The following is a 56,364-nucleotide window of genomic DNA, read 5'->3' as shown; positions in this document are numbered from 1 at the left end:
CATCGTCTCGGGCCTTTCCGCCAGCCAGGCGCGGAACCGCTCGACCCGCTCCTCGAACACATGGGCCGGCTCATAGACAAAGCCCCGCTCGTTCACCTCGCCCTCGTTGTGCCACCAGACCTCGTCCAGGTGGCCGAAATGCAGGTGCGGGAAGTCCTGAGACAGATGGGAGACGGCGCGGCCTACGTCGCAGCTGCTCTCCAGATGCTCCCGGTGGAGGCATTCCACCAGGATCGAGGGGGACGCAGGGTGATCGCCGAACAGCCCCATAGTGGTCTGGATCGCCCGGGTCAGAGGCGAGGTCACGACAAGTTCATAGCGATGCTCGCGCAGCTCCGGCGCCCGCTCGGCCACCTGCTGCCGGCCAAGCTCCGTCAGGGGCGCATCGAAATGCCCTGGATCGACGCCGTACTCGACCCAATGGGCGTTGAAGGTGGATTGGCCGTGGCGGATGCAATGGACGATCTTGGGCATGGTACCTGTCTTAACAAGAAACTCTGTTCGGTCACAGAAAACTCTGCGGATCCACATCGATGGAGACCCGCGTATTCCCACGGATCTTGGGGCAGCGGGCCATCCAGCCGCGCAGATAACTCTGGAGATCCACCTCCCGTTCGGTCTTGACCAGAAGCCGGAAGCGGTAGCGGCCACGAATGAGGGCAAGCGGCGCCTCGGCGGGGCCCAGCACGGTAACGCCGGGCGGGGGCTCCGCTACCAGCGCCATGGCGCGGGCATGGGCCTCCGCCACCTCGCGCTCGGCCGCCGAGACGATGAGGGAGGCCAAGCGCCCGAAGGGCGGCAGGCCCGCCATTTCCCGCACCCGGGTCTCCTCCTCGTAGAAGCGCTCGGCATCGCCCGAGATCAGAGCGGCGATCACCGGATGGTCAGGCTGCCAAGTCTGGACCAGGGCACGGCCCGGCTTCTCGCCGCGCCCGGCGCGGCCCGTCACCTGCTGCAGCATCTGGAAGGTGCGCTCGGCGGCGCGGGGATCGCCCGAGGTGAGGCCGATATCGGCATCGAGCACGCCCACCAAGGTCATGAGCGGGAAATTGTGCCCCTTGGCCACGAGCTGGGTGCCGATGACGATGTCGAACTCGCCCGCCGCGATGGCGGCCAGCTCCGTCCGCAGCCGCTCCGTCCCGCCGGGAAAGTCGCTGGAGAGCACGATGCAGCGCTTGTCGGGAAACAGCGCCGCCACCTCCTCGGCGATCCGCTCGACGCCAGGACCGCAGGGCACCAGCGAATCGACGCTGCCGCATTCGACGCAGGCCTGAGGCGTGCGCTCCACATGGCCGCAATGGTGGCACACAAGGGAGCGCCGGAACCGGTGCTCCACCAACCAGGAGGAGCAGTTCGGGCACTCATAACGGTGGGCGCAGGACCGGCAGAGGGTGAGCGGGGCATAGCCGCGCCGGTTGAGGAACAGAAGCGCCTGCTCGCCGCGGGCCACAGTGTCTTCCACGGACATCACCAGGGTCGGCGAGAGCCAGCGGCCCTTCGGAATCGCTTCCTTGCGCAGGTCCACGGCGCGGATCTGCGGCATGGAGCGACCACCGAAGCGCTCAGGGAGGCGCACATGACGGTAGCGCCCGCGCTCCACATTGACCCGGCTCTCGATGGAGGGTGTGGCTGAGGCCAGGATGACGGTGGCATTCTCGATCTTGCCGCGGACCACGGCCATGTCGCGGGCATGGTAATGCACCCCGTCGTCCTGCTTGTAGGCGGTCTCGTGCTCCTCATCGACCACGATCAGGCCGAGATCGGCGTAAGGCAGGAACAGGGCCGAGCGGGCGCCGGCCACCACCTTCACCTCGCCAGACGCGATGGCCGCATAAAGCCGCTCGCGCCGTCGGCCCGTGACCCCGGAATGCCAAGTGGCGGGCTTCACGCCGAAACGGGCGGCGAACCGATCGAGAAACTGGGCGGTGAGCGCGATTTCCGGCATAAGGATCAGGGCCTGCCGGCCTGTGCGCACGGCCTCGGCCACCGCCTCGAAATAGACCTCCGTCTTGCCGGATCCTGTGACGCCCTCCAGCAGGATCACAGGCGGATGCTCCTCGCGCATGGCGGCCACGAGATTCGCTGCCGCCTCGCCTTGTCCGTCCGAGAGAGCAGTGTCGCCGAAGGCGGGGTCGGGCATTTCAGCCACGGGCTCGGCCAGCAGGGTCACGGTCTCGAGAGCCCCTTCGTCGATCAGGCCGTTAATGACCCCGGCGCTGACGCCGGCCGCCTGGGCGAGCTCGCTTTTGAGCCGCACGGCGCCGTCCTGGGCGATCTCGACCACCTTCTGCCGTGCGGGCGTCATGCGCTTCGGAAGGGCGCCCACCAGCCTCACCCCGACGCGGGCGACCTCCTGCCGGTCGGCATCGGGAACTTTAAGTCCCATGGCGAGCGCCGAGCCCTTGGGAGCGAGCGTGTACCAGGCAATCCAGTCCAGGAACTTGCGCATCTTCGCCGACAGATTTGGCGCGTCGATGATTCCGGTCACCTTCTTGAGGTTGCCGCCTTGGCCTTCCCGCAAACCCCAGACGACGCCCACCACCTCGCGGTTGGCGAGCGGCACCTGCACCACGTCGCCCTCCTCGACCCCGAGGCCGTCTGGCACGGCATAGGAATAGGCCGTGTCCAGCGCCAGCGGGATGAGGACATCGGCAATCTTGGCAACCATCAGGGGGCGGGGAAGAAAATCGACATCATGGCTGACAGCTTAGACCCGATTTTCCTTCTCGAAAGCAAGCATGCTCCAGCTCACATCCCTGCGGCCAAGCATATCGGCAAATTCGTGTTGACGAAGGAGCGTAAGGCCGAGGGACTGCGCCTGCGATACAAGCGGATCGATGGGCACCTCGAACATTCTTCGCCCAGTGGGCACCGGCCCTTTACGGACGGTCATGAAGACACGGCCCGAAGAAGCGAGAAGTCCCGCCACCTGCGGCAGGGCACGGGCGCGATCGCTCTCATCGAGATGCATCCAGACGGCCGTCATCAGGATGAGATCGAAGCGTTCGCCGCTGGCATGGACCTGCGCCAGATCCGGCAGAGAATCGTCGACCCAGACGATATTTGCATCGGGATGAAGACGCTGCGCATGCGAGCGCAGCTCGGCGGTCGGCTCAACCGCATGAACCTGAAAGTCCCGTTGGGCCAGGGCAGCCGCATCTCGGCCCGTGCCGGCGCCGACGTCAAGGGCCTTCCCTCCAGTCGGCAGAAGCTCAAGAAGCGGACGGTAAAGCTCATCGAAGACAACGCTCTCATACGAATCAACAAGGCTGCCAGCCTGTGCGCTGTATCCCTCTGTTCCCGGAACGACGTTCCTGTTCTGGCTCACACGACTCATCCCTAGTGTTCTGTGAGCCCCAATAACCCTTCAACTTCACCTTTTGGCAAGGTCGTGAACAGATAGTCGGATAGTGGCTGACGCAAAGACTCCATCCTCAATCCTCAACCTCGTGCTCCCCGGTGCAGACGACACCCGCCGGGAGGCGATGGTGTGGCTTGCGTCGCTGGCCAAAGAGCGGCGACTCTCGGCCAAGACCGTCGAGGCTTATACCCGAGACCTGCGCCAGTTCCTGGCCTTTCTGACGAACCATCTCGGCGAGCCGCCGAACGTGAAGGGCATCCTGGGCCTGAAGCCTCTCGACATCCGCGCATTCCTGGCCGCCCGGCGCATGGATTCGGTGGGCAGCCGCTCGCTCATGCGCCAGCTTGCGGCGCTTCGCTCCTTCGCCCGGCATCTGGAGCGGGAGGGCCACGGCACCGCCTCGGCCTTTGCGGCGATCCGCACGCCCAAGGTGGAGAAGAACCTGCCGCGCCCCCTCTCCGCTTCATCTGCGGTGGCCGTGACGGAGGCGCAGACGCGGGCGTCCGAGAACCGCAAGCCCTGGATCCTGGCGCGGGATGCTGCCGTGCTGTCGCTGCTCTATGGGGCGGGCCTGCGTATTTCCGAAGCGCTCGGCCTGCAACGCCGGGACGCGCCCGTGAACGGGCTCGACGCCATCACGGTCACCGGCAAAGGGGCTAAGATGCGCAGCGTGCCGGTGATTCCGCCGATTCAGCGGGCCGTGGAGGAATATCTGGCGCTCTGCCCCTATGCGATCCCGCCTGAGGGGCCGCTCTTCGTCGGCGCACGCGGCGGACCGCTCTCGCCCCGGATCATTCAGCTTGCTGTGGAAGAGCTGCGCGGCGCCTTAGGCCTCCCCGACAGCGCCACGCCGCATGCGCTCCGCCATTCCTTCGCCACGCACTTGCTCGCCAAGGGCGGTGACCTGCGCGGCATCCAGGAGCTTTTAGGCCACGCCTCGCTCTCGACCACGCAACTCTACACGAAAGTGGATGCAGCCCGCCTGATGGACGCGTTCAATGCGGCGCATCCGAGGGCGAGGGTGAAATAGCTCTTGAGTGTCATTCCGGACGCGCTGCAAGCGATCCGGGATCGTATGCAGAACCGGACACTGGAACCTCAACACTGTCATCCCCGCGCAGGCGGGGATCCATAAACACGACGTTTTAAGAAGGGCGAACAGCGTCACGCCACACTCTACACCGTCAGCGGTTATGAATCCCGGGCTCCCCTACGCGGCCCCGGGATGACAGTGCTAGCTGGTTTACGCGATCCCGGATCTTCGCTCCGCTCCGTCCGGGATGACGATGGTGGCTATTCTGCCGCCACGACTGTTTCGGCCAGCAGCTGCCGCGCGGCGGGGCCGATATCGCCCGCCGTCCAATGCGGGCGGCAGACGGAGACGTAACGGCCTTCGCCGCCGATCTCGACCACCTCGCCGGAGCGCACGGCTTCGCCGTTGCGGTCGTATTTCAGGATCATCGTGGCCTTGCGGCCGCAATGGCAGAGCTGCTTGATTTCCTGGAAATCCTGCGCCAGCGCCATCATGGCGATGATCGCGTCGCTGAACAGCGTGCCGTAGACGTTGTTCTTCAGGCCGTAGGCCATGACGGGCACGTTCAGCTCGTCGACGATCCAGGCGAGCTGGCGGACCTGATCGGCGGTCATGAACTGGACCTCGTCGATCAGCACCACCGTGACGGGCTTCTTGGCATGCTCGGCCGCCACGGTGGCCGCGATATCGTCGCTCTTGCGCAAGGGAATCGCATCGGCCTCAAGGCCGATGCGCGACTTCACCTTGCCGACGCCGAACCGGTCGTCGATCAGGCTGGTGAACAGCAGCACGTTGCCGCCATTCTCGATGTAATTGTAACGAACCTGCAGGAGATGGGTCGTCTTGCCTGCATTCATCACCGAGTAGATGAAGTGGAGCTTTGCCATGAATCCATATTACATGTGAATGGCGCGCTTCTCCACCGCCAACGCGGCTTCCTTCACAGCCTCCGCAAGGGTCGGATGCGCATGGCAGGTGCGGGCCATGTCCTCGCTTGATGCCCCGAACTCCATGGCGATCGCCGCCTCGTGGATGAGGTTGCCGGCTTCAGCGCCGACGATGTGCACGCCGAGCACTTTGTCGGTCGCGGCATCGGCCAGGATCTTCACGAAGCCGTCCGTCGTGCGGTTCACCTTGGCGCGGCCATTGGCCGTGAAGGGGAACTTGCCCGTGTTGTAGGCGACACCTGCGGCCTTCAGTTCCTCTTCGGTCTTGCCCACGGAGGCGACCTCGGGGAACGTGTAGACCACGCTCGGGATCACGTCGTAGTTCACGTGGCCCGCCTTGCCGGCGATGATCTCGGCCACGGCCACACCCTCATCCTCGGCCTTGTGAGCGAGCATGGGGCCGGCGATCACGTCGCCGATGGCATAGATGCCGGTGACGTTGGTGGAGAAATGCGCGTCGGTCTGGATGCGGCCGCGGTTGTCGAGCTGGACGCCCACCTTGTCGAGACCGAGCCCCTGCGTATAGGGCACGCGACCGACGGCCACGAGCACCACATCGGCTTGAAGCGTCTCAGGCGATCCGCCGGCGGCTGGCTCGACGGTGAGCGTCGCGCCGTTGCCGGTCCGCTCGACCTTGGTCACCTTGGCGCCGAGCTTGAACGCAAAACCCTGCTTGCTGAGGATGCGCTGGAAGTTCTTGGCCACCTCGCCATCCATGCCGGGCAGGATGCGGTCGAGATATTCCACGACCGTCACCTCGGAACCGAGGCGGCACCACACGGAGCCGAGCTCCAAGCCGATCACGCCGGCGCCGATCACCACGAGGCGCTTCGGCACGGTCTCCAGATCGAGCGCGCCGGTGGAGGACACCACCACCTTCTCGTCGATCTCGATGCCCGGCAGGCGGGTCACGTCGGAGCCGGTGGCGATGACGATGTTCTTCGTCTCGAGGATCTGGTTCGAGCCGTCCTCGGCCGTCACCTCGACCTGGCCGGCAGCCGCGATGCGCGCGGTGCCGATGAAAGCATCGATCTTGTTCTTCTTGAGCAGGAACTCGACGCCCTTGGTGTTGCCGTCGACGCCTTCCTGCTTGAACTCGAGCATCTTCTTGAGATCGAGAGTCGGGGCGCTCACGCCGATACCCATGTCGGCGAAATGCTGCGAATCATGGAACATGTGCGAGGCATGCAGCAGGGCCTTGGACGGAATGCACCCCACATTGAGGCAGGTGCCGCCATGGGTCTTGCGCTTTTCCACCACGGCCGTCTTGAGGCCGAGCTGCGCGGCGCGAATGGCGGCCACGTAGCCGCCGGGGCCGGTGCCGATGACGATGACATCGTAGGACATTGATTTACCCTCGCTTCGTCATCACCGGCCTTGTGCCGGTGATCCCGATACGGTGAAGCGTATTGCCTCTCCGATCGAGATGGCCGGCACAGGGCCGGCCATGACAGGAATGTTGAAAACTTACAGGTCGAGCACGAGGCGCGCCGGATCCTCTAGGGCTTCCTTGACCCTCACGAGGAAGGTCACGGCTTCCTTGCCGTCGACGATGCGGTGATCGTAGGAGAGCGCGAGATACATCATCGGGCGCACGACCACTTGGCCGTTGCGCACCACCGGACGGTCCTCGATGCGGTGCATGCCGAGAATGCCCGATTGCGGCGCGTTGAGGATCGGTGTCGACATGAGCGATCCGTAGATGCCGCCGTTGGTGATGGTGAAGGTGCCGCCCTGCATCTCGTCGATGGAGAGCTTGCCGTCACGGGCGCGCTTGCCGAAATCGGCGATCTTCTTCTCGATGCCGGCGACGGAGAGATCGTCCGCGTCGCGCACCACAGGCACCACGAGGCCTTTCTCGGTGCCGACCGCGATGCCGATGTGATAGTAGTTCTTGTAGACGAGATCCTGGCCGTCGATCTCGGCGTTGACCGCCGGCACGTCCCTGAGGGCCTGAATCACCGCCTTGGTGAAGAAGCCCATGAAGCCGAGCTTGGTGCCGTGCTTCTTCTCGAACACGTCCTTGTACTGGCTGCGCATGTTCATCACTGCGCTCATGTCCACGTCGTTGAACGTGGTGAGCATGGCGGCAGAGTTCTGGGCATCCTTGAGGCGGCGCGCGATGGTCTGGCGCAGCTTCGTCATCTTCACACGTTCTTCGCGCTCTGCGTCGCTCGGTGCGGAAGGCGCACGCACCTGAACCGGGGCGCTCGGCGCGGCAGCCTGGGCGCCGCCCGTGGCAATGGCCGCGAGCATGTCGCCCTTGGTCACGCGACCATCCTTACCGGTGCCACCGACATTGACCGGGCTCACGCCGCTCTCTGCAGCAAGACGAGCCACGGCCGGGCCGTGATCCTGGGCGGCGCCGGGAGCGGCGGCAACTGGTGCAGGCGCTGCAGCGGGAGCCGGAGCAGCCTTGGAGGCTTCAGCCTTCGGAGCAGCAGCAGGAGCCGCCGCCGCGCCGCCGTCGACGATGGAGCCGAGCACCGCACCGGGGCTCACCGTCTCGCCGTCCTTGGCGATGATGTCGCCCAGCGTGCCGCTCGTGGGCGCGTTGACCTCGAGGGTGACCTTGTCAGTCTCCAGCTCGAGCACGGGCTCATCGGCCTTCACGGGATCGCCGGGCTTCTTGAACCAGCGGCCGATGGTGGCCTCTGATACGGATTCGCCAAGGGTGGGTACGCGGATTTCGGTTGCCATGATCGTCTTCGGGTCTTTGCGGAGCCGGTTGCCCAGCCCCTCGGAATCGGATGAGTGCTCCCGCGGGCTTTAAGCCGCGAAAGCCTCGTCGAGGAAGGCCTGCAGCTGGGCCTGATGCTTGGACATGAGGCCGGTGGCGGTGGCAGCAGAAGCGGGGCGGCCTACATAGCGGGGACGATCCACCTTGGAGCCGGCCGTCTTGAGCACCCACTCGAGGTAGGGCTCTACGAACATCCAGGAGCCCATGTTCTTGGGCTCTTCCTGGCACCACACCACGTCGGCCTTCTTGAAGCGGGCGATCTCGGCCGCGAGCGACTTCGCCGGGAACGGGTAGAGCTGCTCGACGCGCAGCAGATAGACATCGTCGATGCCCCGCTTCTCGCGCTCCTCGAGCAGGTCGTAATAGACCTTGCCCGTGCAGATCACCACGCGCCGGATCTTGTCGTCCTTCACCAGCTTGGTAACGTCGCGCCCGGTCTGAGCATCGTCCTGCAGCACCCGGTGGAAATACGTTCCCTCCGAGATGTCCGAGAGGGCCGACGTGCAGCGCTTGTGGCGCAGCAGCGACTTCGGCGTCATCAGGATCAGCGGCTTGCGGAAGTCGCGCTTCAGCTGCCGGCGCAGGACGTGGAAGTAGTTCGACGGCGTGGAGCAGTAGCTCACCTGCATGTTGTCCTCGGCGCACATCTGGAGGAAGCGCTCGAGACGGGCGGAGGAGTGCTCCGGGCCCTGGCCCTCATAGCCGTGCGGCAGCAAGCAGACGAGGCCCGACATGCGCAGCCACTTGCGCTCGCCCGACGACACGAACTGGTCGAACACCACCTGCGCGCCATTGGCGAAGTCGCCGAACTGGCCTTCCCACAGGGTCAGGGCATTCGGCTCGGAGAGCGTGTAGCCGTACTCGAAGCCGAGCACCGCCTCTTCCGAGAGCATCGAGTTGATGACCTCGTAGCGGCCCTGATTCTCGCTGATGTGGTTGAGGTTGGTGTAGCGCTCCTCGTTCTCCTGGTCGGTGAGAACCGAGTGGCGCTGCGAGAAGGTGCCGCGCTCCACGTCCTGGCCGGAGAGGCGCACGCGGTGGCCCTCCAACAGGAGCGAGCCGAAGGCAAGCGCCTCGGCCATGGCCCAGTCGAAGCCCTCGCCCGTTTCCAGCATCTTCTTGCGGTTGTCGAGGAAGCGCTGGATCGTGCGGTGGAGGTGGAAGCCCTCCGGAATGGTGGTCAGCGCCCGGCCGATCTGCTGCAGGGTCTCGGTCGACACGCCGGTCTGCCCGCGGCGCGGATCGTCCTGATCCTCGCGCACGGCCTTGAGTCCCGACCAGCGTCCATCGAGCCAGTCGGCCTTGTTGGGCTTGTAGTTCGACGCGATGTCGAACTCGGCGTCGAGCTTCGAGCGCCAGGTCGACTTCATCTCCTCGAGCTCGGCCTCGGTGATGACGCCCTCAGCAAGGAGCTTCTTGGAATAGAGCTCCACGATGGCCGGATGCGACCGGATCTTGCGGTACATGAGCGGCTGTGTGAAGGCCGGCTCGTCGCCCTCGTTGTGGCCGAAGCGACGGTAGCAGAACATGTCGATGACGACAGGCTTCTGGAACTTCTGCCGGTACTCGGTCGCGACCTTGGCGGCGAAGACCACCGCCTCCGGATCGTCGCCGTTCACGTGGAAGATCGGCGCCTCGACCATCTTCGCCACGTCCGAAGGATAGGGCGAGGAGCGCGAGAAGCGCGGATCGGTGGTGAAGCCGATCTGGTTGTTGATGATGAACGAGATCCAACCGCCGGTGCGGTGACCGCGAAGCCCCGACAGCCCGAAGCATTCCGCCACCACGCCCTGGCCGGCGAAGGCCGCGTCGCCGTGGATGAGGAGAGGCATCACCGCCGTGCGGTTGTCGGGCGTGCAGCCGTGCTGATCCTGCTTGGCCCGCACCTTGCCGAGCACCACGGGATTGACGATTTCCAGGTGCGACGGGTTGGCGGTGAGCGACAGGTGGACGTTGTTGCTGTCGAAGGTGCGGTCCGACGAGGCGCCGAGATGGTACTTCACGTCGCCCGAGCCTTCCACGTCGTCGGGCGCGAACGAGCCGCCCTTGAACTCGTGGAACAGCGCCCGGTGCGGCTTGCCCATCACTTGCGTCAGCACGTTGAGGCGGCCGCGATGGGCCATGCCGAGCACAATCTCCTTCACGCCGAGATTGCCGCCGCGCTTGATGATCTGCTCGAGCGCCGGAATGAGCGACTCGCCGCCGTCCAGGCCGAAGCGCTTGGTGCCTGTGTAGCGGACATCCAGGAACTTCTCGAAGCCTTCCGCCTCGACGAGCTTGTTGAGGATGGCGCGCTTGCCTTCCTTGGTGAAGGTAATCTCCTTGTCGGGCCCCTCGATGCGCTCCTGGATCCAGGCCTTCTCGACCGGATCGGAGATGTGCATGAATTCGACGCCGAGCGTCTGGCAATAGGTGCGGTCCAGGATCGCGACGATCTCGCGGATCGTGCCGAACTCAAGGCCGAGCACGTTGTCGAGGAAGATCTTGCGGTCCCAGTCGGCTTCCGTGAAGCCGTAATGGGATGGGTGCAGTTCCTGATCGTTCGGAGGGGGGTTGATGTTGAGCGGATCGAGCTTGGCGTGCAGGTGGCCGCGCACGCGATAGGCGCGGATCAGCATGATGGCGCGCACGGAATCGCGGGTCGCCTGCTGCACGTCGGCTTGGCTGATCTCGGCGCCCTTCGTTTGCGCCTTCGCCTTGATCTTGTCGCCGACGGCCTTCTCGACCTGAGCCCAGTTGCCGTCGAGCGCCGAGACGAGATCGCCATTGGCGTGGATCGGCCAGTTCGCCTTCTCCCAGGACGGGCCCTTGGCGGCTTTCTCAACAGCCTGCTTGTCGTCCTTCAACGCGCCGAAGAAGGCCTGCCACTCGGCGTCGACCGAGGAAGGATCCTGCTCGTAGCGGGCGTGAAGATCCTCGATATAGGGTGCGTTCGCCCCATAGAGGAAGGCCGTATTGAGAAGCTTTTCGTTGGCGTCTTGGCGTGCCATGACAATACTCGATTGAAAAAATGACTGTGGGCCGCCCCGGGTTCGAGGCGGCCTTTATCGGTTACTTGCCCTTAAGAACCTCGACGAGGGTCTTGCCGAGGCGGGCCGGCGACGGCGACACGCGGATGCCCGCAGCCTCCATGGCGGCGATCTTGTCTTCCGCACCGCCCTTGCCGCCGGAGATGATGGCGCCGGCATGGCCCATGCGGCGTCCGGGAGGCGCCGTGCGGCCGGCGATGAAGCCGACCATCGGCTTCTTGCGGCCCTTCTTGGCCTCGCGGGCGATGAAGTCGGCCGCTTCTTCCTCGGCCGAACCGCCGATCTCGCCGATCATGACGATCGACTCGGTCTTCGGGTCGGAGAGGAACATGTCGAGCATCTCGATGAACTCGGTGCCCTTCACCGGGTCGCCGCCGATGCCGACCGCGGTGGTCTGGCCAAGGCCCTCATTGGTGGTCTGGAACACGGCCTCGTAGGTGAGCGTGCCGGAGCGCGACACGATGCCGACGGAACCCGGCTTGAAGATGTTGGCCGGCATGATGCCGATCTTCGACTCGCCTGCGGTGACGATGCCGGGGCAGTTCGGGCCGATGAGGCGCGACTTGGAGCCTTGGAGCGAGCGCTTCACGCGCACCATGTCCTGCACCGGAATACCTTCCGTGATGCAGACGATGAGCGGGATCTCGGCCTGAATGGCCTCGCAGATGGCGTCAGCCGCACCCGGCGGCGGAACGTAGACGACGGAGGCGTCGGCCCCGGTCTTCTCGCGCGCTTCCATGACCGTGTCGAACACGGGCAGGCCGAGATGGGTGGAGCCGCCTTTGCCCGGCGAGGTGCCGCCGACCATCTTGGTGCCGTAGGCGATGGCCTGCTCGGAATGGAAGGTCCCGTTCTTGCCGGTGAAGCCCTGGCAGATGACCTTGGTGTCTTTGGTGATGAGGATGGACATCGGGTCGAACCTTACTTTCCGCCGCGCACGGCGTTCACGATCTTCTGGGCGGCGTCGTCGAGGTCGTCCGCCGGGATCACGTTGAGGCCGGACTCGCGGATGATCTGCTTGCCCTCTTCCACGTTGGTGCCCTCGAGGCGCACCACCAGCGGAACCTGCAGGCCGACCGTCTTCACCGCCGCGATCACGCCGCGGGCAATGACGTCGCACTTCATGATGCCGCCGAAGATGTTGACCAGGATGCCCTTCACGTTCGGATCGGCCGTGATGATCTTGAACGCCGCCGTCACCTTCTCTTCCGAGGCGCCGCCGCCGACATCGAGGAAGTTCGCCGGCTCCTCGCCGTAGAGCTTGATGATGTCGAGCGTCGCCATGGCAAGGCCCGCGCCGTTGACCATGCAGCCGATGGTGCCGTCCAGCGCGATGTAGGCGAGGTCGTACTTGGAGGCCTCGATTTCCTTCTCGTCTTCTTCCGTGATGTCGCGCAGCTGCACCACGTCAGGGTGACGGTAGAGGGCGTTGCCGTCGAAGGAGATCTTGGCATCGAGGCACTTCAGGTGCCCGTCCTTGGTGACGATGAGCGGGTTGATCTCCAGCATCTCCATATCCTTCGCGATGAAGGCCCGGTAGAGCTTTGCAACCACGTCCTCGGCTTCCTTGGCGAGCGGGCCGGTCAGGCCGAGTGCCTTGGCGACGGTGCGGCCGTGATGGGGCATCACGCCGGTCGCCGGATCGACCGAGAAGGTGAGGATCTTCTCAGGGGTGTCGTGAGCGACCTGCTCGATATCCATGCCGCCTTCGGTGGAGACGACGAAGGCCACGCGGCCGGTCTCGCGGTCGACGAGCATGGAGAGGTAGAACTCCTTCTCGATGTCGGAGCCGTCCTCGATGTAGAGGCGGTTGACCTGCTTGCCGGCCTCACCCGTTTGGATCGTGACCAGCGTCTTGCCCAACATCTGCTGGGCGAACTGCTTCACCTCGTCCACGGACTTGGCGAGGCGCACGCCGCCCTTTTCGCCGGCATCCGCTTCCTTGAACTTGCCTTTGCCGCGGCCGCCGGCATGGATCTGGGACTTCACGACCCAGAGCGGACCGCCGAGTTCCTTTGCTGCAGCCTCAGCCTCGTCGGCGGAAAAGATGGCCCGGCCGTTGGAGACGGGCAGACCGAACTCCTTCAGGACCGCTTTGCCTTGATACTCATGGATGTTCATTCGTTTCTCTCCGCGTCGGCGGTTGAAGACGTGGATGGCCGGAACAAAAGCCCGGCCATGACGCAAAATTGTTTTAAGCGAGAGCCGGGTTGATCTGCTTGCAGGCGTCGACGAGACCCTGCACGGACGCCACCGACTTCTCGAACATGGCCTTCTCCTCGCCGGAGAACTCGACCTCGACGATGCGCTCGACGCCGTTCTCGCCGATCACGATCGGAACTCCCACGAACATGTCCTTCACGCCATATTGGCCATTGAGATAGGCCGCGCAGGGCAGGACGCGCTTCTTGTCCTTGAGGTAGCTCTCGGCCATGGCAATGGCGGAAGCGGCCGGCGCGTAGAAGGCGGAACCGGTCTTGAGCAGATTGACGATCTCGCCGCCGCCTTTCCGGGTGCGCTCGACCATGGCGTCGAGCTTCTCCTGGGAAGTCCAGCCCATCTTCACGAGGTCGGTTAGCGGTACGCCGGCGACCGTGGAGTAGCGCACCAGCGGCACCATGTCGTCGCCGTGACCGCCGAGCACGAAGGCGGTCACGTCCTCGACCGAGACATTGAACTCCTCAGCCAGGAAGTGGCGGAAGCGGGCCGAGTCCAGCACGCCGGCCATGCCGACGATCTTCTCAGGAGCCAGGCCGGAGAACTTCTGGAGCGCCCACACCATGGCGTCGAGCGGGTTGGTGATGCAGATGACGAAGGCGTTCGGGGCATATTGCTTGATGCCGCCGCCGACCGCTTCCATGACCTTCAGGTTGATGCCGATCAGGTCGTCGCGGCTCATGCCGGGCTTGCGCGGCACGCCGGCGGTCACGATGATCACGTCGGCGCCGGCGATATCGGCGTAGTCGTTCGCGCCCTTGTACTTGGCGTCGAACCCGTCGACCGGCGCGGATTCCGCAATGTCGAGACCTTTGCCCTGGGGGATGCCTTCCGCGATGTCGAAGAGAATGACGTCGCCGAGTTCCTTCAAGCCTACGAGATGGGCGAGCGTACCGCCGATCTGGCCTGCACCGATGAGCGCGATCTTTTTCCGGGCCATAGTGTGTCCTTGGGTTTGCCTTGGATTGTTGGCATGAGCCTTTGCGAGGTGGCGCTGTATGACATCAGAAATGGGCAGCCATCAAGCGATCAAAAGGTTAACAGGCCAGGCTTTGAGACCCCGGAAAAGTGTTCTCAAGCTTAACAATCAGGAAATACTTCGTGTTTACAAGAGCTTGCTGAGGTAAGCCTGCCGGAATTTTCCTGTTACAATTTTCGAAATTTGTAACTGACCCTAGACGCTGCCGTTCGCCAGGGCCCTCAGCACCACCCGGATCATGGTGGCGAGACGCTGGTCGAGGATGTCCTGCGGCACCTCCGCGTCCAGGCGAACCGTCAGCGGGTTGATGAAGCGATAGACCGCATCGCTGATGAAGGCATGGGCTTTCTCCCGATCCCGTGGGTCGAACTTGCTCGTGACGATCCCCTCGTCCAGAACCCGCTCAATCAGCTGGCGCATGCGGGCTCGGTGCTTGCGCACGAGAGGACGCGAGGTCTCGGTGGCCGTGCAATAGACGTCGAAGAGGTGACCGTCTTCCTTCAGGAGATCCCGGTGGATCCTTGCCCAGGCCTGGATCAGGCGCTCGAGCTTGTCGTCGGCCGGATCGGGGGAGTCCGCGATGTCGGCAATCGTCGCCTCCATCCGCCGCAGCCATTGGCCGGCAACCGCGTCGATGAGGGCGGCCTTGTTGGTGAAGTAGCGGTAGACGTTGGCATGGGTCATGCCGGCCGCATCGGCAATGCCCACCACGGTGACGTGCCTGGGGCCGAACTCCTTGAGCTGGTCGGCGGCAATAGCAAGCAGCCGGGTGTCGGCCGGAGCGGTCTCCGCCCCCTTCCCCAGGCTGCCGGCCGGCCGCTTCATGTCTCGGCAAGTCCCGCCGAACCGCCTGAGGCCTCGGAATCCGAGCGGCCGTGCGGCAGGGACAGGTATTCCTCGGAGCGCATTTCGATGAGGCGCGACACTGTGCGGTCGAACTCGAACGCCTCGCGGCCGGAATCCGCATGATAGAGTTCAGGCACCTCGGCCTGCGCCGAAGCCAGAAGCTTCACATGGGCATCGTAGAGAGCATCGATGAGCATGATGAAGCGCTTAGCCTCGTTGCGCCGCTCCAAGCTCATCGTGGGGATGTTCTCCAGGATGACCGTGTGGAACTCCTCGGCGACAGCCAAGTAATCGGCGGCCCCCAGGGGTTTGGAGCAGAGATCCTCGAAGGAGAAGCGCGCCACGCCGCCCGCGGCCTGGGGCACCTCCACCGGGTGGCCCTTCACGGTCAGGGTCACTGGCTTACCCTGCTCCCGGCCCGTAAGGCTCCTGAAGGCGCGGGTGAGCGCCACGTGGGATTGCTCGTCGGCCGGCGTGTAGAAGACCGGGCTGCCGGCGAGCTTTTCGAGCCGGAAATCGGTGCGGGACTCGAGCTTCACCACGGCCATCCGCTCCTGCAGGAGCCCGATGAAGGGCAGGAAGAGCGAACGGTTGAGGCCGCCCTCGTAGAGCCGGTCCGGTTCGACGTTGGAGGTCGCCACCACCACGACCCCATGGGCGAAGAGCGCCGTGAACAGGCGCCCGAGGATCATGGCGTCGGCGATGTCGGTGACGGTGAACTCGTCGAAGCAAAGCACCCAGGCCTCGTTCGCGAGCGCCTCAGCCACAGGCGCAATGGGATCGTCGCCCGAGACCTCACCCGCCTTCAGTTTCTGCCGGTAGGCGTGGATGCGCTCGTGCACGTCCGACAGGAAGGCGTGGAAATGGACTCGGCGCTTGCGTCGCACGGGCAGAGCCTCGAAGAACAGGTCCATGAGCATGGTCTTGCCGCGCCCGACCGAACCCCAGACATAGAGCCCCTTGGGCGGCGCGTGGTCCTTGCTCTTCTTGCCGAAGAGCCAGCCCAGCGCGCTGGGCTTGCGGGCGAGGCGATGATTGGCGAGGCTTTCCGCCAACGCCTCCAGCCTTTTCAGCAGCGCAACCTGCGCCGGATCGCGCTCGATGGCGCCGGACGTGACCAGGGCGTTGTAGCGGGCCGTGATGGAGCGGGGCGAGGAGAAGGAGGTGTCGTTCACGGGATGATCGATAGCGCTCCAGGGCGTTGAGCGCAAACGCCTTCAAGCCAATCGTTTTAAAAGACAGCCTATTCCGTCATCCCCGGACTTGTTCCGGGGTCCACGTCTTCAAGCTTCTAAAACGTGGATGGCCGGGACAAGCCCGGCCATGACGGTGGAGACTCATTCGCTGAAGGTCAGCGGGTCCTTGCTACCTGTTCGTTACCGCGAGAGCGACAGCGGAGCACCCGACTTGGCCAGCACACCGCTCAGCGACCCGGACGAGCCGCGCAGGCGCGCCGCCACGGCACCCCCGGTCTGGTAGAGATAGACCTCACCGTCGCGATAATCCCAGGCATTGACCCGGGACAGGTCCTGGTTGGAGCAGCCTGAGGCCGAGGCGCGGTAGAGGTCGAGCGCTGGTGAGCTGGAGAGCTGGATGCGGCAGCTGCCGCCGGATGTCTGGGCGCTCCAGCTGCCGACCATCGCGGTGCGGCTTGTCGGCGCTGAAGCGGCGGCGGGCGCAGGGGCCGGTCCGCCAATGGTCGGAGGCGGCGGAGCGGGGGGCAAGCCGGCGATGTCTGTGCCTCCGGCCGGGGGAGCCATGGGATCGGAGGCGAGCGGCGCGCCGGCGACCGGGGGCAGGGGCGTCGCCTCGACAGGGCCGGACGGCACAGCCTCGACCGGCGGTGCATCGACAATGGGAGCGGCATTCGCGCTGCGCACCGGCGGCCCGCCGAGACGGGTCGAGGAGCATGCGCCAAGGGCGAGAGCGGAGCACATCACGGCCGTCGCGAGCCAATGGTAAGTCTTCATCCTGGTCCTCTCATGCGAGGCCGTTTTCAACGACGGCCTGATTATCGGCTTGAGGTTATTCCGAGGAATATGAACCTAGGCCAACATTGTTCCGGTTTCGACATATGGGATCGCAAATCATAAAAAAAGGCGCCAAAGGCGCCTTTTGATCAAAGTGTTGCCAGGAGGCGTCACCAACGACGCCTCAGACCGCGCGAGCGATCATCATCTTCTTGATCTCGGCGATGGCCTTGGCCGGGTTCAGGCCCTTCGGGCAGGTGTTCGCGCAGTTCATGATCGTGTGGCAGCGATAGAGCCGGAACGGATCATGCAGGTTGTCGAGGCGCTCGCCCGTGGACTCGTCGCGGCTGTCGATGAGCCAGCGATAGGCCTGGAGCAGGGCAGCCGGCCCCAAGAACCGGTCGCCATTCCACCAATAGCTCGGGCACGAGGTGGTGCAGCAGGCACAGAGAATGCACTCGTAGAGCCCATCGAGCTTCGAGCGCTCTTCGGGGGTCTGGCGCCACTCGGTCTCGGGCTCCGCCGTCTGCGTCTGCAGCCAGGGCTCGATGGCCGCGTGCTGGGCGAAGAAGCTCGTGAGGTCCGGTACCAGATCTTTGAGCACCGGCATGTGCGGCAGCGGATAGATCTTGATGGTGTCGCTGTCGCAATCGTCGATGCCGAGCGTGCAGGCCAGCGTGTTCTTGCCCATGATGTTCATGGAGCAGGACCCGCAGATGCCCTCGCGGCAGGAGCGGCGGAAGACCAGGGTCGAATCGACGTTGTTCTTGATCCACAACAGCGCGTCCAGAACCATCGGGCCGCAATCGTCACGGTCGACATAATAGGTGTCGATGCGCGGATTGGCGCCGTCATCCGGGTTCCAGCGATAGATACGGAACGCCTGAAGGTTCGCCTCATTGGCCGGCTTCGGCCAGGACTTGCCTTCGGTGTACTGGGAGTTCTTGGGAAGCGTGAACTGAGCCATCGTTTTTCGTCTTCCTTAGTACACGCGAGCCTTGGGCTCGATGTACTGGATGTCGTTCGACATGGTGTAGGTGTGCACCGGGCGGTAATCGAGGGTCACCTTGTGGGAGGTGTCGTCGAGCCACGCCAGCGTGTGCTTCATCCAGTTCTTGTCGTCGCGGTCCGAGAAGTCCTCGCGGGCATGCGCGCCGCGGGATTCCTGACGGTTGGCCGCGCCTTCCATGGTGACGACCGCCTGTCCGATCAGGTTGTCGAACTCCAGCGTCTCGAGAAGGTCGGTGTTCCAGATCAGCGAACGGTCCGTGACCTTCACGTCGGCAGCGGCAGACCAGACCTGGTGGATGAGCTGCTTGCCTTCCTCCAGCACCTCGCCGGTGCGGAACACCGCGCAGTTGTTCTGCATGGTCTTCTGCATCTGGAGGCGCAGTTCCGCGGTCGAGGTCGAGCCGTTGGCATAGCGGAACTTGTCGAGGCGCGAGAGCGCGAGCTCATCGGCGCTCTTCGGAAGGTCCGTGTGGCGGGCATTCGGCTCCAGGATCTCGGCGCAGCGCAGGCCCGCCGCGCGGCCGAAGACCACGAGGTCGATGAGCGAGTTCGAGCCGAGGCGGTTCGCGCCGTGCACGGACACGCAGGCTGCTTCGCCGAGCGCCATCAGGCCCGGTACCACCGTGTCCGGGTTGCCGTTTTTGAGCGTCAGCACTTCGCCGTGATAGTTCGTCGGGATGCCGCCCATGTTGTAGTGCACGGTCGGCAGGACCGGGATCGGCTCCTTGGTCACGTCGACACCCGCGAAGATCTTGGCGCTCTCCGAAATGCCGGGCAGGCGCTCGTGCAGGATCTTCGGGTCGAGATGGTCGAGGTGCAGGTAGATGTGGTCCTTATTCTTGCCCACGCCGCGGCCGGCGCGGATCTCCATGGTCATGGCGCGGGACACCACGTCACGGGAGGCAAGATCCTTGGCGGAAGGCGCATAGCGCTCCATGAAGCGCTCGCCTTCCGAGTTCGTGAGATAACCGCCCTCGCCGCGCGCGCCCTCGGTGATGAGGCAGCCCGAGCCGTAGATGCCGGTGGGGTGGAACTGCACGAACTCCATGTCCTGCAGGGGCAGGCCGGCGCGCAGCACCATGGCGTTGCCGTCACCTGTGCAGGTATGGGCCGAGGTCGCCGAGAAATACGCGCGTCCATAGCCGCCTGTCGCCAGGATCGTCATGTGGGCGCGGAAGCGGTGGATCTCGCCGGTGGACTGGTTGAGGGCCACGACGCCGATGCAGCGGCCGTCGGAATCCATCATCAGGTCGAGGGCGAAATACTCGATGAAGAAGTTGGTCTGGTTGCGCACCGCCTGCCCGTACAGCGTGTGCAGGATCGCGTGGCCCGTGCGGTCGGCAGCAGCACACGTGCGCTGGGCGGTGCCCTTGCCGAAATCGGTGGTCATGCCGCCGAAGGGGCGCTGGTAGATCTTGCCCTCGCTGGTGCGGGAGAACGGCACGCCCCAGTGCTCCAGCTCATAGACGGCGGCGGGCGCATTGCGCACGAGATACTCGATGGCATCCTGGTCGCCGAGCCAATCCGACCCCTTCACGGTGTCGTACATGTGCCAGCGCCAATCGTCCGGCCCCATGTTGCCGAGCGAGGCCGAGATGCCCCCTTGCGCGGCAACTGTGTGCGAGCGGGTCGGGAACACCTTGGTGATGCAGGCGGTGCGAAGACCGGCCTGTGAGCAGCCGACGGTGGCGCGCAGGCCCGCGCCGCCCGCGCCCACCACCACCACGTCGAAGGTATGGTCGATGATATTGTAGGCCTTGCCGTTGATGGCTGCGCCGTTCGTTGCTTGAGCCATGGAAAAATTCCTTAAACCAGGATGCGGCCGAGGCTGACCTTGAGAATGGCGTAGAGGCAGGCCACTCCAATGATCACGGCATAGAAATTGTTCGCGATCACGGCCGCGATCTTGAGGCCCTTGTCGTGCACGTAATCCTCGATGACGATCTGCATGCCGAGGCGCATGTGGTTCGTCACCGAGATGACCGCGAGGATCAGGATGATCGCGACGAGCGGATGCGAGATGATGGCGATCGCGTCCTGATAGGAGGGCGAGGCCGCCAGCGCCGCCACGATGATCACGAAGGCGATGATGAGCGGGATGTTCGATACCGCCGTCATGCGGTGGATCCACCAATGCTCGACGCCATGCCCGGAGGCGCCGAGGCCCTTCACGCGGGCGAGCGGGGTGCGCATGGAAACGCGGGTGTCAGCCCTATTGTCGGCCATTGTCCGGTCTCCTTAGAACGCGATGAATGCGACGACCCAGATCGCCAGCGTGAGCGCGACCGAGCCGACAAGGGTGAAGCGGGCCATGTTGATGCGCTGAGCCGCCTCCATGCCATGGCCGAAATCCCACACAAGGTGGCGCACGCCGCCCAGCATGTGGTGCATGAGGATCCAGGTATAGCCGAAGAGGACCAGGTACCCGATCGGCGAGCCGAAGAACCACTGCACATTGTCGAAGGCGTTAGGCCCAGAGGCGAGCGCCACGAGCCAGACGGCGAAGAGAGCAATGCCGCCATAGAGGGCGACGCCGGTGATGCGGTGCACGACGGACATCGCCATCGTCCAGCTCCACCGGTAAATCTGAAGATGGGGGGACAAGGGCCTCGGGGCCACTTTCGCCTCAGCCATGGTGTTCACTCCTGATCGGCGACGGGTGGTCGCGCCTAGTTTGGAACGGTTCGTATAAGATGCGCGGCGACACCGCAATGCGCCTTCCGCCCAATCAGGCTACAGAAGCGCACACTTCGTCAGCCGCGAAGATATAGCGCCCCTCGCTTAACGGACAATTTTTAATTATTCTTATCTCCCTTCGCCAATGACGAAGGAAACCTATGCAATTCGACCTGACCGATCTGAGCCTCTTCCGCCACGTGGTGGAGGCCGGCAGCATCACCCACGGGGCCGAGCGGGCCCATCTGGCGTTGGCCGCCGCCAGCACGCGCATCCGCAACATGGAAAAGTCCCTCGGGGCTCCCCTCCTCCTGCGCACCCGGGCGGGCGTGACCCCGACGCCGGCCGGCCGCACCCTGCTCCAGCACGCCCGCACTCTGCTCGCCGGGGCCGAGCGCCTGCGGGAGGATCTGGGCTCCTATACCGGCGGCCTCACCGGCCAGATCAGGATCCTCTCCAACACCAACGCCCTCACCGAGTTCCTGCCCGAGGCGCTGAGCGCCTTTCTCGCCGGGCACCCGCAGGTCTCCATCGACCTGGAGGAGCGCCTCAGCGACGAGATCGTCGGGCTGATCGCCGAGGGCGTAGGCGACATCGGCATCGTGGCCGGCACTGTCGATACCGGACAGCTCGAGACCTATCCGTTCCGCAGCGACCGCTTTGTCCTGGTGGTGCCGCAGGATCATGGTCTCGCCGCTCGGCCGGGCATCTCCTTCACGGAGGTGCTGGAGCACGATTTCGTCGGCCTCGATCGGGCGAGCGCCCTCCAGCGCTTCCTCGCCGCCAAGGCCAGCCGCACCGGCAAGCCCATTCGCCTGCGCGTCCAGCTGCGCAGCTTCGATGCGGTTTGCCGCATGGTGGAAGCGGGGGTAGGCCTCGGCATTGTGCCGGAGACCACGGCGCGCCGCGCCGCCCGCACCATGGCGATCGGAACCGTCGACCTGGAAGATCCCTGGGCCACCCGCGATCTGACCCTATGCATCCGGGCCCTGAAGGACCTGGCCCCCTCGGCGAGGCAACTGGTGGAGCATTTGCGGCAGGGTGCATGAGGCAGGAGACCTCGGAGCGGCATTCATGGCTTGGTGTCCCGCTCCTCACATCGGCGTGAGGAGGGAATGACTCCTGAATTAGAAGTGTCATTGTGACCGGGGGTCTTCACATCCTTCGGAGGAAACAATGCGTGGAATGGACGGCGTATCGCTCTTGGGCCTCATCGGCCTTCTGACCCTGGCCTCACCAGACATCGCCCAAGCCCAGACGGCCCCGGCCGACACGAGCTTCTTCGTGACCAGCGTGGGATCCGGCAAAGGCGCGGATCTGGGCGGCCTGGATGGCGCCGACCGGCATTGCGAAACCCTGGCGGAAGCCGCCGGCATTCGCGGCAAGATGTGGCGGGCCTATCTCTCGACGCAGGGGGCGAACGGCGTCAACGCCAAGGACCGCATCGGCCGCGGGCCCTGGCAGAACGCCAAGGGCACCGTGATCGCCAAGGACGTGGCGGACCTGCACGGACCCAACAACAACCTCAACAAGCAGACGGCGCTCACCGAGAAAGGCGAGCCCGTGAAGGGCCGCGGCGACCAGCCGAACCAGCACGACATCCTCACCGGATCGCAGCCAGACGGCACGGCCTTTGCGGGCAACGAGGACATGACCTGCGGCAACTGGACGAAGAGCGGTACCGAAGGCGCCGCCATGACGGGCCATCACGACCGCCAGGGTCTCGACGAGTCGCCGCCGGCCAAATCCTGGAACTCGTCGCATGCGACGCGAGGCGGCTGCAGCCAGGACGCCTTGCGCGGCACCGGCGGCGCGGGCCTGTTCTACTGCTTCGCGGCCAATTAGCTAGGCGGCGAAATCCACCGCCGGCATGGTGAGACCACGGCGCAGGCACGCTGCCTCCAGCGTGTTGCGCAGCAGGCACGCGATGGTCATGGGGCCGACGCCGCCCGGCACCGGCGTAATGGCGGAAGCGACTTCGGCCGCTTCCGCGTAAGCCACGTCGCCCACCACCCGGGTCTTGCCCTCGCCGGCAGCCGGGTTCGGCACCCGGTTGATGCCCACATCGATCACGATGGCGCTGGGCTTGATCCAGTCACCGCGCACCATTTCGGGCCGGCCGACAGCGGCTACGAGAATGTCCGCGCTGCGGCAGACATCGCGCAGGTCGCGGGTCTTCGAATGAGCCACCGTCACCGTGCAGCTCTGGCCGATGAGCAGCTGCGCCATGGGTTTGCCGACGATGTTGGAGCGCCCGATCACCACGGCGTTGAGCCCGGCGAGATCACGGCGCACCGATTGCGCCAGCAGCAGACATCCCAGGGGCGTGCAGGAGACGAAGCCTGGTACGCCGGTCATGAGCCGGCCGGCATTGATCGGGTGGAAGCCGTCCACGTCCTTGGCAGGGTCGATGGCCTCGATCACCTTCTGGGCATCGATCTGCTTAGGGAGAGGCAGCTGCACCAGGATGCCGTCCACCGCCGGATCGGCGTTGAGCCGGGCGACGAGGTCGAGAAGCTCGGCTTGAGACGTGGAGGCGGGCAGCACATGCTCGAAGGAGCGCATGCCCACCTCGACGGTCTGGCGGGCCTTGTTCTTCACATAGAGCTGGCTTGCCGGGTCCTCGCCGACGATCACCACCGCAAGGCCCGGCATGACGCCTTGCCCGGCCAGAGTCTTCACGGCCCGGGCGATGCGGGCACGCAGGCCTTCTGCATAGGCTTTTCCATCGATGATCGTGGCGCTCATGGGCTTCCCTGTCCTGTAACAGTGGCAAGGGCTTCGGCCAGTGCGCTCCCCTCGCCCGAAATCACAAAGGTCTTCAGCCGGGCGGTGGCGCCCGCCTCCAGGCTCACCGCCGAGGCCGGACGCTTCAGCGCCTTGGCAAGCAGGCGCCGGACGCCCTCGTTCGCCGCCCCGTCCTCCGGCACCGCCCTGACCCGGACCTTCAGCACCGGCCTGCCATCCGACAGGGTCTCGATGCCGTCGATGGCATCCCGCCCGCCCTTAGGCGTCACGCGCACCCGAACCTCCAGGCCGTCGGGCCGGACGCGCCAGGGCATCACTCCGCCGCCTTAGAAGGCGATCGGCATCAGGTAGTCGATGATCAGGTTCTGGATGAAAATGATCAGCAGGATCAGGATGATGGGCGAGATGTCGACGCCACCCAGATTGGGCAGGATGTTCCGGATCGGCCGCAGTACAGGCTGGGTCACCGCATCGAGGAAATTCCAGATCGAGCGGACGAAATCGTTGCGGGTGTTGACTACGTTGAAGGCCACCAGCCAGCTCAGGATCGCCGAGGCGATGATGAGGTAGGTGTAGAGCTGGAGAGCCAGCAGAATGACATTGAGGAGCGCGCGCATGGGAAACCTGTCAGGGATCGGCGCTGCTCATGTAACGATTGAAGCGGGGCTGAACAACCCATAACCGCTTCACAAGCCGCCCCATGCCGCTCCCGGGGTTCTGGAGCCCCCTCTCCGGCCGATTGACAGACCAAAGCCAGCGGGCCTAAATCTTGCGCCACTTGGCTCGATTCAATCGACCGGGGCTGTAGCTCAGATGGGAGAGCGCTGCAATCGCACTGCAGAGGTCAGGGGTTCGATTCCCCTCAGCTCCACCAAGCCTTTGATCCTGTTTAATTATTCTGCGATCCCAAGATTCCTGCAACACGGCGTCGTACACGCTCGCCAATGATGCGGCTTGAGCAGCGTTCGATTGGGCTCGGGTTGCGGGGCCGTCTCGGAACAGCGGGAGAGGGGTCTGCCATATTGCCCCAATCTGCGGCGTTTACCTTGTGTCTTAAGGCTTTGTCGATACTATGTTGCTAATAGTCCTTCTGGGTCAAAGATCCAGATCAAAGGACATAACAATGGCTCTGACGGGGCGTTTTAATCTTCGGAAATCTTTTTCCGGACGCATCATTTTACAGGTTGAGGAAGAGGTTGAGAGCGCCTGGCGGCTGTTCTCACAGAAGCCTAGGCTTCGTAGACGCTGGCGGGATGCGAAGCCGATGGATTTGCCGGCCACGGAACTGCGTGGATTGATGGATCTGCGCAACCGGCCGCAGTTCATGCAGGCTTTCGAGCCGACGCACGTGGCACGTCCATCAGCTCATAAGATGGATCCGATCCCATCAACAGTCGCCAGTTCTGCCTTACCGGGCGAAGGGAGTTCGGCAATCGCGCACTGACGAGTAGTCTGCTCGCCTCGGGTAAAGCGGCTGGACCTCTTCCCTAGAGCATCGGATTGGTCCCAAAAGTGCAAGTCCACTTTTGGGTCCGATGCTTTAGCCTTCACATCGGTCCCGCAGGAGCGCGGGATCGACTTGTCACCTGTTCACTCGCGCCCGCGGCTCTCCAGGTAGACACGCGCCGATTTGAGCGCAGCATCGCATTGAGGAGTGTTGCCGATGATGCTCTCAGACTGGGTCTGGCCGGTCCAGACATTGAGAGCTGTGGTCACGACCCAGAGAGGCTCGGCCGTGGCGCGCTTGGCCAGCCCCGGCAGTGAGGCCTCGGCGCAGGTTCTCACATCCGCGATCACGGATTGCCTGCGGAACCTCGGGTGACTGCATCCGGTTTAAAGCCAAGATACCCTTGAGGAGGCCACGCTCGCTCTGAGCGGCCAAACGTGCCGGGCGGGGGCGATGGAGAGAGTAGCGGTGCAAGTGTTGCGGCCCGGTCATACATGCTGGCGGATCGAGCAGGCTGACCGCGTTGCCCTCATCGTCGATGCCGCCGACTACTTCCGGGCCGCTCAATCGGCCATGCTCAAGGCGCAGCATTCCATTCTCATGATCGGGTGGGATTTCGATACCCGGATCGATCTCGACCCAACCGACGGGACAGACGAGCATCCCCAGCACCTGGGGGCGTTCCTGACATGGCTCGTCGAAACCAAGCCTGACCTTCACGTCAATATCCTGAAATGGGACCTCGGCATGGTGAAGTCCCTGTGGCGGGGCACGACGCTCTTCCGGGTGGCTCAATGGGCCATGCATGAGCGCATCACCTTCAAGCTGGATGGCGTCCATCCGCGCGGGGCGGCGCACCACCACAAGATCGTCGTGATCGACGACGCTGTCGCGTTCTGCGGCGGCATCGACATGACAGGCGACCGGTGGGATACGTCGGAGCACCGCGATGACGATCCCCGTCGCCGCCGCCCCTTCACGCGGCGTGCCTATGGGCCATGGCATGACGCCACCACGGCCGTCAGCGGTGCGGCCGCCAAGGCTCTGGGCGATCATGCCCGTGAGCGGTGGAAGCAAGCCTCGGGAGAAGTCCTGACACCACCGCCTGCCGGCTCGGATCCCTGGCCCGACGGACTGCCCGTCGATATGGCCGATGTGGCGGTCGCGATCGCCCGGACCATCCCGGCCTACGACAATCAGGCAGAGGTGCGCGAGATCGAAGCGCTGTACCTCGCCGCAATCGCAGCCGCGCGCCGAAGCATTTACTTCGAGAGCCAATACTTCGCCTCGCGTGCCGTCGCGGAGGCCATTGCCCGACGCTTGGAGGAGCCGGACGGACCCGAGTTCGTGATCGTCAACCCTGCATCGGCTGAAGGCTGGCTCGAGGAGGAGGCCATGGGCTCGGCGCGGGCTCGTCTCCTGGCCATGCTCCGGCGCCGCGACCGCTTCGGGCGCCTGCGGGTTTACACGCCGGTCACCGAGGGCGAGCAGCCGATCTATGTTCACGCCAAGATCATGATCATGGACGACCGGCTGCTGCGGGTGGGATCATCCAACCTGAACAACCGCTCGATGGGCTACGACACCGAGTGCGACCTCGCTCTCGAGACGGATGACGACACGCACATCGCCCACGCGATCAGGAGCTTTCGGGCTCGGCTGCTGGCAGAGCATTTGGGCACGTCGCCGAAGCAGGTCTCGGCCACCATGGCCGAGCGAGGTTCGCTGATTGCAGCAATCGAGGAACTCTCGGGATCCGGGCGCTCTCTTCGGCCGTTCGATCCACCATCCATCAACGATGCAGAGAAGGCGCTGGCGGATCACGAACTCCTCGATCCGGAGCGCCCGCGCTCCCTCTGGGATGCCCTGTCCCGGCCTCACCTGCCCATCTTCAGGGGATGAGCATCACGCCCCGCGGCTCTCCAGGTAGACACGCGCCGATTTGAGCGCTGCATTGCATTGAGGAGTGTTGCCGAGGATGCTTTCAGGCTGGGTCTGGCCGTTCCAGACATTGAGGGCTGTGGTCACGACCCAGAGAGGCTCGGCCATAGCACGTTGCGCGAGCCCCGGCAGCGAGGCCTCGGCGCAGGTTCTCACATCGGCGATCACGGCCTGAGGCGCACGCACCTGCGCCAGACGCTCGCTCATTTCCGCCTGCAGCGGATCGACGATCAGCAGGCCGACGAGGGAAGCCAAGAATTCTTGAAACATGATTGCCTCTGTGCGGTAGCCGGATCGAAGCGATCCGACATCACGCAAGCGCCACCGCTTCTTGCGTCAGAGGGTCCCGGATCAGGGGTCTGTTTGACAGTTAAGCATGACCAATCGGCGTTCAAGAGCGAGGCAGGAAATAAACGAACGATACAGCGCGTCTTTCTCGTAGCGACTTTCGTACGTGAATGGCGCGCATCTCCCTTGCGGTGTGGCAAGTTCGCTTGGCTTTCTTCAATGGTCCTATTCCGGTGCCGGAGCCTCAAAGTTGCCGCGATTGACCCTGTATGAGCTGACCTGCGCCTACCCAAGTGATTTGCGGATCGAATCGTCAGCCTCATGAGCTCTTCGCCTCAGCATCAAACCGATTTCACCTTTCCCTGGTCCGCTGCCGATCAATCGCGCCATGAGCTCATCGAAAAGCTCGAACAGGTCTACAGGTTGTGCCATCTGCGCTGGCGCATCGTGGAGCACTATGGGGCTGCGGCGCGTCCGGTGCTTCACCGGATCGGCAGGGCCGTCGATCAGACGGCTCTGGCCACCGCGCTGATCGTGCTTCCGAAAGTGTTTGCCGAATGGGACCGCTATCGTCCCATCTTGATTTCGAACGCCAGGACCCTGCTTCCCTTCGTTCCGCTCGTGAAGAGCGTAGAGGAAGAGGCCCTGGAGCAGGATCCGATCTGGAATCTCCTGGGAGAGTTCAAAACCCTCGCGCCCGACCAGCAGGACAAGGCCGCCAAGAACCTGGCGCTCCTGTGGGCCCATTTCGAGGATACCTTCGAAGGCTTGAGCGGCTTCCTCGCGGAGCCGCAGACCGAACAGGCCCTCTACCTCGACAAGCTCGACACCGCCTCCCGACGCATGAAGCTCGCGCGAGGGTCCGATGTGGCATTCCACTATGTCACGGTCGAAGTGATGCGGCTTTATGTGATCTGCCTGCAGACAAGGCGCTCAGATCGAGCCGCCCTCTCGCTCGCCACCTGCGCGGCCACCCTGATCAATCGCGGGCGCATGATGACGCCGGCGATTACTCACCAAGCCGCCTAGCTCGACGTGCTCGTCGAGAGACGAGACGATCCGGCACGACAAAGAAAAGGCCTGAGCGGATCAACCGTCAGGCCGTCGAGTTGCCAGAGGGAACGAAGGGATTCGAGAGGACAACGGCCAAGCCTCGCGCCGGTTCCCGACGCTTTACTTGCATTCCATCAACGCGGCGCAGCCTCGATGGCGTTCTGCTCGACGACGCGTTCGATCATCTCCGTCTCGCTCTTGATGCAGTAGAGCGGCACGCCGCCTGCTGTTGCCGGAAGCAGGCGCAGGATTCTGAAAACGTCGTGCGGAAGAACGCGGCAGGACGGATGAGGCCTGACGACTTCGCCGACTTTGAACATGTGCGCGATCATGGAATCCTCCGGGGTGTGATGCAGCCGCGATGTCAGATCGGCCCTCGCGGAACATCATGCCAGTAATCTCGCATCTCCTGCTCGCGCCTGCGGTCGGGCCAGACCGTATCGTCGCCGTAGAAGGCCGGTGCTCCCTGAACCTGGGCTTCGGTCACGTCGGTGCGGTAGCCTTCGAGCTCCTTGTCGTAGGACAGCTTGTCCCACGGGATCGTGTGGTGCTGGACGCCGAGCCCGAAAAAACCCCCGAAGGTCACGTCGACATAGAGCACGCGGCCGCTCACCTTCTCGATCAGGAGACGCTTGATCGTGCCGATCTGCCGCGCGTGCAGATCGTAGACGGCGGTTCCCTCCACCCGGTCGCTTTCGATCACCGGATGGGACGAGGTGGCGCGGTTCACGGGACCCCAGAGATAGAAGCCGTTCTCCAGGATTCCGGCCGCCACGATGGCGCGGCTGATGCCGAGGCTCCACTCCTCATCGGGGCCGATCTCCTGGGTCGGCGTCCAGGGTCCCAGATCGGCCGGCAGGGCCTCGCCCGTGGCGGTCTCGGTAAATCCGCGCAGATCGGGCTCCGCCTTGGACTGAAACACGTAATAGGTTCTCATGAGCGCCTCCCCTGCAACAGGATCGATCGCATCGCCCCCTACGCATGAGCGGACGTGAAGCCTGCTCATGCGACGATTGTAGACCTCCATGGTTCGCCATCAAACAGGCAACATCATGTCGCAAGCCGCCGTCTTGCGTCGTTGGAAGAAAGATCGTTCGATGGTAGGCTCGAAGGCGAGCGTAATGGACCTCTCATCGCAGGGAAGGAACAGGTGGCAGACTTGGCGATATCCTTGCTGGTCGTCCTTGCGGGCGCCGTCGGAATGCTCCTCCTGCTCCTGACGTGGTTCGGCAGCAGAAGCATCACGCCCGAGATCGAGGACGATTTCGATCCGATTCTGGGACCGCGGGATCCCACGGCCATCTATGAATCGCACGGACCCTTCATTCCCATGCCGGCTCATCTGAAGACGAGCGATCAGATGGTCGACTGGATGACCAAGGAACTGCCGAAGCTGACGGCGGAGATCGCGAATCCGCGCGGCTGAATGAACGGCTTGGCGATCAGGAGCGCAGCGAGATTTTTTAAGGGAACATCAGGGCCGAGGTCACGATGCTGGCCCCATAAGCCATGGCGATCAGGAGCGGGGCGACCATCGCGGCCGAGGCCAGCAGGAAGATCGATAGGCTGAGACTTCGCATGGCATCCCTCCTCGTCGAGATGTCAGCAGCCTAACCGGAACCGTGACCGCAACATGGCACAACCTTGGCCAAAAGCGAGAAGCCTTGGAGCAAGTATCGGACCCGCCTGCCTCAGGCGCCAGGGATCCGGTCCTGCGGCCGCTCGCGCGGCGCCGGGCGTGTGGCGATGTAGAGCGCAACGCTCCCCATGATGATGGCAAGAACGACAGGCAGCAGCTCGATCTCCGTGAACCACAGGATAAGCCCGTAGGAGACGGCAAGCATGGTCAGTGCCGTGATCTTGGCGCGCCGCGGAATGGCCCTCTGATCGCGCCACGTGGTCAAGAGATGGCCGAACCGGGGATGGCTGTAGAGCCGCTCGGCCAGAGCCGGATTGGAGCGGGCAAAGAACCAGACCGCCAGGAGAACGAACGGTGTCGTCGGCAGAACCGGCAGGAAGATTCCGATGACGCCGAGGGCAAGGCTCGCATAGCCGAGACAGAGATAGAGTTGGCGCATCATCCGGCTTAGGCTCTCCAAGGCTTGCAGAAGCGATCATAACGCCGGTCGGCTTGATCGGTGCCAGCGGCCCTCGATGTATCCGATCCTCCTCGCCTCGGACAGCGAGAGCGTTCGGGTGATCGGATCAGCCGGCCAATGCGCGTTCCACCCCGGCGGCGATCTCCAGCAGCCTGCGATCCTGCCCGTGGCGCGCCACCAGCATGAAGCCCACCGGGCGCTCGCAGCCGGCGACGGGCAGCGACATGGCCGTGAGGTCGAACTGGTTGCAGAACATCGGGTTGCGCAGGATGTGCCAGTCCGTCTTGTTGTAGAGCTTGTCGTCGGCCTCCAGCGGCGCAGTCAGGGGCGCCGAGACGGCCGTCGTCGGCAGCGCCAGCACGTCGACTGGGGATAGACGCGCATCCATGGCGGCAGCCAGCGCCGCGCGCTGGCGGATCATGCGGATGTAGATCGGCGCCGGAACGGTGCCGCTGCGCGCAATCGACCATCGCACGCGCGGATCGATTTCCGCCGCCTTGGTCTCCAGCCAGTCCGCATGAATTTCTGATGCCTCGATGGAAGCGATGGAGGCCGCGGCGGTGGTCTCCGCCATGGCCGTGAGCAGATCGTCGATACCGTGATCGTCGATCCTCGCACCAGCCTGCGACAGGCGGCCCAAGGCCGTCTCGAAAGCCTGCTCCACCATCGGCTCCGTGTCCGAGAACAGGCGCCCGCGCGGAATGCCGATCCGCAATCCAGCCAGAGGATGAGGGTTCACGGTCCACGGGTCTTCTCCGGCCATGACGGCATCCGTGGACGCGCAGTCCTGAACGGACAGTGCGAGCGGTCCGATCGAGTCCAGCGACGGCGCGAGCGGAAATGCGCCGTCGAGCGGCACCCGGCGGGCGGTCGGCTTGAAACCGACCACGCCGTTCAGCGCCGCCGGAATGCGCACGGACCCGCCTGTGTCGCTGCCGATGGAGATCTCGCTCGTGCCCTCCGCCACGGTGACACCGGCACCCGAGGACGAGCCGCCCGGAATGCGCAGAGGATCGGCCGCATTGCCCGGCGTACCGTAATGCGGGTTGAGTCCGAGCCCCGAATAGGCGAACTCCACCATGTTGGTCTTGCCGAGAATAACGGCGCCCGCTTGGCGCAGGCGGCGGACGATGCTGGCATCCCTCATTGCCGGCGGCCTGTCGCGCAGGGCGATGGAGCCCGCGAGCGTGGTCTCGCCCGCCACGTCGAACAGATCCTTGATGGACACGATGGCCCCATCGAGCGAACTTAAGGAGATACCTGCCTTCCGGCGCGCATCGGCAGCGTCGGCCGCCGCGCGGGCGGCCTCATGATAGAGGCGGACGAACACCCGCTCGTCGGCGGCCCGCGCGTCGAGACGCTCCAGGATGGTTTCGAGCTTGTCGCGGATGGTCGTCATTGAGGCACCGGATGGAGAAGGGAAAGATTCAACTTAGCGCATCGCAGCCGTGGCGCCCTGTCAAGCAGGACGCCGCCTCAGGACGCGTAGCGCTGCCGGGTCTCGTCGGCTTCGTCGGAATCGGTGACCATGGTCTCGATCGGGAAGGTGATCACGCAGCGGATGCCCGCCGGGGCGAAATCGAGCTTGATCTCGCCCCCGAGCTGCTGCGCCAGACCGCGTTGGATGAGCTTCATGCCGAAGCCCTGACGCTCCGGCTTCTTGACGGGAGGGCCACCGCTTTCGACCCATTCGACGAGCAGGGAGGGCGGCGCGCTTCCGGTGGTGAGTGCCCACATGACGTGAACCCTGCCGTCCGGCACCGAGAGGCTGCCGTACTTGACGGCGTTCGTGGCCATCTCGTGAATGGCGAGACCTAAGGCGAGCACGGCGCTCGGCTGGAGATTGATGCGCGGTCCCTTCAGGCGGATGCGCTGGCGCATGACGTCCTGGTAGGGATCGAGCTCGTTCTTGAGCACATCCTCCAGAAGCGCGCCCTGCCAATGGGTGGTCGTCAGAAGATCGTGCGTCTTGGCGAGACCGTGCAGGCGATCCATGAAGGCATTCCAGGCCTCAGGATCGGTGTTCTGGGTCGAACGGCGGGTCAGGGAGGCCACGGATTGCACCGTCGCCAGCGTGTTCTTCACGCGATGGTTCAGTTCGCGCAGCAGAAGCGCCTGGCGCTCGTCGGCGAGCTTGCGCTCGGTGATCTCCTGCGAGACGCCCACCATCGACATCTGGCCGTTCGCCCCGATGCGCGTCCGCCCGCTGACGCGAATCCAATGCTCGCTTTCATCGGGCCAGATCGCGCGATACTCCACATGAAGATCCGTGTTGGCCGCAATGGCCTGCGCGACGGCCTCGGCCTGCATGGCGCGGTCGTCGGGATGAATGGACAAGACCAGATCCGCGTATGTGAACGGCTCGTCGCGACTGCGGCCGAAATTGGCCCGGCAGGTTGCCGAGGTGATGAAGGTGCCCGTTTCCGGCGTGAACTCCCAGGAGCCGAAATGCCCGGCATTGAGCGCGAGCCGCAGGCGGGCCTCGCTCTCCGCCATCTGGGCGAGAACGTCCTCCCGGTCCTGTTCGTGCGTGCGGATATCCGCCGACGCTTCCGCCAGCGCCGTCCTGATCGTGTCGAATTCCAGAACCTGTGTTGTGTCCGGTCCGGAGACTTCCTCCCGGCGGCCAAGCGCTTGCGCGGCCGCGACGAGTTGGTCCACAGGTCTCGCAATGGCCCGAGCCAGAAGCGCCGCCAGAATGAGACCGCCGAGAACGACTGCGGCCAGGATCATGAGCCAGAAGAGCGAGCGCTGGATCGACTGCGCCAGCTCCGAAGTCGGGATGCTGATGACGAAGGACCAGCCATAGGCCGGTGACTGGCTGAAATAGGTGCGAACCGCAATGCCGTCGAGCGTGACGCTCTGGAGGATGCCCTCGGAGGATGCAGCAAGGGCCTCCTGAACATTGGCGCTGGCGGGCTGACCGACGAACCGCTCCGGCGCGCGGGATCGGGCCACGATCCGCTTGCCGCGGTCGAGCACGGCGGCGTTCCAGCCATCGACGATTCTCTGATCGCGAATGATGTTCTGGAAGGCCTCGGGCGTGATGGCGAGTGTCAGAATATAGGCCACCGTCTCATTGATGACGACCGGAACGTCGATGGTGATGAGGCGCTGTCCCGTCAGGGAACCCGTATAGAGATTCGAGATATGGGGCTCGCGCGTTTCCTGAACCTGCCGAAGAGCATCCATCCGGTTGCTGTCCGGCAGGCGAACGCCGTAGGGCACGCGGGTGTTGAAGATGGTGCGACCGTTCGGCTCGAAGAGGGCGATCCAGAAAGGGGCCGTGAAACCGGCATCCTTGACCCCTTTGTAGAAGCTCTCGTAGTCGCCGCCGGCAAGGGTCGGTGATCGAGACAGGACTCGCATGGCGAGCACCGACTTGTCGATTTCCCGATCCAGCAGCAGGCTCAAGGCCCGGGCGGTCTCCTGCATGCGCTGATCGACGGCCTGCTGCTCGGCTCGGTAGCCGGAGTAGAAGCCTCCGGCCGCCACCAAGATGATCGGCAGCGAGATGGCGAGCACCAGCCCCCACAGAACCTGGCGCAGCGATATCCCGGCTTTCCTGGGAAGACCCGTGGCCGCCTGCGCAGTGTTCGTTCCGGCCGTGGGTTCCTGCACCATCGGCTAGCTCACGTCCTGCGCCGGCATGGTGATGCGCACGAGTGTTGCCGGCTCCCCCTGGGGCCATTCCACATGGGCATCGAGCTGGCGTGACAGGGCCTTCAGGACCGTGCCGGACGCGCTATTCTGTGCAGCCTGCTTCTCATCGGGACTGAAGGCGTCGTCCGACAGTTGGAACAGCAGAACCCCGCCCCGGATGCGCAAGGTCAGCTTCAGCTTGCCATGGCGTTCGATATAGGCGTGACTGAGGGCGTTGACGACGATCTCGTTGAACAGGAGCGCGATGGGCGCCGCCTTGGAGGCCTCCACCTCCACGTTCTCGACCTCGAATTCCGGCACGATCCTCACCCCGGGAATTGCGGCGGTGAGTTCCTGGCAGAGCCCTTTGGCGAAGCTGGATGCATCGAAGCGCGCCGCGCCCTTCCCGTCGTAGAGATCCCGATGCGCCGCGGCCAGCGCCTGCATGCGCTCCCTCATGCGGCCGAGCACCTGCCGGCTCTGATCGTCTTCGGCCTGCCGGATCTCGATTCCGATCAGGGACAGGATAAGCTGGAGGTTGTTCTTCACCCGGTGGTCGAGCTCGTGCAAAAGCGCCGTCTGGCGATCGAGCAGCGCGTGAAGAGCATCCTGCGCATGGCGCTTGTCGGCCCGTTCGCGAGCTTCGGCGAGCGCCCGCAGAACGGTGCCGGGAAGTCGGTCGAGGCTATGCTTGAGCACGTAGTCGGTGGCGCCGCGCTTGAGCGCTTCGACCGCCACCTCCTCGCCGAGCGCCCCGGACACGAACACGAAGGGCGTGCCGGGAGCCCGTGCCTGCACGATCTCCAGCGCGCTTAAGCCGTCGAAGGCGGGGAGCCTGTAATCAGCCAGGATGATGTCCCAGCGCCCCTCCTGCACGGCTCGCGTGAAATCGGCCGCCGTGTCGACGCGCTCCATCGAAACGCTCAGATCGGCGGAGGCCAGAGCCTCGCTCACCAGCTCAGCATCGAGCGGGCTGTCCTCCAGGAGGAGGATGCGCAGCATCGAGGCGAGCTGAGGATGGGCCTGCACGCTCATCGGTGGCGCTAGCCTCCGTTGCGCCGCGGCGGCGGTTCATTGAGGATGGCCCAGAACACGCCGAGATCCTGGATGGCATCGAAGAACTCGCGGAAGCCCACCGGCTTCACCACGAAGGCGTTCACCCCGAGCTCGTAGCTGCGCACGAGATCGCTCTCCTCCCGCGAGGAGGTGAGCATCACGACCGGCGTCTGCCTGAGATGCGGATCGGACTTCACCTTCTCCAGCACCTCGAGCCCGTCGACCTTCGGCAGCTTCAGGTCGAGCAGGACCACGGCGGGATCGCTGGTGTTGCGGCTCTCATGGGCGCCGCGGCGGTAGAGAAAATCGAGGGCCTCGGCGCCGTCGCGCACGATGACGACCTCGTTGGCGAGCTGGCTCTGCTCCAAGGCCGCCAGGGTCAGTTCGAGATCCTTCGGGTTGTCCTCAACCAGCAGGATCGGTTTCAAATCCGGCATTCACGCCGCTCCTTCAGTCTTTGTTTCATCCGGCAGGGCAATGGAGACGGTCGCGCCCCGGTCGAGCGCGCCTTCGGCCCAGGCCCGGCCTCCATGCCGTTCAACGATGCGGCGCACATTGGCCAGCCCGATGCCGGTTCCCTCGAAATCTTCCATCCGGTGCAGCCGCTGGAAGACGCCGAAGAGCTTGTCGATGTACTTCATATCGAATCCGACGCCGTTGTCGCGCACGAAAAAGATCGTCTCCCCAGCCTTGCGGGTGGAGCCGATCTCGATGCGCGCCTTCTCCCGGGGACGGGTGTATTTTAGGGCATTGTCGAGAAGATTCTCGAACACCAGCCGGATCAGCACCGGATCGGCCGTCACCTCGGGCAGGTCGCCGATGACCCAGTCGACCCGACGGCCGCCCGCATGCACGGTGAGCTGCTGCCGGATCTCGTCGACCAGGCGACGCATGTCGATCCGACGCGGCTTGAGAGCCGTGCGGCCCATCTGCGAGAAGCGCAGCAGGTTGTCCACGAGGGTTCCGGCCGTGTAGGCGGAGTCGATGATCGTGTCGACGTAGCGCCTGCCCTTCTCCGACAGATCGCTGCCTTCCTGCTTCTTCAGAAGCTCGGAATAGCCGACGATGTGCCGGAACGGGGCGCGCAGGTCGTGGGAGACCGAATAGGAGAAGGCCTCCAGCTCCTTGTTGGAGCGGCGCAGCTCCTCGGAGATGGACGCCAGCTCCTCGGCCCGGCGCAGCACGATGCCCACGATGGCGTGGCGCAGCTCCCTGACCGCCTCGATCTCGCTCCGGTCCCAGGGAAGCGACCGCTCCTGCACCGTCTCCTTCCAGATCTCGAAGGAGCGGCGGGGATGGAGCCGGGCCGTGCCAGCCTCTTCCTGCACGGGCTTCTGCGGGTTGCCGCCCCATTTGACGGTCTGGACCACCTCGGGGCGGAACCAGAGCACATAGCTCGACTGCGCCTTCGAGATCGAGATCGCCAGAAGGCCGCTGGCCCGGTCCGTATAAGCCTTCGCCGCCGGGTAGACCTGAGACAGGCTGTCGGTTGCGAAGACGTCCTCCTGATTGTTCCGCGAGAGCCAGGCGAACAGAGCCTTGACGTCCTTCTCGGCGGGGGTCTGGCCGAGGCACCAGCAATGATCCTGCGTCAGCACCGCCGCTCCTTGCGCGTCTGCCAGGAGCATGAGGTCGTCCGGGTGGTTCACGAGGCCTGCGATGAAATGTTCTTCCGCCGCCATGTGGGCGAGGAGCCGCGTCTGCACGGTGCCGAGACGCACCCGGTTTTCGGCCAGCGACGTGTTCTCGCGCGCCTCGAGCTGCAGGGAGAAGATCTGCGTGAGGAAATCGCAGGCGTTGCGCACCTGGAGCGAGACCCGCTTCGGCTCCTTGCTGTGGCACGAGATCAGCCCCCACAGCCTGCCGTCGCGCAGGATCGAGATCGACATGGAGGCGAGCGTCCCCATGTTGCGCATGTATTCGAGATGCACCGGCGAAACGCTGCGCAAAACCGAGTCGCTCAGGTCCAGCGGTGCGGGATCCCGCGACTGGATCGGGACCGGGATGTAGTTGGCATCCGAGATGATGCGCAGGCGATTGCGTCGATAAAGCTCCCGCGCCTGGGCCGGAATGTCGGAGGCGGGAAAGCGCAGGTCGAGGTAGGACGGCAGGACCTCGTTGCGATCCTCGGCAATGACGGTGCCGTTCCATTGCTCGTCGAAGCGATAGATCAGCACCCGGTCGAACCCGGTCATGCGGCGGATGTCCTGCGCCGCGAGGCCACACAGGGCATCGATGCTGGAGGCCCCCTGCAATTGCTCCACGAAGCGGCGCAGGGTGGGATAGAGCGAGTCGAGGCTGGCGACGGCCTCCGAGGGCGTTTCCTCGAGCTCCAGGACGGCACATTCGCCCGAACGGGAGATCGCGGCCTCGTAGGTCCGCCGGCCCTGTGCCGTCGAAACCTCGATCGTGCGCAGATACTGCGTGGTCCCGGCCGGTGGCGGATCTGCCAGCGCCGCCTCGAAATCCCGGCTCAGAACCGGCAGAACCTCGGCGAAGGATCGACCCAGGGTGTCTGACGGATCGAGCCCGAAGATCTCCGCGATGTTGGCGCTGGCATAGGCGAGCGTCCGGTCGGAGAGCCGGACCGCCAGCAGAATCCCATGCGGCTGGATGCTGCCCGGAATGTGGATCGGCTCCCGGTCGCAGGCGGTCAGGTCGATGTCTTGCGGGGTTTGCAGGGTCATGGGGTCTCGCACAGCCAGTCATGCATCACGTCGAAGGTCTTCTGTGCGGACTCGACGATTTGACCGTCGGCCTCCGGCGAGGAAGCCTCGAGAAGCACAACGCCGAACGACTTCCACATGGCCGCAATATCACGGCCATAGCTGCGGAAATAGGCACAGCCTGTCTCCGCGTCGAGCCCGAGCCGGTTCTTCACCTCGCGGGCGATGATGGCGCCGCCCAGGGTGGAGCCCTCGACCACATACATGCTCCCCAGCACCGCCTCCGGGCCCGGGAGCGGCATCAAAGGCCGGCATTGTGGCAAACGGATGATGTCATCCGACTTCAATCCTAGGGCTTCGAGATCCTGAACCAGAAGCTGCGTCTTGCGCCGGCGCTCGAAGAAGCCCTGGTCGGGGGCTCGGCCCGCTGCCTCCGACTCCCAAGCCTTGTGGAACCCGTAAAAGCGGATCAGCAGATCGCGGTAGCCATCGCGCGTGGCGATCCGGCGGTCGAGATCCATCGCCGCCTCGATGCGGTCGTGCGCCGCACGGGTTTCGGTTTTCAGTCGCGCCAGAATCGTCATGCAGTCCCGTCCAGGGGGCGGCCAAGTCGCCTCGCAGCGGCCCGCTCGACCAGTCCGAGCCCGTCGTGGATCAGAACCGCCAGCAAGGCAACCACCAATCCGCCCTGGAGAATGAACGCCACGTTGTTGGATTGAAGGCCCGCGATGATGACCTCGCCCAACCCCTTGGCCGCCACGGTGGAGCCGATGGTGGCGGTCCCGAGGCTGATGATTACCGAGAGGCGGATGCCGGCGAGGATCACCGGCAGGGCGAGCGGCAGCTCCACCTGCCACAGGCGCTGGCGGGCATTCATCCCCATGCCCTTGGCGGCCTCGAGTGTCCGGGGTGACACGCCCGTCAGGCCGGCCAGGGTGTTCTCGAAGATCGGCAGGAGCCCGTAGAGAAAAAGCGCGATGAAGGTGGGCTTTTCACCGAAACCCACAAGCGGCACCGCAATGGCCAGCACGGCGATGGGCGGGAAGGTCTGGCCGATATTCACGAGGCTGCGCGACAGCGGCAGGAACTCACGGCCCTTGGGCCGCGTGACGAAGATGCCGAGCGCAACGGCCAGGACCGTGCTGGCAAGCGTCGCCAGGGCCACGATGCGCAGGTGCGACAGGGTGAGAGCGAGCAGGCTGCCCTGGTTGTAGATCGCCGGCGCATTGTTGGCGGTGAGCGGCGCGAATGCGAAGGCGAAGAGCTGCGGCGCCGTCACAAAGGCGACGAGCAGGAGCAGCGCCGCGGCGCGCAGGATGACGGCGCGCACGCTCATGCGAGCGGCCGTCCATGCTTGAGAATGCCGTCGACGCTGATGCGCCCGATGGGAGCGCCCGATGCATCGGCAACAGGAAGCACGGGCCTGCCGCGCCAGATCAACTGCGCCAGCGCATCGCGTAAGGTCGCCGAGACGGTGATCGGTTCTCCATCGGCGTGGCCGGGCTCCATCGCATCCTGCACCGTCATGAGGGACAGGAGGCGGAAAGGCCGCTCCGCTGTTCCCACGAGCTGTTCGACGAAGGCTTCCGCCGGATGGGTCAGCAGATCGGCAGGCTTTGCGTATTGCAGCAGCCGCGCCTGATCCATGACGGCGATGCGATCACCCAGATGGAAGGCCTCGTTCATGTCGTGCGTGACGAGCACGATGGTGGTGCCGAGCCGGCGCTGGATCGCCAGAAGATCGTCCTGCGCCTTGCCGCGAATGACGGGATCGAGCGATCCGAACGGCTCGTCCATCAGGAGAAGCGCGGGCTTTGCGGCGAGCGCCCGGGCGACACCCACGCGCTGCTGCTGTCCGCCGGACAATTGATGCGGAAACTTTCGGGCAAACTCGCCCGGATCGAGTTGGAACAGGTCGAGCAGTTCCTCGACCCGGGTGGCGATGCGCTTTTTGTCCCAGCCGAGAAGGCGCGGGACGGTGGCGATGTTCTCGGCGACGGTACGGTGCGGGAACAAGCCATAGCCTTGGATGACATAGCCGATGCGATGTCGAAGCTCGTCCTCCGGGATGGTTGTCGTATCCTGCCCATCAATGAGAACGCGACCCGCACTTGGCGCGACGAGCCGGTTGATCATGCGCAGCAGGGTCGACTTGCCGGCGCCCGAGGTGCCGACGACGACCGCGATCTCACCCTCGCCAATCGTGAAGGACACGTCGTCGACGACGATGTTGTCACCGTAGCGCTTGCTGAGATGCTCGATCTCGATCATGCCGCGCCCCGTCGTGTGAGATCGATGATCGCATCGAGAATGATGGCGGCCGCAAAGGACAGGGCCACGGTCGGAATGGCCCCCAGCAGCACCAGGTCGATGGCCGTCTGGCCGATGCCCTGGAACACGAAGGTGCCGAAGCCCCCGCCCCCGATCAGCGCAGCAATCGTGGCCAAGCCTAAGTTCTGCACCAGCACGATGCGGATGCCGGCGAGAATCACGGGAAACGCCAGCGGCAGCTCGATCTGCGCGAGACGCTGACGCGGCGACAGGCCCATGCCGCGCGCGGCCTCGATCACATCGGCCGGCACCTGGCTCAAACCTGCCATGGTGTTGGCCACCACCGGCAGCAGGGAATAGAGAAAAAGCGCGATGAAGGCAGGCGCCGCGCCGATGCCTCGGATGCCCAGCGCTGCGGCGAGCGGCACGTTTGCCGCGAGGTACCCGAGCGGCGCGATCAGGATGCCGAAGAGCGCGATGCTCGGGATCGTCTGCACGATGCCGAGCCCCTGCAGGATCGCATTGCGCAAGGCGGGAACGCGATGGCTTGCCAGGCCCAGCGGCAAGCCCACGAGACAGGCAGCCCCCATCGACCCGAGGGCGAGCCACAGATGCTGGCGCGCCTCGCGCCAGAAGCTCTCCGCCCGGTTCGCGTACTCCTTCATCAGGGAGAGATCGTTCCAGGCTCCCGACAGGAGCAGAAGCGCCAGCGCGCCTGCCGCGATGCTCAAGGCCGCAAGCCGCCCCCAAGGCCCCAATCGCAGGCGTGTCAGCGCGTCAGTAGCCAGGAGCGCGAAGGCCAGAGCGAGAAGCCAGAAGCCGATGGCGGGCGACACGCGGGCGAAGGTGTTGCCGGCCGGCGTGACGAAGCCGGCGGAGAATCCGACGGCCGGAAAGATCACGCACAATCCGAGAGAGGCCGCGGCCAGCCGGACGAGAGGCTTGCGAGCCAGCGCGGCGCAGAGCGCAACGCCGAGCACCACCGCGATGGTGACGAGAGCGCCTGCGGGCGGCAGAGCATCGACGAGCAGGCGCCCTTCGCCCGAGACGATGCGGTTGGCCCGATAGGTGACGAAGGGACTTGCGAACAGCGCAAGAGCGATGAGCCCGGCGATCACGCTCCCGAGCCGGTCCAGATGCAAGGTGGGGCGCAAGGTGGGCATGCCGGGCGCAGTGGTTCGGGAGGAAATCGTCGTCACAAAGCGTCCGGCCTTCGTCGTGCAGCTCGACCTTCGAATCGACCCGTCAGGTTACTTCAGAAAGCCCTTGGACTTCAGGTAATCCATCGCCACCGTCTTTCCCGGTTCGCCGCCGACCTGCACGCGGGCATTGAGCCCCTGGAGGGTGGTGAGATCGAGGGAAGCGAAGATGGGCTTCAGGATCTCGGCGATCTTCGGGTTCTCCTTCAGAGCCGCTTCGCGCACGATGGGAGCCGGCGCATAGACGGGCTGCACGTTCTTGTCGTCCGCCAGTACCACCAAACCGGAGGGAGCGATGCCGCCGTCGGTGCCATAGACCATGGCGGCGTTGGCCCCGTTGGTCTGCTCGGCCGCCGCCTTGATGGTGGCTGCCGTGTCGCCGCCGGAGAGCACGATGAGCTGCTCGGGCTTCATGCGGAACTCGTAAGTCTTCTGGAAGGCCGGCAGGGCCGCTTCCGAGTTCACGAACTCGGCGGAGGCTGCAAGCACCACCTTGCCGCCCTTGGCGACCCACTGGCCGAAATCGGACATGGTCTTGAGCTTGTTGGCGTCGGCCACTTCCTTGCGCAGGGCGATGGCCCAGGTGTTGTTGGCCGGCGACGGATCGAGCCAGACGATCTTGTTGGCGTCGTAATCGAGCTTCTTGGCGGTCTCGAAGCCCTTGGCGGCATCCTTCCACACGGGGTCGTCCCCCTTGTTGAAGAAGAAGCCCGCATTGCCGGTATATTCGGGGTAGATGTCGATCTCGCCCGCCGTGAGCGCCTTGCGCACCACCGGGGTTGCCCCGAGCTGGATCCGGTCCTGGGTCTTGATCCCGTTGGCGTCGAGAGCGAGCAGGATGATGTTGCCGAGAACGGAGCCTTCCGTGTCGATCTTGGACGAGACGACCACATCGGCCCTGGCGGCACCCATCGCAGCCAGCCCCAGGCCGGCGGCGAATGCGAGCGACTTTAGGACGGTCTTCATGTGCAACCCCTTGGAAATCCTTGCCCGGCTGTTTTTAGGACAGTTCGGCGATTTAGGCAGAGGGGGTCTCAAGAAGATTGCAGCGGGAGGATAAAAACTTCGTGTTTTCACAAAAGATCCCGCCGGAGGACATCATCCTCCGGCAGGGTGGCCATGAGCGCCTCCAGTGGCCTCTTTAGGCGCTCAGGACCGACGGGGGCTCCTGGGCGATGGTGAAGCGGACCTGGGCCTGCGGCCGGTGATCCTCGGAGAGAGTGCGCCAGGTGCGCTCGGCCTCATGGCGGCTCTCGAAGGGGCCGACGACCCGTTCGGTGCCCTGGACGATCTTTTCGCAGTCGCAGGAGGTGTACTCGCCGCCGACAACCCAGAAACGTGATGTATTCATTGCCGTTCTCCGTTGGTGCAAAGGTTTGGGGATGTTGAAGTCTATTCGGCTGCCTGAAGCTTGGTGGCGGATTGGAACTGGGCGGTTTCGGTCGACTCGGCCATGGCGGTCGTGGAGGACTTGCCGCCGGTGATCACCACTGAGACCTTGTCGAAGTAGCCGGTGCCGACCTCGCGCTGGTGACGAGTGGCGGTGTAGCCGCTCGCTTCCGCGCCGAACTCGGCGGCCTGGAGCTCGGAATAGGCCCCCATGCCACGGTCGCGGTAACCGCTCGCCAGGTCGAACATGCCGTAATTGAGCTGGTGGAAGCCGGCGAGCGTCACGAACTGGAACTTGTAGCCCATGGCGCCGAGCTCGCGCTGGAACTTGGCGATGGTGGCGTCGTCCAGCTTCTTCTTCCAGTTGAACGACGGCGAGCAGTTATAGGCGAGCAGCTTGCCCGGATAGCGCTTGTGGATCGCTTCCGCGAACTTGCGCGCATCGTCGAGATCCGGGTGCGAGGTCTCCCACCACAGGAGGTCGGCGAGTTCCGCGTAAGCCAGGCCACGGGCAATGCAGTGGTCGAGGCCGGTGCCGTCCTTCAGGCGATAGAAGCCTTCCGGCGTGCGGCTGTCGGGCTCGATGAACGGGCGGTCGCGCTCGTCCACGTCCGAGGTGATGAGCTTGGCGGATTCGGCGTCCGTGCGGGCCATGATCAGGGTGGACGTCCCCATCACGTCGGCGGCAAGCCGCGCGGCGATCAGGTTGCGCTCGTGCGCCGAGGTCGGGATCAGCACCTTGCCGCCGAGATGGCCGCACTTCTTTTCCGAGGCGAGCTGGTCCTCGAAATGCACGCCCGCGGCACCCGCCTCGATATAGGCCTTCATGATCTCGAAGGTATTGAGCGGGCCGCCGAAGCCGGCCTCCGCATCGGCCACGATGGGCAGGAACCAATCCCGCTGCGCGCCGCCCTCGGCGTGCTCGATCTGGTCGGCGCGCTGGAAGGTGCGGTTGATGCGCCGGCACAGCTCGGGACCAGAATTGGCCGGGTACAGCGACTGGTCGGGATACATGGCGCCGGCGACATTCGAGTCGGCGGCCACCTGCCAGCCGGACAGATAGATCGCCTCAAGCCCGGCACGGGCCATCTGCATGGCCTGGTTGCCCGTCATGGCGCCGAGCGAGTGGACATAGGGACGCTCGTGCAGCAGCTGCCACAGCTTCTGCGCGCCGCGCTCGGCGAGCGTATGGGCGATGGGGAAGGAGCCACGCAGGCGAAGCACGTCCTCGGCCGTGTAGGGACGGCTCACACCATCAAAGCGGCCCTCGGGAGCGGAGGGGATCAGGTCGTGCAGCGAACCCGGGGACGTTTGGGCGGTCATGGCTTATCCTTCTGTTTTACATTCCTTGACAAAACTCCCCTGCAGGCCAGTATTGATGCAATGCAGCAGGGTGCGTTCCTCTAATAATCCTTGAAGAAGCTTTTGTTTCAACGATGGAATTGCGAAGAAAAGTGGCCCTGTAAAGCTATGACAAACCACCTCCTGTAAACTTGTAAAAAGATTTACAACATGGATGAGAGCAGAAAGCTTTTCGTCGGCCCCCGCCTGAAGCGTTTGCGGCGGGACCTCAACCTGAGCCAGTCCCGTATGGCCGAGGAGCTCGGGCTCTCACCGAGCTACCTGAACCTGATGGAGCGCAACCAGCGCCCGATCACCGCGCAGGTGCTCATCCGCCTCGCCCATGCCTACCAGCTGGACCCGCGCGAATTCGCCAACGACGATCACGGACGCACGGTCACGGAGCTGGAGGAGGTTTTTGCCGATCCGCTGTTCCGGTCGACGCCGGTGGCCCGGCTCGAGCTGCGCGAGACCGTGGAGAGCGCGCCATCCCTGGTGGATGCCATCAACCGCCTCTACCGCGCCTATCAGGCCATGCGCGGCGCCCGGGAGGCGGTGACGCCCAATCTCAACGACCGCGACCGGGCCGAGGACGCCCCGCAGGTCAACCCGGTCGACCGGGTGCGGGAGCTGATCCACGAGGCCAAGAACCATTTTCCGGAGCTGGACGAGGCGGCCGAGGCCCTGGCCTCGGAACTCGCATCGAGCGGGCACGACCTGTTCTTTGCCATCGGCGAGCGCCTGCACGCCCGGCACGGCATCCGGGTGCGGGTGATGCCCATCGACGTGATGCCGGATGCCCTGCGCCGCTACGACCATCACCGGCGCCAGCTCCTGATCTCCGAACTGGTAGACCCTTCCGGCAGGACCTTCCAGGCCGCCTATCAATTGGCCTTCGCCGAAATGCGCGAGACCATCGATGCGCTCGCCGCGCGCTTGGAGCCGGCGGACGGCCCGGCCCGACGGCTGCTGCGGGTCTCGTTCGGCAATTACTTCGCCGGCGCCCTGATGATGCCCTATGCGAAGTTCCACGCGGCCGCGGAGGCGTTAGGCTACGACGTGGAGGTGCTGGGCGCCCGCTATGGTGCGAGCTTCGAGCAGGTGGCGCACCGCCTGACGACGCTCGCACGCCCCGGAGCGCGGGGCATTCCCTTCTTCCTGGTGCGGGTGGATTCGGCCGGCAACGTGTCGAAGCGCTTCTCGTCCGGCCGCTTTCCCTTCTCGCAGTTCGGCGGCACCTGCCCGCTCTGGAACCTGCACTCCACGTTCCGCACGCCAGGCCAGGTGGCGACCCAGATCGTCGAGCTGCCGGACGGCTCGCGCTGGTTCTCCATGGCGCGCACGGTCAAGCGCGCCTTCAACCCCTGGGGCGCGCCCGATCCGCGCTTCGTGGTGGGACTGGGCTGCGAGCTGAAATATGCCAACCGCCTCGTTTATGCGCGCGGCCTCGACCTGTCCTCCGCCGAAGCCACGCCCATCGGCATCAACTGCCGCCTGTGCGACCGCGTCGCCTGCCCGCAACGCGCCGCGCCTCCCCTGATGCATGCGCTGATCGTGGACGAGATGAAGCGCGGCGTGTCGCCTTTCGAGTTCGATGCGACATGAGGCCGAAGCGCCTTAGATCGGACGGTCGTGACGATAGAAGGCGTTGGGGATGCCATCGACATCCCTGATGCCGGCAAACGACATCCCGGCCTTTTCGAGCACCCGGCGCGAGGCTGCATGCTCGGCCACCGCAAAGCCGATGACATGATCGACGGGCTTGGCCCTGTAGATCCAGTCGAGCAGCGCGCAAGCCGCCTCGGTCGCATGGCCATGGCCCCAGAGATGGCGCTTGAAGGTGTAGCCGAGTTCGAGTTCATCGGTTTCCGGAAACCAGCCGAAACCGGCACGGCCGAGAAATGCCCCTTGCCGGTCGGTGACCTTGAACTTGGTCCAACCGTTATTCGTATAATCGGCCCGGAAGCTCTCGAACTTGGCCCGAAGATACGCGTCGTCCCACGGCGGATCGCCCATCTGCAGGAAATGCTGCACCTCAGGGTCGCTGTGGAGTGATGCGAACAGTGGGAAGTCTTCCGCCTCCCAAGGATGGAAGCACAGGCGCTCACTGGTCGGAACGGGAGGCGTCATGAATGGCTCCTAGCGCCTCTCGTCGAGCCAGTGATCCAGGAAGCGGTCGAGCCAGCGGGAGACATGCGGGTCGTGCTGGTAGCGGCCTTCGAGCTGGCGGATCCGGTCCTGGGCACCCGGCATGCACAGGCGCTCCTCGGCGACCACGGTCCAGCGGCAGAGCATGGCGTGGGTGACCTCCGGGTGGAACTGGAGGCCGAAGGCCTTCTCGCCCACCCGGATCGCCTGCGTCGGGAAGTCGTCGCCGGTGGCAAGCGTCTCGGCACCCGCAGGGCAGTCGAACCCCTCCCGGTGCCAATGATAGACATGGCTCGGCCAGGGCACGCCCCAATCGGTGCTCAAGGCTTCGCCCGCCTGTGTCGGCACAAGCGGGTAATAGCCGATCTCGGCCCGGCCTTCGGGATGCGCCCAGACGCCCGCGCCCAGGTGCTTGGCCATCATCTGCGCACCGAGGCAGAGGCCGAGATAAGGCTTGCTCTCCTTGAGCGGCACCTCGATCCAGTCGATCTCCTGCTTGATGAAATCGTCCGGATCGTTGGCACTCATCGGCCCGCCGAACACGACGGCGCCGGCGTGCCCTGCCAGCGTCTCCGGCAGCGGATCGCCGAAGCGGGGACGGCGGATGTCGAGGGGATAGCCGCGCTCCAGGAGCAGGCGTCCGACCCGACCTGGGGTCGAATGCTCCTGGTGCAGGACGATGAGGATGGGTGCCCTGGATCGCCGCCTAGGCATGGTGGCGGCTCCAGGCAGACGCGCAGGCGGGAGGATGACTGAGAAGACGCGAGAACATTCGTCGATTATTCAGGACAAGCCTTGGCTTCCGCAAGAGGGCATACGGGCACCTACCCTCCCGGACGGCGATGAAGCTGGTTCAGGTAACGCTCGGCCACATCCCGGGCCGGCCGTTCGTCGACCACGATTTCCGCATTGAGGGCCTGAAGCTTGGCCGTGCTGAGCGAGGCGAAGACCCCGTTCAAGGCTTTCGAGATGTTGGGAAAGCGCTCCAGCGCCTGGGCCCTCACCACCGGAGCGGGCTCATAGACGATCTGGGCGCCCTTCGTGTCCTTCATGACCACAAGGTCCAGGGTGGCGATGGCTCCGTCGGTACCATAGACCATGGCGGCGTTGACCCCGCCGATGCTCTGCGCCGCCGCCCGCATGGTGGTCATGGTGTTGCCGCTGGTCTGAACCGCGATCCTGTCCCGGGGGAAGCGAAAGCCGTAGGTGGTCTCGAAGGAGGTGAGCGCCGCCGGACTCTCGACAAACTCGGCGGAGGCCGCCAGCCGCAGGTTCATGGACGCTCTGACGGCTTGAGCGAAATCATCCATGGTGGCGAGGTTGGAGCGCCGGGCGAGATCACCTCTCACGGCGATGAGCCAGGTGTTGTTGGCGGGAGCGCGGTCGAGCCAGGCGAGCCGGTGCCGCTCCGCGTCTAGGCGCTTAACCAGTTCATGGGCCAAGGCCGGCGCCTTCCAGGCCGGTTCACTTTCGAGGCCGTGAAAGAACGCCCCGTTGCCCGTGTATTCGGGATAGATGTCGATCTCCCCCTGAAGGATCGCGTTGCGGACCAGCTGGGTCGGCCCGAGCTGAAGGCGGGTCTCCACAGGGATTCCTTCCCGTTCCAGCACAAGGGCGATCATGCTGCCCAGCAGGGCGCCTTCGGTATCTGCCTTCGAGGCGACGACGATGGGGTTATGCCCGTGAGCAAGGCTTGGCGCACTCGACAGCGTCAGAAGGACGCCGAGGGATGCAAGGAGCCGAAAGGCCTTGAGAATTCTGGGTTTTCCTATCACGTCAGCCCATCGCCTTAAGAGGGTTCCGGATCTAGGCACGGGGCCTCTCTGGCCCTATGATCCTGTTCTATAATGATATCATGGATCAGGGCAGTGTCAGGTTCTTTTGCATGGAGACGCAAAAGTGATAGAAGCGTCTGAGTCTCAAGGCTTGAAGTCCAGAATATCCAGGGCATGTGTTCCGTGTTCTGGGAAACAATCTACCAGCGCCTTGCCTGAAAGAAAGCGAAACCGTGACCGATAGCGTAATGAGCGACGGCGATCTCAATGGCCTGCGAATCCTTGTCGTCGAGGACGAGGCCGCGATTTCCCTGCTTCTGGAAGACATGCTGCTCGATTTCGGCTGCGAGGTGATCGGTCCGGCGGCGCGGCTGTCTGCGGCCCTTGAGGCCGTATCCCGCGAGCAGGTCGATCTGGCCATCCTCGACGTGAATGTGGCCGGGGAGCCGATCTATCCGGTGGCGGAAGCTTTGGCACAGCGCTCGATTCCGTTCGTGTTCTCCACGGGTTACGGCAGCGCCGGGATCCGCGACACCTTCCGCGACAGGCCTGTCCTGCAGAAGCCCTTTGCTCAGCACGACCTGAAGCAGAAGCTCATCATGGCGCGCGGCAAAACCGCCTGATACGGCCCTATCGTCGCGACTCACAGCCATATCTGTGGCGCATATGCCGCAATCGTTCACCCTGTGCTCCAAAACACAGCGTCGCTGATGTGAATCGACTTTGATCCTAGGCCCTTCCTGCTAAGCTGAAGTAACGTTAAAGCAGGTATCCTTTCGAATAAGCCGGTTCATTCATGTCTCCTCGACCCTTCAGGTTTTTGGCTGCGGCCAGCGCCCTGGCGCTTTGCCTTGCCAATGCACAGGCCCAGTCCCCCTTGCCGCGCCAGGCTCCCGCAGCAGGCGCCATCGTGGCTGCCAAGGGCGGCGAGGAAATGCGCTTCGTGCGCGAGGACCTGTGGCGCGCGGCCCAAATCCAGCAGAGCGTCGTCGGCGGGGACACCTTGCGCACCAACGAGATCGGCAATCTCGCGATCCTGTTCTCCGATCAGACTCAGATCCGTGTCGGCCGCAACTCGACCCTGACAGTCAATGATGTGGCCGGCGGCCAGGCCGGCAACACCCAGCTCAGCCTACAGGCCGGCAACATCTGGGCTCGCGCAGCCCGCGGCGGCTCCGGCGTCGACGTCAAGACACCCGCGGCCGTTGCGGCGATCCGCGGCACGGATTGGTCTCTGACGGTCGAAGGAGGCCGAACCTCTCTCATCGTGCTCGAGGGCGTGGTCGAGCTCACCAACGCCCAGGGCTCCGTGACGGTCCGCCAGGGCGAGGGCGCCGTCGCTTCGATCGGGCAGGCTCCGACAAAATTCGTGATCACGAACTCGAACGACCGCGAGCAGATGCTCTTCTACATGAGCCTGCGCGAGACGTTCTCGTCCCTCTCGACCACGCCCCTGACGGGGCCGACCTTGAGAGCGGAACGCGACAGGATCAAAGCCATTCCGCCGCAGGCCCGCAGCGTCGAGGATTGGCTGACCCTCGCCGAGATCGCTCCGTCCTATGACGGCAGGACTGTTGCCGCGCAAGCACTCGCCGAGGCGCGCAGCGGCCGCATGAGCGCCGCACAGCGCGCCCGCGCGGACATGGTGGAAGCGGCCCTTCTTGGATCGCAGCATCGCTGGGCCGAGGCCGCTTCCCTGTTCGCGAAAGCTGAGCGGAATCTTGACCCCAAGCGGCGCGTGCTCGCGTCCTACGGGCGCTACATCACCCAGTCGCTGGCCGATCCGAACCGGATCTATACGGAGCCCAAGGCTCCGGGCACCGATCCGTTCGCGGCCCTGGCGCATGCCTATGTGGTCGCCTTCAAGCAGGATCTGAATGCGGCGGCCGAGGTCTTGAAGGCAGCGGAAAAGCGCTTCCCGAACGATGCGCGGATTGCCATGACGGCCGCAACGGTGGCCTATGCGCTGAACCGACGCGAGGAGATGCGGGCCTCCATTGCGAGAGCCAAGGCTCTGGACCCGGACCATCCCGAGGTGATCGCCGCCGACAGCAACATTCGCGGCGACATCGACGGCGAGGTCAACGCGGCGGTCGAGGCCCTGCGCCGGGCCGTCGAGATCGCGCCCGGCAATTCCGCCCTCTGGAACACGCTCGGGCTTTTCGAATCCGACCGGGACCGTCCGCTTGCCGCTGAAGAAGCCATGCGCCGCGCCATTGCGGAAGACCCGTTCAGCCCGGTCGCCTACGCCAACCTGGCGATCTTCCTGCTGGACCAGTACCGGGTCGAGGAAGCGGGCGCGATGATCGACAAGGCGCTTGCTCTCGATCCCGGCTACCACGTGGCCTATCTCGCCCGTGGCCGCTACCTGATGCAGAAAGGCGACCCAGTTAAAGGCCTGGAGGCCATTCTCGCGGGCTCTGCCGCCAATCCTGGCCTGTCGCAGGGCCTGCTGCTGGCGGCTGCCTCCTATTACCAGAACGGCGACGACGACCTGGCCATCCAGGCTCTCGACAACGCGGACCGGCTCGATCCGAACGACCCGGCCGTCTCGAGCGTGCGCACGGGCATCGCCATCGATCAGTATCAGGCGGATCAGGCCGTACTCGCGGCTCGTGAGACCCTGCGCCGCTACCGTCAGCGCGGCGGCGATTTCGCCGGCATTGCCATCAACAAGGATGGCGGTTCCTACCCGGCCCAAGCCTATCGCTTCCTGAACCTCAACGAGTGGTCCCGCTTCTACGGCGACCGGGTGTTCGATCCTTTCGAGGCGTCGAGCTATTTCGACCAATCGGCGGTGGAGCGCCCCGGCCTCGTGACGGGCCGGCCGGACGTTTCGAATATCGAGAGCGGCGTGGGCGTCGATCTCTCGGCGCTCAACCTCACCATCCAGGGCCTCTTCTTCGATCCGCTGGCTGTCTCCGGGCGCATCGGGCGGCCCGACTTCTATCGCCGACCTTTTGTCGACGCGGAGGTCGGCGGCTCGCTCCTGCACCACAATGGACGCTTCGGCTGGGGCGCGGACGCAACGGTGCAGGGCTTCTCGAACGAGCCGGTTCCGACCTCATTCAACATCACGGCAAACCGCCTCAAGACCAACGGGCGCGATCTCATCGACCAGGAGAATGCCGATAGCGGCTCCTTCTTCGTCGGCATGGCGCCTTCGGCCACCGACCGCTTCCTCGTGTTCGGCGCCGGCGCGAACAACGATCCGGCCATCGCCACGATCAACACTCCGACCAATTTTGTCGAGGGAACGCAGAACAATGCCGCCGTGCTCGGTGGAGCGGGCTGGAGCCATAGCTTCAGCGACCGCAACGTCCTGACCGGTGCCGTCTTCGGCATCAACGCCATCGACCGCAGCTACACGAACGCCGCGAATGCCGAACTCAACCCCGGCTTCGTTGTTGGAGGCAACACTTGGACGCGGACGCGGGTTGAGGGCGCTTCGGCCGCCCTGTCCCACATGATCGGCTTCGGGGACCTGACCCTGCATTACGGCTTCGAGGCACAAAAAGGCCGGACGATCACCCGCAACACGGGCCGCGCATTCCTCTACAACATCGCCACGGACACGTTCGACTTCGAAGACATCGATGATCAGTCGAGCGCGAGCTTCCGCACGACGCGCCTCTACGCTGACGTCCTCTGGCGCCCCTTCGACTGGCTCGAGGCTCAGGCGGGCATCGAGCACAGCACGGTCAAGGTCGCGAACCAGCCTGTCGATGATGCGATTTCGCCGCGCGTCGGAATCGGCATCTCGCCCTTCGAGGGGCAATGGCTGCGTGCGGCCTACCGCCAGGACACCGGATCTCCCATCCCGTTCACCCTGGCGCCCGTGACTACGGTCGGCCTGGTGCCGAATGCCCTGCCCATCCAGCTCGGCGGGGAAACCAAAACCCTGGCCTTCCGCTGGGACGCGGAATGGTCACCTTACGTCTTCACTGCAGTCGAGTATCAGCGCCAGGATGCGGAGAACCTGAATCTCCCGATTGCCTACAGCTTCGACGACATCGGCATCGGCAAGGCGCGTGTCGATCGGCTTGCTGCAACGGCCAACCTCTGGCTGACCCACGGCATCGGCGTGTTCGGCACCATCGGGACGATCTCGTCGGAAATTCGCTCCGAGGAGGCACCGGGGGCCGACGTGCCTTTCATTGCCGGCAAGTTCGTGCGGGCGGGCGTCACCTTCGTCCATCCGAGCCGCCTCAAGTTCACTCTCGCGGGAACCTACCTGGGAGATATCACGGGCAACCTGCAGGGGCGTGACATCGACGATTACTGGACGGCCGATGCGGCGCTGACCTGGGAGACCCCGGATCGCCGCCTGCTCTTCGGCCTCAGCGTGCTCAACATGCTCGACGAGGATTTCGAGCTGGCCCCCGACATTCGCGGGCCGGGGCGCACCATCGAAGCGAGCGTGAAGGCCAGGTTCTGAGGTGAAGGGTCCCGAGACGACACGCGACCATGGCGGCGGAGAGCCTCTCTGGCGCCACTTCGCCATGGCCGGGATCATCGCAGCGCTGCTGATCCCCTTCGTGTTCTTCTTCCAGCCCATGCGCCTCATCGAGGCGCGGCTCTACGATCTGCTCTCGGTGATCGCCCCTCCGCTGCCTGTTGAGCCCGGTGCCGTGATCGTCGCCATTGACGAGCCCTCCATCGGCGAGATCGCCCAGCGCTGGCCCTGGCCCCGTGACATCCACGCGAAACTGATCGAGAGCTTGCGCGCGGCCGGTGCGAAGGTGATCGCCATCGACATCATCTTTGCCGACCCCACCACGGAGGAAGCCGATACGGCCCTCGCCACGGCGCTCGGCCCGGATGTGGTGCTGGCGGCGGACGATGTCACCACGATGCTGAACCAGGGCGTTCAGGTCACCCGCGTCAGCCCGCTCGATCCGTTCCTGGATACGGGCGCAGCGTCGGGCGTCGCCTCGGTCCACCTCGACGGCGATGCTTACCTGCGCCGCATGCCCGAGTTGCGGGACAGTTTTGCCGGCGAGGCCCTTCGCCTGATGGGGGAACCGAAACCGGCTGCTCCCGAAGGCGCGCTGATCCAATACATCGGGCCGGCCTACACCTATCCTCGCGTGTCCTATTACCAGGCGCTGGATCCAGCAAATTTCCTGCCGCCCGGCTTTTTCAAGGACCGGATCGTTTTCGTGGGATTGAGCCTCAAGCAGGCGACCTCCGCCGATATCGGCACCCCCGACGCTTTTCCCACGCCCTATACTCTGACCGAGGGCACGCTCACGCCCGGCGTCGAGGTGCAGGCCAACATTCTCGACAATCTCCGCCACGGCCTTTACGTGCTCCCGGTTTCGCGCCCGCTGATGGTGATCCTCGTCATTGCCGCGGCCTTCCTGGCCGCTGCATTCTCCACAAAAGGCATGACGTGGCGCACGGGTCTATCCGCAGCTCTCGTGCTCGCCTTCTTCATCGTCGGGGCTTGGGCTCTCTTACGCTTCGGACGGGTTTGGGCGCCACCCGCTCTACCCGCGGCCGCAGCGCTGGCTGTGTTCGGAGCGCGGTTCGGTCTCGACTATGCCCGCGAGCGGCATCTGCGCCGCACCGTGTCGGAGGCTTTCTCGCGCTACCTGTCGCCGGATCTCGTGGCACAGCTCGCCCGCGATCCCAGCGCCCTGAAGCTCGGCGGCGAGCGCCGCAACCTGTCCATCCTGTTCTGTGACGTGCGCGGCTTCACCACCTTGTCGGAGAAGCTGAAGGACGAGCCGGAGCGGCTGACCACTCTCATCAACCGCCTGCTCGATCCGCTCTCGGAGGCGGTGCTGGCGGAAGGCGGCACCATCGACAAGTATATCGGCGATTGCGTGATGGCGTTCTGGAACGCGCCCTTGCCCAGCCCGGACCATCCGTTGAAGGCCGCGCGCGCCGCCCTGCGCATGCTGGAGGCAGTCAACATCCTCAACGCGGAGCTGCAGCAGGAGCAGGGTGAGGACGCTCCTCGTTTTGCCATCGGCGTCGGCATCAACACCGGCGACTGCGTGGTGGGCAATGTGGGCTCGCGCTGGCGCTACGATTATTCGGTGCTGGGCGATACGGTGAACCTCGCCTCACGTTTGGAAAGCCTGTCGAAGGAATACGGCGTCTCGATCGTCCTGGGTCCTGCCACGGCAAAGGCCCTGCAGGAGCATTTCGTGCTGATCGAACTCGACCGAATCGCCGTGAAAGGGCGCAGCGAGAAATCGGCGATCTTCACCATCGTGGCGCCGGTCGAGCAGCGCCAGAAGGATCCGGCGCTTGCGCAACTGACGGAGCTGCATCCCACCCTTCTCGACACCATCGGGGCCGGCAAGCGGGCCGAAGCGTTGGCTCTCGTCCAACAGTGCCAGACGCTCTCTCCGCCCCTGTCGATCTATTACAAGAAGCTGATGGCCAAGGCGGCGGCGATTCCTGAGTGACGCCTCCTGGAGGTTCACATCAAGGCTTGATGCAGCTTGGAAAAAAGTGAGACGACCTGTTTCCGAAACAGGCTTGACATTCACCCTACCGCTTTGGCGCTCATCATGACTTTGCAAACGATTAGCAAGTAAAAACAAGTTCTTGCGCTTAAAGAAACAAGCTCTATAAGGTCGCGTCGTTTCCCTCTCCGCCATCTTTTCAAGTGTCGCGCCATGGACAAGATTCAAAAACTTGCCATCGGCAGCATATTCGTCGGAACCGTTGTTTTCGTCCTGAAATATGCCGCCTATTACATCACGGGCAGCATTGCGCTCTATTCCGACGCGCTGGAGAGCATCATCAACATGGTGACGGCGGTGGCGGCCTTCCTGGCCGTTCGCCTGAGCGCCGCACCGGCGGACGCCAATCATCCTTACGGCCATCATAAGGTCGAGTATTTCTCGGCTGTCCTCGAAGGCGTGCTGATCATCGTCGCGGCTCTTGCGATCCTGCGGGAGGCCTATTTCGGGTTCCTGTCCCCGAAGGTGATGGATGCGCCCATGCAGGGGCTCGCCATCAACGCAGGCGCCAGCGTGATCAACGCGGTATGGTCGTGGGCCCTGATCCGTTACGGACGCCGCCTGCGCTCTCCCGCGCTCGTGGCAGATGGGCGCCATCTTTTCACCGATGTGGTCACATCGGCGGTGGTGATCATCGGCCTCCTGCTCGTGCCGCTCACCGGATGGGCGTGGCTCGACTCCGCCCTTGCCGCCATGGTGGCCGTCAACATTCTCTGGTCAGGCTGGGGACTGATCAAGGAAAGCGTCGGCGGTCTCATGGACGAGGCGTTGCCGGAAACGACCCTCGTCCGCGTGCGCGAGATCATCGCCCTGAATGCGGAAGGTGCCATCGAAGCGCACGACCTGCGCACGCGCCATGCAGGCAGGATGACTTTCATCGACTTCCACCTCGTGGTGCCGGGCGCCATGAGCGTCACAGACGCCCACGACATCTGCGACCGGCTGGAACGGGCCCTCAAGTCCGCCGTCGAGGACGCGCTCATCACGATTCATGTGGAGCCGGACAACAAGGCCAAGCACTCCGGCATCGTGGTGCTCTAGGCAGAAGCGGTGTTCAGGATGCGGACTCTTAACAATTCGTAAATTGATCTTTGTCTCTGCTTTTAGTTTCAAAGACATTAAGAAAAACTTACTTCACCACTAGGTATTAACCGTAATAGCTCAGGTTAATATTCCCGGCTACAACTGCGCAGCCTGGATAAGCGCGTCGTGGGGGCGCGCGCCTCCCGCGGCCATGCGGGCAGGCCATTGAAAATCGATGCGCGCTTTGAACAATCTCAAGATCATTACGAAGCTGGCCATTCCAGTGATCGTGATGATGGCTGTCACAATTGGCCTTATCATTTTTGCCAAAGCCGGTCTGGATACTCTTGCCGAGGAGACCCAGCAGATCGTCGACGTGCACGCGGCCCGACGCAGCATGGCGCTGAACATCAAGGCCTCTGTCAGCGAGGCGGCGGTCCAGGAGAAGAACCTGATCATCGAGACGCGCTTCCAGGAGATGGCCGTCTTTGAGCAGGCCTTCCGGCAGGCCAAGGAGGAAGCCCTGAAGGGCCTTGATGCCCTGATTGCGCTGTCTGAATTACCGGAACGCCGCGCGAGCAATGAGCAGCTGAAGAAGATTGTCGAAGATTATTTTGCCATCATGGGCCGAACCATCGCTCATGCCCAGCTCAACGAAGCCGATGAAGCCTTCAAGCTCTCAAATGGTGAAGGACGTGACATGCGCCAGAAGGCCTCGCAGGCCCTCAACGAGCTTGCCGCAGCCAATGCCGCGACCCTGGAGCAGGAAAAGCGCGATGCAGCTGAACTGGCTTCGTTCACCTCTGCCGAGTTGATCATCGCATCCGTTGTCGGCTTGACCCTGGCCATCGCCATTCTTGGTGCGATTACAGTTTACGGCATCACACGCCCCCTCAATGGCATGACGTCTGCGATGGGCCGGTTGGCTGCGGGCGATCTGGACGTGAGTGTCACGGGCACGGAGCGCCGCGACGAGGTGGGGCTGCT

General features: G+C 64.4%; 53 protein-coding genes and 1 tRNA gene (1 of these 54 only partly in view). 14 read left to right on the top strand and 40 right to left on the bottom strand.

The genetic code is table 11. From position 1 onward, the window contains the following. The 3 genes in view from JKL45_RS02075 to JKL45_RS02065 are tightly spaced (at most 39 nt apart) and all read right to left on the bottom strand, a layout consistent with a single transcriptional unit that may run on beyond the window. Nucleotides 1-474, bottom strand: the 5' portion of a protein-coding gene (locus JKL45_RS02075) for a histidine phosphatase family protein (protein WP_201859454.1). It extends 87 nt beyond the left edge of the window; only the first 474 of its 561 coding nucleotides appear in the window; its start codon is at nucleotides 472-474; the stop codon falls past the left edge of the window. A 31-nt stretch (nucleotides 475-505) separates the two neighbouring features. Beyond that, nucleotides 506-2,668, bottom strand: coding sequence for a primosomal protein N' (locus JKL45_RS02070; RefSeq protein ID WP_201859453.1), 2,163 nt, complete (start codon nucleotides 2,666-2,668; stop codon nucleotides 506-508). Nucleotides 2,669-2,707: 39 nt separating this feature from the next. After that, the gene (locus tag JKL45_RS02065; protein WP_312896898.1) at nucleotides 2,708-3,328 is read right to left on the bottom strand and encodes a class I SAM-dependent methyltransferase; all 621 of its coding nucleotides are present in this window, start codon (nucleotides 3,326-3,328) and stop codon (nucleotides 2,708-2,710) included. Between the two features lie 157 nt (nucleotides 3,329-3,485). Between JKL45_RS02065 and JKL45_RS02060 the strand changes: the two genes are divergently transcribed. Next, on the top strand, nucleotides 3,486-4,391 hold the full coding sequence (locus JKL45_RS02060) for a tyrosine recombinase XerC (RefSeq protein ID WP_210345652.1): 906 nt from the start codon (nucleotides 3,486-3,488) through the stop codon (nucleotides 4,389-4,391). A 263-nt stretch (nucleotides 4,392-4,654) separates the two neighbouring features. Here JKL45_RS02060 and JKL45_RS02055 read toward each other — a convergent pair whose 3' ends face one another. The 14 genes from JKL45_RS02055 to sdhC form a co-directional block, all read right to left on the bottom strand. Continuing rightward, nucleotides 4,655-5,281, bottom strand: a complete 627-nt coding sequence (locus JKL45_RS02055; RefSeq protein ID WP_201859451.1) for a thymidine kinase — start codon at nucleotides 5,279-5,281, stop codon at nucleotides 4,655-4,657. A 9-nt stretch (nucleotides 5,282-5,290) separates the two neighbouring features. Then, nucleotides 5,291-6,688: a dihydrolipoyl dehydrogenase gene (lpdA, locus tag JKL45_RS02050; RefSeq protein ID WP_201859450.1), complete on the bottom strand. Its 1,398-nt coding sequence runs from the start codon at nucleotides 6,686-6,688 to the stop codon at nucleotides 5,291-5,293. 120 nt (nucleotides 6,689-6,808) lie between these two features. Beyond that, on the bottom strand, nucleotides 6,809-8,041 hold the full coding sequence (gene odhB / locus JKL45_RS02045; protein ID WP_201859449.1) for a 2-oxoglutarate dehydrogenase complex dihydrolipoyllysine-residue succinyltransferase: 1,233 nt from the start codon (nucleotides 8,039-8,041) through the stop codon (nucleotides 6,809-6,811). Nucleotides 8,042-8,110: 69 nt separating this feature from the next. Further along, nucleotides 8,111-11,071, bottom strand: coding sequence for a 2-oxoglutarate dehydrogenase E1 component (locus tag JKL45_RS02040; RefSeq protein WP_201859448.1), 2,961 nt, complete (start codon nucleotides 11,069-11,071; stop codon nucleotides 8,111-8,113). Between the two features lie 61 nt (nucleotides 11,072-11,132). Continuing rightward, nucleotides 11,133-12,020 (bottom strand): succinate--CoA ligase subunit alpha, encoded by an 888-nt coding sequence (gene sucD / locus JKL45_RS02035; protein WP_201859447.1) that lies wholly within the window; start codon nucleotides 12,018-12,020, stop codon nucleotides 11,133-11,135. An 11-nt stretch (nucleotides 12,021-12,031) separates the two neighbouring features. Further along, complete coding sequence (sucC, locus tag JKL45_RS02030; protein WP_201859446.1) at nucleotides 12,032-13,231, bottom strand: ADP-forming succinate--CoA ligase subunit beta; 1,200 nt, start codon at nucleotides 13,229-13,231, stop codon at nucleotides 12,032-12,034. Between the two features lie 73 nt (nucleotides 13,232-13,304). Next, the gene (gene mdh / locus JKL45_RS02025) at nucleotides 13,305-14,267 is read right to left on the bottom strand and encodes a malate dehydrogenase (RefSeq protein ID WP_201859445.1); all 963 of its coding nucleotides are present in this window, start codon (nucleotides 14,265-14,267) and stop codon (nucleotides 13,305-13,307) included. A 234-nt stretch (nucleotides 14,268-14,501) separates the two neighbouring features. Beyond that, nucleotides 14,502-15,131 (bottom strand): TetR/AcrR family transcriptional regulator, encoded by a 630-nt coding sequence (locus JKL45_RS02020; RefSeq protein WP_201859444.1) that lies wholly within the window; start codon nucleotides 15,129-15,131, stop codon nucleotides 14,502-14,504. After that, nucleotides 15,128-16,327 (bottom strand): cell division protein ZapE, encoded by a 1,200-nt coding sequence (gene zapE, locus JKL45_RS02015; protein WP_201859443.1) that lies wholly within the window; start codon nucleotides 16,325-16,327, stop codon nucleotides 15,128-15,130. The genes JKL45_RS02020 and zapE overlap by 4 nt, the downstream gene beginning before the upstream one ends. 201 nt (nucleotides 16,328-16,528) lie before the next feature. Beyond that, nucleotides 16,529-17,122 carry an AprI/Inh family metalloprotease inhibitor gene (locus tag JKL45_RS02010; protein ID WP_201859442.1) on the bottom strand — a complete coding sequence of 198 codons (594 nt, stop codon included), beginning with the start codon at nucleotides 17,120-17,122 and terminating at the stop codon, nucleotides 16,529-16,531. A gap of 184 nt (nucleotides 17,123-17,306) precedes the next feature. Continuing rightward, entirely contained in the window at nucleotides 17,307-18,089 is a 783-nt protein-coding gene (locus JKL45_RS02005; RefSeq protein WP_201859441.1) for a succinate dehydrogenase iron-sulfur subunit, read from the bottom strand. Between the two features lie 15 nt (nucleotides 18,090-18,104). After that, nucleotides 18,105-19,928 carry a succinate dehydrogenase flavoprotein subunit gene (gene sdhA, locus JKL45_RS02000; RefSeq protein WP_201859440.1) on the bottom strand — a complete coding sequence of 608 codons (1,824 nt, stop codon included), beginning with the start codon at nucleotides 19,926-19,928 and terminating at the stop codon, nucleotides 18,105-18,107. Nucleotides 19,929-19,939: 11 nt separating this feature from the next. Further along, on the bottom strand, nucleotides 19,940-20,359 hold the full coding sequence (sdhD, locus tag JKL45_RS01995; RefSeq protein ID WP_201859439.1) for a succinate dehydrogenase, hydrophobic membrane anchor protein: 420 nt from the start codon (nucleotides 20,357-20,359) through the stop codon (nucleotides 19,940-19,942). 12 nt (nucleotides 20,360-20,371) lie between these two features. Continuing rightward, a complete protein-coding gene (gene sdhC / locus JKL45_RS01990) occupies nucleotides 20,372-20,767 on the bottom strand; it encodes a succinate dehydrogenase, cytochrome b556 subunit (protein WP_201859438.1) in 396 nt (131 codons plus the stop codon). Nucleotides 20,768-20,970: 203 nt separating this feature from the next. On the opposite strand from sdhC, the gene JKL45_RS01985 reads away from it, so the two are divergent. Together JKL45_RS01985 and JKL45_RS01980 are read left to right on the top strand one after the other, a co-directional pair. Continuing rightward, on the top strand, nucleotides 20,971-21,858 hold the full coding sequence (locus JKL45_RS01985; protein ID WP_201859437.1) for a LysR family transcriptional regulator: 888 nt from the start codon (nucleotides 20,971-20,973) through the stop codon (nucleotides 21,856-21,858). Between the two features lie 136 nt (nucleotides 21,859-21,994). Beyond that, the gene (locus JKL45_RS01980) at nucleotides 21,995-22,654 is read left to right on the top strand and encodes a hypothetical protein (RefSeq protein ID WP_376770996.1); all 660 of its coding nucleotides are present in this window, start codon (nucleotides 21,995-21,997) and stop codon (nucleotides 22,652-22,654) included. Here JKL45_RS01980 and folD read toward each other — a convergent pair whose 3' ends face one another. The 3 genes from folD to JKL45_RS01965 are packed head-to-tail and all read right to left on the bottom strand — an operon-like array spanning nucleotide 22,655 to nucleotide 24,174. Then, nucleotides 22,655-23,557 carry a bifunctional methylenetetrahydrofolate dehydrogenase/methenyltetrahydrofolate cyclohydrolase FolD gene (gene folD / locus JKL45_RS01975; protein WP_201859435.1) on the bottom strand — a complete coding sequence of 301 codons (903 nt, stop codon included), beginning with the start codon at nucleotides 23,555-23,557 and terminating at the stop codon, nucleotides 22,655-22,657. Beyond that, nucleotides 23,554-23,871 (bottom strand): DUF167 family protein, encoded by a 318-nt coding sequence (locus JKL45_RS01970; protein ID WP_201859434.1) that lies wholly within the window; start codon nucleotides 23,869-23,871, stop codon nucleotides 23,554-23,556. Before JKL45_RS01970 ends, folD begins: the two co-directional genes overlap by 4 nt. Nucleotides 23,872-23,883: 12 nt before the next feature. After that, nucleotides 23,884-24,174, bottom strand: coding sequence for a YggT family protein (locus tag JKL45_RS01965; RefSeq protein ID WP_036358112.1), 291 nt, complete (start codon nucleotides 24,172-24,174; stop codon nucleotides 23,884-23,886). 181 nt (nucleotides 24,175-24,355) lie between these two features. Here JKL45_RS01965 and JKL45_RS01960 point away from each other — a divergent pair. Both JKL45_RS01960 and JKL45_RS01955 read left to right on the top strand, forming a co-directional pair. Then, nucleotides 24,356-24,431: transfer RNA gene (locus JKL45_RS01960), tRNA-Ala, on the top strand. A 249-nt stretch (nucleotides 24,432-24,680) separates the two neighbouring features. Then, the gene (locus tag JKL45_RS01955; protein WP_201859433.1) at nucleotides 24,681-25,001 is read left to right on the top strand and encodes a hypothetical protein; all 321 of its coding nucleotides are present in this window, start codon (nucleotides 24,681-24,683) and stop codon (nucleotides 24,999-25,001) included. 146 nt (nucleotides 25,002-25,147) lie between these two features. On the opposite strand, the gene JKL45_RS01950 is transcribed toward JKL45_RS01955, so the two are convergent. Further along, nucleotides 25,148-25,354, bottom strand: a complete 207-nt coding sequence (locus JKL45_RS01950) for a hypothetical protein (protein ID WP_201859432.1) — start codon at nucleotides 25,352-25,354, stop codon at nucleotides 25,148-25,150. A 118-nt stretch (nucleotides 25,355-25,472) separates the two neighbouring features. Here JKL45_RS01950 and JKL45_RS01945 point away from each other — a divergent pair, with 118 nt between their 5' ends. After that, nucleotides 25,473-26,906 (top strand): phospholipase D-like domain-containing protein, encoded by a 1,434-nt coding sequence (locus tag JKL45_RS01945; protein WP_312896897.1) that lies wholly within the window; start codon nucleotides 25,473-25,475, stop codon nucleotides 26,904-26,906. A 3-nt stretch (nucleotides 26,907-26,909) separates the two neighbouring features. Here the strand turns inward: JKL45_RS01945 and JKL45_RS01940 are convergent, their stop codons facing one another. Beyond that, nucleotides 26,910-27,215, bottom strand: a complete 306-nt coding sequence (locus JKL45_RS01940) for a hypothetical protein (protein ID WP_201859430.1) — start codon at nucleotides 27,213-27,215, stop codon at nucleotides 26,910-26,912. A gap of 339 nt (nucleotides 27,216-27,554) precedes the next feature. Between JKL45_RS01940 and JKL45_RS01935 the strand changes: the two genes are divergently transcribed. Then, the gene (locus JKL45_RS01935) at nucleotides 27,555-28,262 is read left to right on the top strand and encodes a hypothetical protein (RefSeq protein WP_201859429.1); all 708 of its coding nucleotides are present in this window, start codon (nucleotides 27,555-27,557) and stop codon (nucleotides 28,260-28,262) included. Between the two features lie 158 nt (nucleotides 28,263-28,420). On the opposite strand, the gene JKL45_RS01930 is transcribed toward JKL45_RS01935, so the two are convergent. Together JKL45_RS01930 and JKL45_RS01925 are read right to left on the bottom strand one after the other, a co-directional pair. Continuing rightward, nucleotides 28,421-28,618 carry a hypothetical protein gene (locus JKL45_RS01930; protein WP_201859428.1) on the bottom strand — a complete coding sequence of 66 codons (198 nt, stop codon included), beginning with the start codon at nucleotides 28,616-28,618 and terminating at the stop codon, nucleotides 28,421-28,423. Nucleotides 28,619-28,650: 32 nt separating this feature from the next. Further along, nucleotides 28,651-29,223: a PRC-barrel domain-containing protein gene (locus JKL45_RS01925; protein WP_201859427.1), complete on the bottom strand. Its 573-nt coding sequence runs from the start codon at nucleotides 29,221-29,223 to the stop codon at nucleotides 28,651-28,653. 222 nt (nucleotides 29,224-29,445) lie between these two features. On the opposite strand from JKL45_RS01925, the gene JKL45_RS01920 reads away from it, so the two are divergent. Next, the gene (locus tag JKL45_RS01920) at nucleotides 29,446-29,712 is read left to right on the top strand and encodes a hypothetical protein (protein ID WP_201859426.1); all 267 of its coding nucleotides are present in this window, start codon (nucleotides 29,446-29,448) and stop codon (nucleotides 29,710-29,712) included. 265 nt (nucleotides 29,713-29,977) lie between these two features. Here the strand turns inward: JKL45_RS01920 and JKL45_RS01915 are convergent, their stop codons facing one another. From JKL45_RS01915 to aceA, 13 genes are all read right to left on the bottom strand, one after another. Then, entirely contained in the window at nucleotides 29,978-30,367 is a 390-nt protein-coding gene (locus JKL45_RS01915) for a YbaN family protein (protein ID WP_246498236.1), read from the bottom strand. A 124-nt stretch (nucleotides 30,368-30,491) separates the two neighbouring features. Further along, nucleotides 30,492-31,784 carry an amidase gene (locus tag JKL45_RS01910; protein ID WP_201859425.1) on the bottom strand — a complete coding sequence of 431 codons (1,293 nt, stop codon included), beginning with the start codon at nucleotides 31,782-31,784 and terminating at the stop codon, nucleotides 30,492-30,494. Nucleotides 31,785-31,861: 77 nt separating this feature from the next. Then, entirely contained in the window at nucleotides 31,862-34,009 is a 2,148-nt protein-coding gene (locus JKL45_RS01905; protein ID WP_201859424.1) for a sensor histidine kinase, read from the bottom strand. A gap of 3 nt (nucleotides 34,010-34,012) precedes the next feature. After that, nucleotides 34,013-35,062 carry a sensor histidine kinase gene (locus JKL45_RS01900; protein WP_201859423.1) on the bottom strand — a complete coding sequence of 350 codons (1,050 nt, stop codon included), beginning with the start codon at nucleotides 35,060-35,062 and terminating at the stop codon, nucleotides 34,013-34,015. 8 nt (nucleotides 35,063-35,070) lie between these two features. Further along, entirely contained in the window at nucleotides 35,071-35,520 is a 450-nt protein-coding gene (locus JKL45_RS01895) for a response regulator (protein ID WP_201859422.1), read from the bottom strand. After that, nucleotides 35,521-37,770: an ATP-binding protein gene (locus JKL45_RS01890; RefSeq protein ID WP_201859421.1), complete on the bottom strand. Its 2,250-nt coding sequence runs from the start codon at nucleotides 37,768-37,770 to the stop codon at nucleotides 35,521-35,523. Continuing rightward, complete coding sequence (locus JKL45_RS01885) at nucleotides 37,767-38,333, bottom strand: biliverdin-producing heme oxygenase (RefSeq protein ID WP_201859420.1); 567 nt, start codon at nucleotides 38,331-38,333, stop codon at nucleotides 37,767-37,769. The genes JKL45_RS01890 and JKL45_RS01885 overlap by 4 nt, the downstream gene beginning before the upstream one ends. Continuing rightward, a complete protein-coding gene (locus tag JKL45_RS01880) occupies nucleotides 38,330-39,085 on the bottom strand; it encodes an ABC transporter permease (protein ID WP_201859419.1) in 756 nt (251 codons plus the stop codon). The genes JKL45_RS01885 and JKL45_RS01880 overlap by 4 nt, the downstream gene beginning before the upstream one ends. Beyond that, the gene (locus tag JKL45_RS01875; protein WP_201859418.1) at nucleotides 39,082-40,020 is read right to left on the bottom strand and encodes an ABC transporter ATP-binding protein; all 939 of its coding nucleotides are present in this window, start codon (nucleotides 40,018-40,020) and stop codon (nucleotides 39,082-39,084) included. The genes JKL45_RS01880 and JKL45_RS01875 overlap by 4 nt, the downstream gene beginning before the upstream one ends. After that, nucleotides 40,017-41,183: an ABC transporter permease gene (locus JKL45_RS01870; RefSeq protein WP_201859772.1), complete on the bottom strand. Its 1,167-nt coding sequence runs from the start codon at nucleotides 41,181-41,183 to the stop codon at nucleotides 40,017-40,019. The genes JKL45_RS01875 and JKL45_RS01870 overlap by 4 nt, the downstream gene beginning before the upstream one ends. 87 nt (nucleotides 41,184-41,270) lie before the next feature. Further along, a complete protein-coding gene (gene osmF, locus JKL45_RS01865) occupies nucleotides 41,271-42,185 on the bottom strand; it encodes a glycine betaine ABC transporter substrate-binding protein OsmF (protein ID WP_201859417.1) in 915 nt (304 codons plus the stop codon). A gap of 175 nt (nucleotides 42,186-42,360) precedes the next feature. Further along, nucleotides 42,361-42,570, bottom strand: coding sequence for a DUF4170 domain-containing protein (locus JKL45_RS01860; RefSeq protein WP_201859416.1), 210 nt, complete (start codon nucleotides 42,568-42,570; stop codon nucleotides 42,361-42,363). Between the two features lie 41 nt (nucleotides 42,571-42,611). Next, nucleotides 42,612-43,931, bottom strand: a complete 1,320-nt coding sequence (aceA, locus tag JKL45_RS01855) for an isocitrate lyase (protein ID WP_201859415.1) — start codon at nucleotides 43,929-43,931, stop codon at nucleotides 42,612-42,614. A gap of 189 nt (nucleotides 43,932-44,120) precedes the next feature. Between aceA and JKL45_RS01850 the strand changes: the two genes are divergently transcribed. Continuing rightward, nucleotides 44,121-45,554, top strand: a complete 1,434-nt coding sequence (locus tag JKL45_RS01850) for a helix-turn-helix domain-containing protein (protein WP_201859414.1) — start codon at nucleotides 44,121-44,123, stop codon at nucleotides 45,552-45,554. 12 nt (nucleotides 45,555-45,566) lie between these two features. Here the strand turns inward: JKL45_RS01850 and JKL45_RS01845 are convergent, their stop codons facing one another. The 3 genes from JKL45_RS01845 to JKL45_RS01835 all read right to left on the bottom strand — a co-directional run bounded on the left by JKL45_RS01845 (nucleotide 45,567) and on the right by JKL45_RS01835 (nucleotide 47,872). Next, nucleotides 45,567-46,079 carry a GNAT family N-acetyltransferase gene (locus JKL45_RS01845; protein WP_201859413.1) on the bottom strand — a complete coding sequence of 171 codons (513 nt, stop codon included), beginning with the start codon at nucleotides 46,077-46,079 and terminating at the stop codon, nucleotides 45,567-45,569. A 9-nt stretch (nucleotides 46,080-46,088) separates the two neighbouring features. Then, nucleotides 46,089-46,811: a glutamine amidotransferase gene (locus JKL45_RS01840; protein ID WP_201859412.1), complete on the bottom strand. Its 723-nt coding sequence runs from the start codon at nucleotides 46,809-46,811 to the stop codon at nucleotides 46,089-46,091. Between the two features lie 110 nt (nucleotides 46,812-46,921). Then, on the bottom strand, nucleotides 46,922-47,872 hold the full coding sequence (locus JKL45_RS01835) for a glycine betaine ABC transporter substrate-binding protein (protein ID WP_376770994.1): 951 nt from the start codon (nucleotides 47,870-47,872) through the stop codon (nucleotides 46,922-46,924). Between the two features lie 248 nt (nucleotides 47,873-48,120). On the opposite strand from JKL45_RS01835, the gene JKL45_RS01830 reads away from it, so the two are divergent. From JKL45_RS01830 to JKL45_RS01810, 5 genes are all read left to right on the top strand, one after another. Next, entirely contained in the window at nucleotides 48,121-48,495 is a 375-nt protein-coding gene (locus tag JKL45_RS01830) for a response regulator (protein WP_201859770.1), read from the top strand. 173 nt (nucleotides 48,496-48,668) lie between these two features. Continuing rightward, on the top strand, nucleotides 48,669-52,310 hold the full coding sequence (locus JKL45_RS01825) for a FecR domain-containing protein (RefSeq protein ID WP_201859411.1): 3,642 nt from the start codon (nucleotides 48,669-48,671) through the stop codon (nucleotides 52,308-52,310). A gap of 1 nt (nucleotide 52,311) precedes the next feature. Then, on the top strand, nucleotides 52,312-54,294 hold the full coding sequence (locus JKL45_RS01820; RefSeq protein WP_312896896.1) for a CHASE2 domain-containing protein: 1,983 nt from the start codon (nucleotides 52,312-52,314) through the stop codon (nucleotides 54,292-54,294). Nucleotides 54,295-54,507: 213 nt separating this feature from the next. Further along, entirely contained in the window at nucleotides 54,508-55,395 is an 888-nt protein-coding gene (locus tag JKL45_RS01815) for a cation diffusion facilitator family transporter (RefSeq protein ID WP_201859410.1), read from the top strand. Between the two features lie 217 nt (nucleotides 55,396-55,612). Continuing rightward, a partial coding sequence (locus tag JKL45_RS01810) for an MCP four helix bundle domain-containing protein (protein ID WP_201859409.1) occupies nucleotides 55,613-56,364 on the top strand: 752 nt, incomplete at its 3' end.

The organism is Microvirga soli, assembly GCF_016734765.1.
Classification (GTDB): Bacteria; Pseudomonadota; Alphaproteobacteria; order Rhizobiales; family Beijerinckiaceae; genus Microvirga; species Microvirga soli.
This window is presented reverse-complemented; position numbering and strand designations above follow the sequence as displayed.

Bases quoted from the DNA above. Each gene is read 5' to 3' on its own strand.
- JKL45_RS02070 (WP_201859453.1), bottom strand. From the start codon at position 2,668: ATGGTTGCCAAGATTGCCGATGTCCTCATCCCGCTGGCGCTGGACACG.
- JKL45_RS02060 (WP_210345652.1), top strand. From the start codon at position 3,486: ATGGTGTGGCTTGCGTCGCTGGCCAAAGAGCGGCGACTCTCGGCCAAG.
- JKL45_RS02055 (WP_201859451.1), bottom strand. From the start codon at position 5,281: ATGGCAAAGCTCCACTTCATCTACTCGGTGATGAATGCAGGCAAGACG.
- lpdA (WP_201859450.1), bottom strand. From the start codon at position 6,688: ATGTCCTACGATGTCATCGTCATCGGCACCGGCCCCGGCGGCTACGTG.
- odhB (WP_201859449.1), bottom strand. From the start codon at position 8,041: ATGGCAACCGAAATCCGCGTACCCACCCTTGGCGAATCCGTATCAGAG.
- JKL45_RS02040 (WP_201859448.1), bottom strand. From the start codon at position 11,071: ATGGCACGCCAAGACGCCAACGAAAAGCTTCTCAATACGGCCTTCCTC.
- sucD (WP_201859447.1), bottom strand. From the start codon at position 12,020: ATGTCCATCCTCATCACCAAAGACACCAAGGTCATCTGCCAGGGCTTC.
- sucC (WP_201859446.1), bottom strand. From the start codon at position 13,231: ATGAACATCCATGAGTATCAAGGCAAAGCGGTCCTGAAGGAGTTCGGT.
- mdh (WP_201859445.1), bottom strand. From the start codon at position 14,267: ATGGCCCGGAAAAAGATCGCGCTCATCGGTGCAGGCCAGATCGGCGGT.
- JKL45_RS02020 (WP_201859444.1), bottom strand. From the start codon at position 15,131: ATGAAGCGGCCGGCCGGCAGCCTGGGGAAGGGGGCGGAGACCGCTCCG.
- JKL45_RS02010 (WP_201859442.1), bottom strand. From the start codon at position 17,122: ATGAAGACTTACCATTGGCTCGCGACGGCCGTGATGTGCTCCGCTCTC.
- JKL45_RS02005 (WP_201859441.1), bottom strand. From the start codon at position 18,089: ATGGCTCAGTTCACGCTTCCCAAGAACTCCCAGTACACCGAAGGCAAG.
- sdhA (WP_201859440.1), bottom strand. From the start codon at position 19,928: ATGGCTCAAGCAACGAACGGCGCAGCCATCAACGGCAAGGCCTACAAT.
- sdhD (WP_201859439.1), bottom strand. From the start codon at position 20,359: ATGGCCGACAATAGGGCTGACACCCGCGTTTCCATGCGCACCCCGCTC.
- sdhC (WP_201859438.1), bottom strand. From the start codon at position 20,767: ATGGCTGAGGCGAAAGTGGCCCCGAGGCCCTTGTCCCCCCATCTTCAG.
- JKL45_RS01985 (WP_201859437.1), top strand. From the start codon at position 20,971: ATGCAATTCGACCTGACCGATCTGAGCCTCTTCCGCCACGTGGTGGAG.
- JKL45_RS01980 (WP_376770996.1), top strand. From the start codon at position 21,995: ATGGACGGCGTATCGCTCTTGGGCCTCATCGGCCTTCTGACCCTGGCC.
- folD (WP_201859435.1), bottom strand. From the start codon at position 23,557: ATGAGCGCCACGATCATCGATGGAAAAGCCTATGCAGAAGGCCTGCGT.
- JKL45_RS01970 (WP_201859434.1), bottom strand. From the start codon at position 23,871: ATGCCCTGGCGCGTCCGGCCCGACGGCCTGGAGGTTCGGGTGCGCGTG.
- JKL45_RS01965 (WP_036358112.1), bottom strand. From the start codon at position 24,174: ATGCGCGCGCTCCTCAATGTCATTCTGCTGGCTCTCCAGCTCTACACC.
- JKL45_RS01955 (WP_201859433.1), top strand. From the start codon at position 24,681: ATGGCTCTGACGGGGCGTTTTAATCTTCGGAAATCTTTTTCCGGACGC.
- JKL45_RS01940 (WP_201859430.1), bottom strand. From the start codon at position 27,215: ATGTTTCAAGAATTCTTGGCTTCCCTCGTCGGCCTGCTGATCGTCGAT.
- JKL45_RS01935 (WP_201859429.1), top strand. From the start codon at position 27,555: ATGAGCTCTTCGCCTCAGCATCAAACCGATTTCACCTTTCCCTGGTCC.
- JKL45_RS01930 (WP_201859428.1), bottom strand. From the start codon at position 28,618: ATGATCGCGCACATGTTCAAAGTCGGCGAAGTCGTCAGGCCTCATCCG.
- JKL45_RS01925 (WP_201859427.1), bottom strand. From the start codon at position 29,223: ATGAGAACCTATTACGTGTTTCAGTCCAAGGCGGAGCCCGATCTGCGC.
- JKL45_RS01915 (WP_246498236.1), bottom strand. From the start codon at position 30,367: ATGATGCGCCAACTCTATCTCTGTCTCGGCTATGCGAGCCTTGCCCTC.
- JKL45_RS01910 (WP_201859425.1), bottom strand. From the start codon at position 31,784: ATGACGACCATCCGCGACAAGCTCGAAACCATCCTGGAGCGTCTCGAC.
- JKL45_RS01905 (WP_201859424.1), bottom strand. From the start codon at position 34,009: ATGGTGCAGGAACCCACGGCCGGAACGAACACTGCGCAGGCGGCCACG.
- JKL45_RS01900 (WP_201859423.1), bottom strand. From the start codon at position 35,062: ATGAGCGTGCAGGCCCATCCTCAGCTCGCCTCGATGCTGCGCATCCTC.
- JKL45_RS01895 (WP_201859422.1), bottom strand. From the start codon at position 35,520: ATGCCGGATTTGAAACCGATCCTGCTGGTTGAGGACAACCCGAAGGAT.
- JKL45_RS01890 (WP_201859421.1), bottom strand. From the start codon at position 37,770: ATGACCCTGCAAACCCCGCAAGACATCGACCTGACCGCCTGCGACCGG.
- JKL45_RS01885 (WP_201859420.1), bottom strand. From the start codon at position 38,333: ATGACGATTCTGGCGCGACTGAAAACCGAAACCCGTGCGGCGCACGAC.
- JKL45_RS01880 (WP_201859419.1), bottom strand. From the start codon at position 39,085: ATGAGCGTGCGCGCCGTCATCCTGCGCGCCGCGGCGCTGCTCCTGCTC.
- JKL45_RS01875 (WP_201859418.1), bottom strand. From the start codon at position 40,020: ATGATCGAGATCGAGCATCTCAGCAAGCGCTACGGTGACAACATCGTC.
- JKL45_RS01870 (WP_201859772.1), bottom strand. From the start codon at position 41,183: ATGCCCACCTTGCGCCCCACCTTGCATCTGGACCGGCTCGGGAGCGTG.
- osmF (WP_201859417.1), bottom strand. From the start codon at position 42,185: ATGAAGACCGTCCTAAAGTCGCTCGCATTCGCCGCCGGCCTGGGGCTG.
- JKL45_RS01860 (WP_201859416.1), bottom strand. From the start codon at position 42,570: ATGAATACATCACGTTTCTGGGTTGTCGGCGGCGAGTACACCTCCTGC.
- aceA (WP_201859415.1), bottom strand. From the start codon at position 43,931: ATGACCGCCCAAACGTCCCCGGGTTCGCTGCACGACCTGATCCCCTCC.
- JKL45_RS01850 (WP_201859414.1), top strand. From the start codon at position 44,121: ATGGATGAGAGCAGAAAGCTTTTCGTCGGCCCCCGCCTGAAGCGTTTG.
- JKL45_RS01845 (WP_201859413.1), bottom strand. From the start codon at position 46,079: ATGACGCCTCCCGTTCCGACCAGTGAGCGCCTGTGCTTCCATCCTTGG.
- JKL45_RS01840 (WP_201859412.1), bottom strand. From the start codon at position 46,811: ATGCCTAGGCGGCGATCCAGGGCACCCATCCTCATCGTCCTGCACCAG.
- JKL45_RS01830 (WP_201859770.1), top strand. From the start codon at position 48,121: ATGAGCGACGGCGATCTCAATGGCCTGCGAATCCTTGTCGTCGAGGAC.
- JKL45_RS01825 (WP_201859411.1), top strand. From the start codon at position 48,669: ATGTCTCCTCGACCCTTCAGGTTTTTGGCTGCGGCCAGCGCCCTGGCG.
- JKL45_RS01815 (WP_201859410.1), top strand. From the start codon at position 54,508: ATGGACAAGATTCAAAAACTTGCCATCGGCAGCATATTCGTCGGAACC.